Raw genomic sequence first — 57671 nt, forward strand, 5'->3', positions numbered from 1 at the left:
TTTCCCATAGCGTCAAGCTAGTAAGAACCCTGAAAGATGATCAGGTTGATAGGTCAGAGGTGGAAGCGCGGTGACGTGTGGAGCTGACTGATACTAATCGTTCGAGGACTTAACCAAGTCATATGAACATATGAAGGTGAACTCGTTTTTACAAACTTCTTCTGCATTATCTAGTTTTGAGGGAATGAACCCTTAATTAAATAGTTTGGCAATTATGGCGAGAAGGTCACACCCGTTCCCATACCGAACACGGAAGTTAAGCTTCTCAGCGCCGATGGTAGTTGGGGCACGCGCCCCTGTGAGAGTAGGACGTTGCCAGGCACATGAAAAAGGACAATCCAAAAGGATTGTCCTTTTTTGACGCTTTAATGGAGTTTGACTGTAAAGTTCCAAAAGTGGAAAAACGTCAAAACCATAAATCAATTGTCCTGAATAAGATTAATTTAGGTAACTAGTAGATGTCAAAATGAAACTCGACAATTATGTTCTTCTTTTGAAGTCATTGTTTAAACTCTGCATTAAAAGAATTTTCTCCGGAGTGAACAGATAAAAGGGTATCTGCATATCCGACAAGACGGTTCACAATCTCGTCTGAAATCGCATATACAAGTTGGTGTAATTCCCTTTTGTGTAAATTGGGATCATCAAAAATGATAGTGGTGTTAATAAAGATATGTTTCGTATCATAAAGGTTGTAGTGAATAATGGTTTTTCCAGCAGCTCCCCCAGTTACAGGATCCTTAAAACTTGGCAAAAAAATATACCATTCTTCTGCAGTTGGTGAGCGGAAGTTTTTTGTAAAGGTCATGCCTTTTATTTCTTCTTCTACTTTACCTTTAATATTTTCGTTTAACATATCAATAATATTATCTTCCACGAAAAAATCCTTCTTCCTTAACACCTAATTATTCGCGTTAACTTTTATTCTTTAAGCAGGAACCCATTTTGTAATATAGTGTTCCTAATTTTTTCCTGGGAAAGTTCATTCTCATTGTACTCAATTTTTACTTCTCCATCTTCAGTGTCTACTAATGCCCTTTCAATGCCATCCATTCCGGATAGAATCGTTTCGAGCGTCTGAATTGACTGATTTTTACCTGCTTCCTTTAAATTAACAGTCATGTCTGCCAATGGGGATCATCCTTCCAAATATTCTACGTATTGACTGGATTTATTGCTTTTTTTCATTCACCGCCTTGTTTAGTAATCGGTTATTTTCTAATCCATTTTCGCTAAAAGCGTTGTCGTTATCTAAGCTATTGGTTATACTTGCTTGATCTAAATTTGTATCTTTGTTAGCTGGTTGAGTATTTGTTGTTTTCGCCATCTGTCTTCATCCTTCCTATCTTATATTTTTCCACTTTTTAATTTTGCCTTTTTTGAAGCTGAAAATGTACAAGATTGAAAAATTGACTAACTTCCTGTCAGAAAATAGATAAAAGGATTTGACGCTATATACACCAGCTGTCTTATTGATAGCTTTTTTTATTTTGATGACAGTAGAAACAGACAAGTTTCGACTTGGACGGTGTTTTATAATGGTTATTGATGGCAGGAAGGAAAATGAGAATAGCCAAAAAGGCATAAAGGGAGGTTGTGAAATGACTGTATTGTTTGAGAAGAATGGGAAGGTTTGTACAATTACCATAAATCGGCCGGAGGTTAAAAACGCGGTTGATCGAACGACAGCTAAAGTGCTTGCGGGGGCTTTTCAAGAGTTTGAAAAGGATGAAACTTTACGGGTTGCCGTCTTGCATGGAGCAGGAGGGACTTTTTGTGCTGGGGCAGATTTGAAAGCTCTTTCTGTAGGGAATGGGAATGAAATGAATTTGGACATGTCAAAGGATGGTCCGATGGGTCCTAGTCGAATGCATTTATCAAAACCAGTTATTGCGGCAGTTTCAGGTTACGCTGTTGCAGGAGGATTGGAACTAGCCATCTGGTGCGACCTTCGTGTGATGGAACGGGATGCGGTATTTGGTGTTTTTTGCCGTCGCTTTGGTGTTCCGCTTGTGGACGGTGGGACTCAAAGGCTGCCCCGACTGATTGGAATGAGTCGGGCGTTGGATCTGATTTTAACCGGCCGTCCCGTCAAAGCGGAAGAGGCATTGATGATTGGTCTGGCAAACCGCATCGTTGAACCAGGTACTGCCAAAGAAGAAGCAGAAAAACTAGCTGCAGAAATCTCCGAGTTTCCTCAGGCTTGCATGTTAAGTGACCGAGAGGCTGTTTATCGTGGATTTGATCAGGACTTTGATAAAGCGATGCAGTTGGAATTTCTTTTAGGACTGAATGTTGTCAACAGCGGAGAAACCCGTGAAGGAGCAACACGTTTTTCAAACGGACAAGGAAAGCATGGCAGATTTTAATTTTGAACACGTTTGGAGGGAGAAATGAAAAATGAATGCTGTGGAATTAATAAAAAGAGGCACCAGATTTTATCCAAATCATACAAGCGTTATTTTTCAAGGGGAAAAATTAACCTTCGACCAAGTATTTAGAAATAGTAATCGTTTGGCCAATTCCTTGTTAAACCTTGGACTGAAAAAGGGAAATCGAGTGGCTTTTTTATTGGCCAACTCCTTGCAAAGCGTTGAAATTGATTTTGCCCTTTTGCTAACTGGGATTATTAAGGTTCCATTGAATACGAGGCTGTCAGAAAAGGAACATATTCATATGATTAAGGAAACGGAAGCAAAGGCGTTATTATATACAGAAGAATTCAGCGTACGGGCAGAGCAAATCAAACAACACTGTGACAATCTCCACCTTTTTTGCCAAATGAATGGAACATCAAAGGAACCATGGATGCTTAATATGCAAGAATTTATTCAAGGAGTTTCTGATGATGAGCCAGCCGTAAAAGTTCACGAGTCGGATCTGGCCAACATTCAATATACTTCTGGAACGACGGGAACCCTCAAAGCAGCCGTCCATACTCAGGAAATCTGGGCCGCCATTTGCACTAACATTTTGACTTCAATAGAAATTCAAGAAGGGGATACGATGCTTCACGCAGCTCCTTTAACTCATGCATCAGGAGCCTTAGTGCTTCCACATTGGATTTCCGGAGCAGCCAATTTCATCCTGCCAAGTTTCGATCCCGAACAATACCTCCAAACCATACACGATGAAAAACCAACAACCTTAAATCTAGTCCCAACCATGATTGTCATGCTTTTACATCACCCAAAAGTAGAACAATATTCCTTTGAATCTATCAGGAATATTATTTACGGGGCTTCTCCAATGCCACGTGAGGCTCTGAAACGAGGACTTGCCTTATGGGGTCCGAAGTTCCTTCAATACTATGGTCAAACAGAAGCACCGCTATTTCTTTCGATTTTAAATAAGAAGGATCATACAGGTGAGGGAGAAGAAACTGAAAATCGATTGTTATCATGCGGCCGTCCCGTACCAACAGCTTCTATTAAAGTTGTAGATCAAACCGGTGAAGATGTACCCCTAGGAGAAATTGGTGAAATCCTTGTGAAATCGAATCAAGGGATGGCTGGTTACTGGAAATCTCCAGAATTAACACAAGAAACAATTAAAGACGGGTGGATTTACACACGGGACATGGGATACTTCGACGATAAAGGATACTTGTTCCTTGTCGACCGCAAATCCGATATGATCATTTCCGGTGGATTTAACGTTTATCCCCGTGAAGTGGAAGAAGTGCTCTATCAACACTCGGCTGTAATGGAAGCAGCGGTGGTTGGAGTCCCGGATGAAAAGTGGGGAGAAGCCATTAAAGCTTATGTTGTTCTAAAACCTGAACAAACGGTCACTGAAGAGGAATTGATTCAATTTTGCAAAGAAAAGCTGGCTTCATATAAAAAGCCTTCTTCAGTAGAGTTTATTGAAGCATTGCCAAAAAGTCCAGTTGGAAAAGTCGTACGTCGTATGTTAAGAGAACCGCATTGGGTAGGTAATGGCCGGAAAATTTAAAATCGAAGGGGTCAAAAAATGGCAGGGTAAAACCTGCCTTTAGTTTGTCATAGCTTTTTTTCTTTCTTTTACTAACCTCTATGTATTCAGAAAAAACATCCCTATAGGTAATTTATGGTATAATTAAAGAAAAATAGAAAGGCGGGGTAAAATGGTCTTCAAAAGGACCTCCAGCCGAAATGTTTTTTTAATCTTGCTCCTGTTAGTTTTGAGTGCAAATTATACTTTATACCATACAACATCGGGAATACAAGTGTTACCTGATCAACCAAATTTAGTAGTCATTGCTTCAATGATCGACTTAGCGTTGATTTCTCCGATTTTATTTTTAATGTGGAAACGAAAATTAAACTGGAAAAATCTTATATTGGGGATAGCCGGTGGTCTTATATATGTAAGTTTCTTTATTCCAAAGGAGTATTTAGCACCATTCAAGGCCGTAACCTGGATCGGTTTCGCAGTTGAAGGCGGACTGCTATTATTGGAAATATTGGTGCTCGTTTCACTATTTAAATATTTGCCCGCCATAGTTCGTTCTGTTAAGAAAAGTCCACTGCCAGTTCTCTATTCTTTTTCAAATGCAGTTGAAAATCAAGTAAAATCCTATCCCATTATTCGAATCATTTGTTCAGAAATGCTCATGTTTTACTATGCATTTGCAGCCTGGAGAAAGAAACCCCAATATGACACAAACATGTTTACGTTGCATCAAAAATCAAGCTTAATGGCCATTCGAGTTATGTTGATTCATGCGACGGTCATTGAAATGGCTGGCCTACATTGGTTATTTCATGAAAAGTCTATGATATTGTCGATTGTTTTACTCGTAATCAACATTTATACCGCTTTTTTCTTTGTAGGTGATATTCAAGCTGTGCGCCTCAATCCTTTGGTTATGACGGAGGAGAAGTTGTACATTTCATTAGGCCTGTTAAAGCGAATGGAAATAAAGTGGTCGGAGGTTGAAGAAATCATCGATGAACCACAATATTTAATACAAAAACAATCAAAAGATACAATCGAATTCATGGCCCGCGATTTTGAAGAGGCCCATCCCGATGTCATTTTAAAATTAAAGCAGCCTGCCGAAGCCACTTTAATCATGGGGATAAAAAAAGAATATTTACAAGTTGCGATAAAAGTAGATGATCCGAATCAATTTAAAGAGGTTCTAAGAAAAAAATACGAATTAAATTGAGGGTCTGATAAATGTCCGATTATTTATTTCTTATTAGTTTTGTTATTGTTTTGAACATAATCGTCGGTGTTTTATTGGGGATGTCCGGAATTTCCGGATTTCTTCTCCCATTAATTTATGTAGGTTTTTTAAAAATGCCTGTTCACGATTCCCTTGCACTAAGCTTCTTATCCTTTGCGGTCTCCGGCATCATCGGAACTATTTCCTATTGGAAATCTAAAAATATGAATGTTAAACTGGCACTATATTTGAGCGTCGGAAGTCTGCCAGGGGCATTTTTGGGAGTCCAAATAAATGTGTTAATTTCCGACTACTTGTCAAAACTCCTTCTCTATATATTCGTGCTATTAGCCGGATTATCCATCTTACTAAAGAGAAATAAAAATCCAGCAATGGAAAAAAGACAATCAAAAATGTTAGCTCATTCTTTACTAGTCATTCTACTAGGGTTTATTACAGCGGTCATTTGTGCCTTAACAGGAGCAGGCGGCCCTATCTTACTAGTACCGGTTTTGGCTGGTCTTGGGATAAATATTAGAACAGCAGTGGGTGTAAGCCTCTTAAACTCCATTGTTATCGCAATTCCTTCGATATTAGGATATTTTTCCCATGCAAGAATGGGATACAGCCCTATGTTCATTATTGGTAGTTTACTAGGGACGATTGCAGGGATTGTTATAGGGGTCCGTCTTGCCAATAAGGTGCCTATACCTCAATTGAAGATGATGATCGCCATTATTACAATCCTTTCTTCGGTCTATATGCTTGTCATGTTAAATATTAGGGCTTAGCCCCATGGTTATGGAGGTCTGGATGAGTAAATTTTCTGTTAATCTTTCAACCATTTTTACGGAAGATCCTTTTTTGGAGCGATTTAAAAAAGCCCGAATACATGGATTTTCTTATGTTGAATGCCAATTTCCTTATGTACATTCAATTGAAGAAATCCAGAAGAAGCTTAACCAACATCAATTATCGATGGTGCTATTGAATTTACCGCCTGGGAATTGGGAAAAGGGAGATCGGGGTTTAGCAACGGATGCTAACAGAATCAAAGAATTTATTAGTTCAGTAAATGATGGAATAAAATATGCAGCCGCATTGGAGGTTTCTAGGATCCACTGCATGGCTGGGATCGTTTCTGAAAATGAAAAAGCCACAGCAAGGGACGTGTATATCCATAATCTTCATTATGCTGGAAAGGAAATGGACAAGCATGGTTTAACGGTCTTGATTGAACCCATTAACCAAATTGATATGCCCGGCTATTTTTTAAGTGATATCTATCAGGCTGTTGAGATTCTAGAGATAGTAGATTTGCCAAATGTAAAGCTTCAATTTGATTTTTACCATATACAAAGAATTCATGGAAATGCTCTATCAATCTATAAACAATTTGCTTATATAATTGATCATATACAAATAGCTGATGTTCCGGGGCGGCACCAGCCTGGCGCAGGGGAAATGGACTATCGAGAGATTTTGCAATTTTTAGATCATTCATATGACGGTTACATCGGGCTGGAATATAACCCGAGTGGAAAAAGTGATGAGAGCTTCGATTGGAAATCGTTGATTGAAATAGGAGGATAATAGGATGAAGATTGGATTTGTTGGAACTGGCGTGATGGGGTCACGGATGGTGAAAAAGCTGCTTGACCATGGTTACCAAGTAGCCGTATATAACCGTACCAAGGAAAAGGTAAAGGTGCTGGAGGAATATGGTGCATTCATTGCAGAATCCATTTCCTCGCTTGCGCATTCTAGTGATATCATTTGTACTTGTTTATCGATGCCTGAGGATGTAGGAGAGGTTTATCTAGGAACTTCCGGTCTCATAGAAAATGCTCAACCTCGTACCATTTGTATCGATTTTACTACAGTTGGGGCAGAAACTAGTAAAAACATCTTTGGCCAGGCAAGTGAAAAAGGAATCGCCTATCTCGATTCACCTGTAAGCGGTGGACCTGAAGGGGTGGAAAATGGAACATTAACCATTATGGTCGGAGGAGAAAAGCAGGCATTTGAAAAAATTTATCCTATCCTGAGCGTTCTGGGAGAGACGATTGAGTATCTTGGTCCGTCCGGGTCTGGGAGCATTGCTAAGCTTCTCAATCAATACCTTGTTGCGGTCCATTCGCTGGCGGCCTCGGAAGCAATGGTAACAGGGGCAGCATTTGGCCTCGATTCGGAACAGCTGTTTAAAATTTTGAAGGTCAGCTATGGGGACAGCCGGATTTTAAGGAGGCATATGGAACAATATGTGTTCGACCGCCAATTTCAACCTGGCGGGGCCGTGAAATATGTCCATAAAGATATCCGTTTGGCAAACCAGCTTTTACAGGAAGCAGGAATAAACCAATTCACCGGTCAACTGGCAGAGAAGGCATTTGGCCATGCGATCGAGGAAGGTCTTCAGGAACTAGATATGTCGGCTGTAATTCAGCCGTTAGAAGAGAGATGCGGGGTAATCGTAAAGAAAACACGTTTATTATAGTTTGAATTTTAAAAACAAATTATAAATTCAGAAAATTAATTGAATTTTACCTTTTCAAATGTTTTAATATAGGTATGTGGATTTACTTATCAGATATGTGATATCTGAAAGAAAGGGGGGAGTTTTGTGCAGATAAAAAAAATCCCGGTCCTGAAAGTATCTGATTCCGTTGCAGAACAGATTGAGGAAATGATCCATTCTGGAACGTTTCTGGCTGGTGATAAGCTTCCTTCTGTCAGGGAACTTTGCGAGTTATTTGGTGTTGGGCGTTCCGCTGTCCGTGATGCCATAACCACATTAAAAGGCAAAGGGATTGTCGATGTAAAGCGGGGAGAAGGAACCTTTATTCTTGAATTTGATTCAACCAGGCTGTTTAACAACCATTTGCTGCTGACCAGTCCTAAAGATATCAGTGAGCTTTTTCAAGTTCGGAAAATCCTGGAGCCTGGAATTGCGGAGATGGCAGCAATCCATCGTTCTGAGGCAGATTTAAATGTAATGGAAGAGATTTTTTCCAATCAATCCATTAAAGGGTGGGAATCGGATTATCTTTTACATAAGGCAATTGCGGAAGCGGCAGGCAATGAAATTATCAAACAGCTTCTGCAATTTATCTCTACAACGATGAAGAATGCCATGATTGATTTTCACCACTATATTGAGAAAAATCCAGCTACTGCCAAGATGATGGAAAACCAGCATTTGGTAATCTTTGAATCTATTAAGCATGGAAAACCTCAGCAAGCGAAACAAATGATGATGGAGCACTTGGATTTTGTTGAAAAAGAGCTTTTGAAGAGTCACGTCATCCAGCAAACTGTAGGGCGATAAAGGAATATCGTATTTTTTTGCGAAATATTAGAAACGATGTTGCGTATTACAAAACGACGGAGGTGTTGGTATTGATTACCGCGGATCTTTTTGCAGAGTTAAACGCTATTTTACCAGCTGAGCGAATCATCGAAGGGGAGAATAATCATCCGCTTGGAAATAGCGGCCTGATTGAGGTCTTTCCTCAAACAGAGGAAGAGATTGCTGCTATTCTTCAGTACGCCAATGAACATGGTAAAATGGTATATGTAGAAGGGAGCGGAACCAAAAGAGGGTTCGGCGGCTTGATTGAATCTGCCGATATTTTACTCTCGCTGTCAAACTATACAGGCATTGTGGAACATGTGGTTGGCGACATGACGTTAACCGTTAAGGCTGGAACCAAATTTAAAGAATTACAGGAGTATTTGGCGCAGTACAATCAAAAACTTTCACTTGACCCCTATTGTCCCACATCCGCAACCATGGGAGGAATTGTCGCAGCGAATGACAGCGGTCCCAAACGGCTGGGGTATGGCTCTTCAAGAGATGTTGTCATTGGATTAAGAATCGTATACCCAGATGGTAAAGTGATTCGATCCGGCGGAAGGGTCGTAAAAAACGTAGCCGGATATGATATGAACAAATTATTTATCGGCTCAATGGGTACGTTAGGCGTCCTATCTGAAGTAACAGTAAAACTGCGTCCGCTTCCTAAGTATGAGAGTTTGATTTTACTATCATTCCCAGAAGGAAAGATGGATGAAATCCGGACGTTTGCCACAAAGCTCCTTGATTCGACGATAGAGCCGGTAACGCTTGAACTGCTTAGTCCAACTTTGTCAGAAAAATTGATGGGACGAAGCTGTAACACGATAGCTATTGGACTCGAGGATGTCGAAACATCCGTTCGGTATCAAGAAAAATTTATCCAAAGCATTCAGCCAGCCCATACAGAATTGAAAATACTTGCCTATCAGGATGCTCAAACTTTTTGGAACCAATTTTATTCCCTTACTTTAATTTCCCCTAGAGACAGCAGCACTTCAACTCAGACTTCATTGAAAATTGGTGTCATCAACATGGACGTTACCACCGTCATAAAAGAAAGTCATCTCCTTAGTGATACTCACAATTTGAAGGTCGAAGCCCATGGAGGATTAGGCCACGGTTTATGCCAGGTAAACTTAAAAGGTGCAAAGGAAGATATCGTTTCCGCCATTCAGCAAATAAGGGAGTCCGTTACAAAACTAGGCGGTTATACAGTTGTGAAGCATCTGCCCTTTGCATTAAGACAAGAAATTGACACTTGGGGTCAAAAGCCTTCGCATTTCTTCCTATTAGATGGGATTAAATCCAAGGTTGACCCGAATAGAGTTCTTAATCCTAAGCGTTTTGTGGGAGGGATTTAATGATGAGTATGAAAGAAGCCGATTTAATGAAAGATCCGGCTTGTTCCACCGGTTTAAGTAACTATCTTTTGAAGGATCATCCTGATGAAAGTAAATGGGCGGACTGTGTTCATTGCGGGATGTGTTTAGAATCGTGCCCGACGTATGAGATTACCGGTATGGAGCAGCATTCCCCCCGTGGCCGCGTCCATTTAATTAAATCAGTGGCGGAAGGCAAACTTACTGTTAATGAACAGTTCATGAATCCAGTTTTCGCTTGTCTTGATTGCCGTGCCTGCACTACTGCCTGTCCGGCGGATGTGGAAGTCGGCGGCCTGATCGAGGAAGCCCGGGGGCAAATTCGCCAGGCCATGCCGTTAACAGGCCTGAAAGGTGCTGTAAGCAAGGTGTTTCTGCAAGGATTGTTCCCGCATCATAACCGCTTAAATGGACTCGGGAGCCTGCTAAAATTTTATCAAAAAAGCGGCATGCAGAAGGTTGTACGTAAGACAAAACTGATCAATATCATGCCGCAGCACCTGGTCGATATGGAAGCGATCATGCCGGAAGTGAAAGAGCCGGTCCGAAAAAAATATAAAGATGTTAACGTAATTAAGGCAAAGGGAGAAACCAAGCGAGAGGTATCCTTCTTAACCGGCTGTGTGATGGATATCATGTTCAGTGATATTAATGAAGCAACGATTAATGTCTTAACCCGGAACGGAAATGATGTGACGATTCCGAAGAACCAAACCTGCTGCGGGGCTCTGCATGTCCATGCAGGTGACCGTGAAACCGGAAGAAAGCTGGCCAAACAAAATATTGAGGCGTTTAGGGCTTTCGATAAGATTATTGTTAACGCAGCTGGCTGTGGCTGTGCCCTCAAGGAATATCCGGAATTATTCCGTGAAGACCCTGAGTGGCATGAAAAAGCAGAAGAGTTCGCGGCCAAGATAGAAGACATTTCAAAACATCTTTATGATACAGGTTATGACATACCAAAAGCGGAATTAAACACTCGGATTACGTATCATGATGCCTGCCATCTGGCGCATGGACAGGGAATCCGACAAGAGCCGCGCGATTTATTGCTCAATATTCCTGGCGTGGAAATGGTCCATATGCCAAATTCGGACCGCTGCTGCGGCAGTGCAGGAATTTACAATATTACAAATCCGGAAATGGCTTCTGCTGTGCTTGATAGCAAAATACAAAATGTTCCTGAAGATGTCGAAATGATATCGATGGGCAACCCTGGATGTATGCTCCAGATGGCAATGGGTGTACAAAAGAGCGGCAGAAATCAAAAAATCGTGCACACCGTTCAACTGCTCGATTGGGCTTATCAAAAAGAAGACGGAAAGGGGGAGCAGTAATGGCGGTAAAGGGAATCAAATTAAACGATCGGCATATTTTGAATCTTGCAAACATCGTAGGCGATGCCCGTTCGATCATTTACCATAAGGAAGAACTTATCGCCTATGATTGTGATGGCTTCACCTTGCACAAGCACTTGCCAAAAGCTGTTGTTTTTCCGAAAAACACCGAGGAAGTGGCAGCCCTTGTTAAATATTGTGCCGAAAATCAGCTGCCATTTCTTGCCCGTGGAGCAGGAACAGGGCTAAGCGGCGGGGCTATCCCCTTAAATGGTGAAGTGATTATTAGTCTGGTGCGTATGAAAAAGCTTCTTAGTGTCGACTTTGAGAATCGTCGTGCTGTCGTCCAGCCGGGCTTCGTCAATTTGAAGCTGACGAATTCCATTTCTGATAAAGGCTATTATTATGCTCCCGATCCTTCGAGTCAGTATTGCTGTACAATCGGAGGAAACGTCGCGGAAAATGCCGGCGGTGCTCACTGTCTTAAATACGGAGTGACCACTAACCATATCCTTGGGCTTGAGGTGGTTTTGCCAAATGGCGAAATTGTTGAAATTGGAGCAAACGGCATCCCGGATGAACCGGGCTATGATTTGCTAGGCCTGTTGACTGGTTCTGAGGGGACCTTGGGGATAGTAACGAAAATAACCGTCCGCATTCTGAAAAACCCGGAAGAAAAGAAAACGGTGCTGGCCTATTTTGATAAAGTGGAAGACGGCAGTCAGGCAGTTTCCGATATTATTTCGGCCGGGATTGTCCCTGCTGCACTGGAAATGATGGACAAAACGGCGATTGAAGGGGTGGAAGCGGCGGCGTTCCCAGTGGGACACCCTAAGGATATTGAAGCCGTGCTCCTAATTGAAGTAGACGGGATTGCAGCGGGATTGGATGAGCAAATCAATCAAATTCTGGACGTTTGCAAAAAAAGAAACGTGCGTGAGGTCAGAGCGGCAAAGGATGAGGAGGAACGCGGCAGATGGTGGGCAAACCGGAAAACTGGATTCGGTGCGATGGGTGCGATTTCCCCTGATTACTTAGTACAGGACGGCGTCATTCCTCGGAGCAGGCTGCCGGAAGTTTTGAGCCGTATTAATAAAATTAGTGAAGAATCCGGACTCCGCATCGCGAATATTTTCCATGCAGGGGACGGGAACCTTCACCCGTTAGTTCTTTTCGATGCCAGGATTCCTGGTCAAAGTGAAAAGGCATTAGAAGCTGGCAGCGCCTGCCTTCAAGTTTGTGCGGATGTAGGCGGCACCATAACCGGTGAGCATGGCGTCGGCATCGAGAAAAGAGAGGAAATGCGCTTCGTCTTTACGGATGAGGAAATTATCGCGCAAACCGATATTCGTGGTGTTTTCAATCCTAATAATCTGTTAAATGCAGGAAAACTATTCCCGATGCCGGGGCGATGTGTGGAAATTAAGAAGGAAATTAAAGAGAGAAGTTCATGAGGACAGAAATGTTGTGAAACTGGAGGGAAGTGTCATCATGGAAGGCTCATGAAGACAAAAACTTCGTGAAATCAGAGGAAACTGTCCTCATGAAAGGCTCATGAGGACAAAACCGTATAGAAACTAGCAGAACCTGTCCTCATGAAGGGCTCATGAGGACAAAACCATAGAGATATCAGTGGAAACTGTCCTCATGGAAGGCTCATGAGAACAAAATTGCACCGAAATAATCGGAAACTGTCCTCATGAAAGGCTCATGAGAACAAAACCGCTCAGAAACCGGCGAATATTGTCCTCATGAACGGCTCAGTTTCGATCATCATCCCAAACCAAAAATAATATCTATATTTTCTTAAAATTATTGAAATAAAATGGATAATCATGCTATTATTTTTTTAACGAACAGCGTTTCGTAATAACAAACAAGGCCGAAGTCCAATCATATTTTTTTACGAGATTACTGTTTTGAAAGAAATCAAAGGAGGAACTTACGATGACAAACTATGTTAACAAAGGAAAACTTCAGGTAGCTCAGGAACTCTATGAATTTATCAATTCGGAAGCCCTTCCGGGAACTGGTGTGGAAGCTGACCAATTTTGGACCGGTTTTGAAGCGTTGATCAGCGAATTAACTCCGAAAAACAAAGAGCTGCTCGCTACTCGTGATGAAATTCAAAACAAGTTGAATACATGGTACCGCGAAAATAAGGGTAATTTTGACTTCGAAGCCTATCAATCCTTTTTAACGGAAATTGGTTACCTTGAACCGGAAGTAGAAGATTTCGAGATCGGAACTACAAATGTAGATGACGAAATCACCGTTCAAGCTGGCCCGCAGCTGGTTGTACCAGTCAATAATGCCCGCTATGCCATCAATGCAGCCAACGCCCGCTGGGGAAGCCTGTATGATGCCCTGTACGGAACAGATGCCATCAGTGAAGAGGACGGCGCCACACGCGCAGGCGGCTACAATCCTCTCCGCGGTGCAAAAGTAATTGAGTTTGCCAGAAATTTTCTTGATCAATCAGCTTCATTGAAGGATGCGTCTCATAAGGATGCCGTTTCCTACACAGTAGCAAATGGCGCCCTAAAAGTGACCCTTAGTAATGGTGCCACAACGGGCCTATTAGACGAAGCAAAATTTCTCGGGTTTCAAGGGACTCCGGAAGACCCATCCGCGATCTTGTTAAAAAATAACGGACTTCATTTTGAAATTCAAATCGACAGAAACCATCCGATTGGCAGAACCGATGAGGCGGGTGTCAAGGATGTGTTCGTTGAATCCGCGATTACAACCATTATGGACTGCGAAGATTCTGTAGCTGCAGTAGATGCGGAAGACAAAGTGCTGGTTTATCGAAACTGGTTAGGGCTTATGAACGGAACCCTCTCCGCTACATTTGAAAAGGGCAATAAAACGATGACGCGCACGCTCAATCCGGACCGCCGCTACCAATCTCCTGATGGCGGAGAGATTACGCTAAAAGGCCGTTCTTTGTTATTTGTCCGAAATGTAGGGCATTTGATGACCAATAGCGCGATTCTAGATCAAAACGGCGAGGAAATCCAAGAAGGAATTTTGGATGCTGTGCTTACAAGCCTTATCGCTAAACATACTCTTTTAGGGAATGGTCCATTTCAAAACACGGAGAAGGGTTCAGTCTATATCGTAAAACCTAAAATGCATGGTTCAGAAGAGGTTGCTTTTGCAAATCAGCTATTTAACCGCGTGGAAGATCTGCTTGGTCTCGAGCGTAATACCCTTAAAATCGGGGTAATGGATGAAGAGCGCAGAACAAGTTTGAACCTAAAGGCATGCATTAAGCAGGTAAAAGACCGGATTGTCTTTATTAATACCGGATTCCTTGACAGAACAGGCGATGAAATTCACTCTTCGATGGAAGCGGGTCCGATGATTCGCAAAAATGATATGAAATCATCCAAATGGCTTCAGAGCTATGAACAATCCAATGTCAATGCTGGGCTTTCCACTGGTTTTAAAGGCGTGGCGCAAATCGGCAAAGGCATGTGGGCAATGCCGGATTTAATGGCGGAAATGCTGAAGCAAAAAATTGGTCACGTAAAAACAGGAGCCAATACAGCATGGGTGCCATCTCCAACGGCCGCTACCCTGCACTCGTTGCACTACCATGAAGTCGATGTCAGAGAAGTACAAAATCAAATGCTTAATCAGACGGCTGACTACAGGGAAGATATCCTGCAATTCCCAGTTCAGAAAAACCCTTCTTGGACACCTGAGGATATCCAGTCAGAACTTAACAACAACTGCCAAACACTTTTAGGCTATGTGGTCCGCTGGGTTGACCAAGGGGTTGGCTGCTCGAAGGTATTAGATATCAATAACGTGGGATTAATGGAAGACCGCGCAACCTTACGGATTTCCAGCCAGCATTTGGCAAACTGGCTTCACCACGGCATTTGTTCAAAAGAGCAGGTTCTTGAAACGGTAAAGCGTATGGCCAAAGTGGTAGATGAGCAGAATGCCGGAGATTCCTTGTATCGAAATATGGCTCCGAACTATGAGAATTCCGTTGCTTTCCAAGCTGCCTGCGATTTGATTTTTGAAGGCTATGACCAGCCAAATGGTTACACTGAGCCAATTCTTCACCGCAGACGGATTGAAGCGAAAGCGAAGTTCGCGGTCAAACAATAATAAAAAATCCAAGGCATTCTAAACACTAGAATGCCTTGGGATGTTCACTAGGAGTTACATAAAAAACGATACTTAAGAGGGGAGAATGACAATGAAGTTTACTAGATTTACTCAAGGTTCAACCGTGTATTCAGGAGTGTTGACAGAAAACACAATCCAGGAAATTAAAGGAGATATTTTTGGAGATTGGGAATATACAGGAAACATATTTTCATTGGCTGATGTGAATCTTCTATCACCTCTACAGCCTAACCAAATCATTGGAATTGGCGCAAACTATGTATCAAAACGGGAGGACCTGCCCGCGGAACTTCCTGAAATTCCTGTTTTCTTCTTTAAACCAACCTCTTCCATTATTGGACCTGAGGAAGAAATCGTCATTCCAGTAGGAATCGAACAAGTAAAGTTCGAATCCGAACTGGCGATCGTGATTGGGAAAGAAGCGAAAAATGTTCCTGAATCAGAAGTATTAGATTATGTATTCGGATACACCATTGGGAATGATGTAACCGCGCCACAATTTTTCCATCAGGATGGTCATTGGACAATTGGAAAGTCGTTTGATACCTTCACACCACTGGGGCCAGTGATTGAAACAGAATTGGATCCATTTGTGGTGAAGGTCGAGGCACAATTGAATGGTGTGGAGAAGCAAAATAGCGCAACCGAGCTCATGATTATTCCAATACGAAGAATGGTATCGTATTTGACAAAAGTGATGACACTTAAGCCGGGAGATGTCATCCTGACGGGCAGTCCTGTTGGTGCGGAGTTTGTCGGTGCCGGGGATATTATCGAATGTGAGATTAAAGAAATCGGTACTTTACGCAATAGCTTTGTATTGGCAAAAGAGCACGCTAAATCTTAATCCTGCCAGCCAATGACCGGTAAAAAATTTATGCTATAATGTATGCTAGTATGGACAGCATTTTGAGGTGAGCAATTGTGGAGAGAGAGAATATGGTCAAATCTGTAAGCCGGGCATTGGATATCATTACTTTGGTCAGTTTAAAAAAGGGCGGCCTTGGTGTTACAGAGATTGCCAATCAAATAGATATCAATAAAAGCTCTGTTTACCGGATCCTGTCAACACTTGTCCAGTATGGTTATGTTGAGCAAGATGAAGATACCGGCCGCTATAAGCTTGGATATAAATTCTTAGAAGTAAGTTCAAAGTTGCTAGAATCCATTGATTTAAGGACAGAGGCAAAGCCTTTCCTGCAGGAATTGGAAAGCGAGACCAATGAAGTCATCCATCTTGTCGTTTATGATCAAGGAGAAGTAGTTTATATTGAAAAATTAGAAGGCAATGAGACACTAAGGATGCATTCCAAGGTAGGAAAAAGGGCTCCTATGCATTGTACTTCAGTTGGCAAAGCGATCCTTGCCTATCTTCCTTCACACGTTGTACTGGATATCCTTGAGCGTAAGGGCATGCCGATGCATACAGATAAAACCATTACGAATAAAGAGGATTTCATTCGAGAATTGGCCGATGTGAAGCGGAAGGGCTATGCACTGGATTTGGAAGAAAATGAGTATGGCATCACGTGCATTGCCGCACCTATCTTTGACCACTTAGGGAAAGTCATTGCAGCAGTCAGCATCTCGGGGCCGACAATAAGAATGACTGAGGAACGGCTGAACCAGCTTCAAGCCCGAATGATTCACATTGGCAAACAAATTTCAGCGCGGCTTGGTTTTGAAAGCAGAATGATTTAAGGAAAGCACACATTTGGCTGATATAACGGTATATTGGTCAAATGTTTTTTTATTTCTTAATAAATAGAATTTTCTAAAAAATTATTGAAATTAAGGAAAAAAATAGTATAATGAAGAAGGATTTAATGTTGTTAATTCAAACTTTATTATAGCTATATAACAATGTTTCTTCCTATGCAACAATTTAAAAACGGTGTTTCGCAATAAGAAACAAGGAGGGGTGTGAAGTTTCAAATTGAAAAAGATTCTTTTGTATTGATAGAGTTGCATCTTCTCAATCACTTACATATTTATCAGTCATCATAGATCCTATTCATCTTTTCCATCAGAACAAAGATTCTGATGATGGGACACAAGATGTTCCGTGGAAACTTATTATTTAAATGATGGGGGATAAACTATGACCTTTACACAAAATTTCACAGCGGTAGGAGATAGTCTCGCACTGTCCGCTTTGGTAGCACTTATACCAATTTTATATTTTTTCTGGGCTTTAGCCGTTAAGCGTATGAAGGGCTATGTGGCCGGATTAACAACACTCCTAATTGCCTTAATTTTAGCAGTCGTTGCATTTAAGATGCCTGCCGGGATGGCGTTCATGTCAGCCACACAGGGGGCAGTATATGGAATTTTGCCAATCGGCTGGATCATCATTACTTCGGTTTTCCTCTATAAATTAACTGTTAAGACCGGCCAATTTGATATAATCCGTAATTCGGTCGTCTCACTTACGGAAGATAGACGTCTTCAAGCTCTTTTGGTAGCGTTTTCATTCGGGGCTTTCCTTGAAGGGGCCGCTGGTTTTGGCGCTCCGGTTGCCATTTCGGCCGCACTTCTTGTCGGTCTTGGGTTTAATCCTCTTTACGCTGCCGGCCTTTGTTTAATTGCCAATACTGCACCAGTTGCCTTCGGTGCAATCGGTACTCCAATCATTGCGGTGGAAGGGCCTACTGGAATTTCTGCAATCGAAATTTCCAAAATGGTCGGCCGGCAATTGCCATTCTTATCCTTATTCGTTCCGTTTTATTTAGTTGTCATCATGGCTGGCTTTAGAAAAGCCATGGAAATTTTACCCGCCATATTAATCACGGGGATCACTTTTGCAGTGACTCAATACTTGAGCTCGAACTTCCTTGGTCCAGAACTTCCCGATATTTTATCTGCATTAGTTTCCTTATTTGCCTTAGCCATCTTCTTAAAATTCTGGAAACCGAAAACGATATTCCGCTTTAAAGCCGAACAGGAAATGGCTTCTGCTGTTACCGCCCACTCACTACAAAATAAGCAACTTAAATTTTCTGGAGGCCAAATTTTTAAAGCATGGTCACCTTTCCTTGTACTAACTGCCTTTATTACAATTTGGGGGATTCCAACAGTCAAATTGGCTTTGATTGGTCATTATGAAGGAACGAACGCGATTTTGAAAGCGATTAACACTCTAGGTCATGCCTTAACTCTTATGCCTGAAGTTCCTTTTTTAAATAATAAAGTCATTAATTCTGCTGGAGCTCCCGTCGCGGCCATTTATAAACTTGAAATCCTTGGTGCTGCCGGTACATCGGTGCTCATTGCTGCCTTTGTCACAAAGTTTATTGTAAAAATCTCCTGGAAGGAATGGGTGGCAACTTTTGGGGAAACGTTGAATGAACTAAAGTATCCAATCATTACAATTGCATCGGTAGTAGGGTTTGCCTACGTGACAAACGCCTCAGGGATGAGTACGACACTGGGAATGACGCTCGCGAAAACAGGTTCCCTATTTGCCTTTTTCTCACCAATCCTTGGTTGGTTAGGTGTATTTATCACAGGTTCTGATACATCATCAAATTTATTGTTCGGTGCAATGCAAAAGGTTACAGCACTGAACCTTGGCATGGATCCGGTATTAGCAGTCGCAGCGAACTCTTCAGGCGGCGTAACCGGAAAAATGATTTCCCCACAATCCATTGCAGTAGCTTGTGCAGCCGTAGGTCTAGCAGGAAAAGAAGCCGACTTGTTCCGATTCACTGTTAAGCATAGTATTGTGCTGGTTGTAATTGTCTGTATCATGACATTCTTGCAAAATAGTAGTTTATTAGGTTGGATGGTTCCTTAATAGATATACTAAAAAAGCAAAAGAGCCCATTTGCTCTTTTGCTTATTACGATATATCTTTTCTTTTTCTCTTTACTAGAATTCTATAAGATAGTACTGCTCCACTTCCGGCACAAACAATCACAATACCCATCGGTATCGCTGTCTGGCCGCCACCGATTCCAACTAAAGGAGCCGCTATACCGCCAAAGGCAAATGAGGTTACTCCAAGTAATGCAGAAGCACTTCCAGCATTTTTCCCCTGTGATTGCATGGCAAGGGAAAATCCTGCTGTATTCACCATACCTACACTGGAAACAACGAAAAATAATGGAATCAAAACGAAGATTAACTTTGCCTGTAAAAATAAAAGAAGCAGCAAAATAATACCAGCTATTGAGGCCATTCCCAAGCCAAATTTGAACAGGTTCGATTCAGGGATTCTCCCGGCCAATCTCCCAGCCGTTTGGCTATTGATCATGATTCCGATTGCATTGATGGCAAAGATCAGACTAAACATTTGCGGGGAGGCTCCATAAATATCCTGAATGACAAAAGGAGAACCGGAAATATAAGCAAACATACCGGCAAAGACTAATCCTTGTGCTAAAGCATATCCCATAAAGCTTCGATCCGATAACAGTTTTAAAAAAGGATAAAATGTATTCTTAATGCCGCCAGCCGAACGCTTTTCTTCAGGCAGCGTTTCTCGCATACCAAAAAGAATGATAAAAAACATCACGAGTCCAATGATACTTAAAACAATAAAGACACCTTGCCAGGGAAATGCTTTCAGCAGCTGGGCACCTATAACCGGAGCGAGGATAGGGGCAAGCCCGTTTACCAATGCGAGAAGCGAAAAAAACTTGGTTAATTCGCTTCCAGAATATAAATCACGGACAATCGCCCTTGAGATTACAATTCCTGCTGATCCGGCAAAGCCCTGGATAAGACGTAATATAATTAATCCCCAGATGGAAGGGCTAAATACGCATAAAAGGGAAACGATGAAGTAAATTATTAAGCCAATCAAAAGTGGTTTACGGCGTCCGGTTACATCACTGATTGGTCCTGTCAACAGCTGACCCGATGCTAGGCCGATCACGAAAAACGATAGGCTGAGTTGAACGGACGAAGCGTTAGTATGGAAATCTTTGGCGATATTTGGAAGGGCCGGTAAATACATATCAATGGATAATGGGCCAAATGCGGCAAGTGAACCGAGGACAATCGCCATCCATAACCTTTGAGAACGAGAAAGTACTTCCTGCTTATTCACTGGCTTTTGTAATAAATTCCCCATAAAATAAGTCATTCCTTCCATTTAGGCAAATTCAATTAGTTACTTAAGATTAACAGATTTTTCTAGATTAAGGAATTCAAATGATTATTTTAAACGTAGACCTATGAAACTATTAAAAAAATTGACTTAACAGGAATAGAATTGCTACAATTTTTATCAGATAATTCCTAATATTACAAAATCAAAAAAACTCAATCAATGAAGAGGGGATTTTTAAATGACACTGATCAATTCTGTTACAGGACAAGTTGATCCTTCCGATTTAGGGTTGACGTTAGTGCATGAACATATGCGTGTTCGTTCTGAATCTGTCTATGTCCAGTTTCCACATTTGTATGATGAAGAGAAAGAGTTTGCTAAAGCAGTGGAGCAAGTGAACAAAGTTAAAGCGCTTGGTGTTAAAACCATTTGTGATCCCACTGTGATGGAACTTGGCCGTGATATCCGTTTTATTGAAAGGGTCGCACGTGAAACTGGTGTTCAAATCATTGCTGCAACCGGAATCTACTCTTATTACTATATCCCGCCGCACTTTCAGAATCGTAATATTGATTATATGGCGGATTTATTTATCCGGGATATTGAAGTCGGTATTCAAAATACATCCATTAAGGCTGGCTTTTTAAAATGTGCCACCGATGCACAAGGGATTACTCCAGATGTTGAAAAGGTTATTCGTGCAGCGGCACGAGCTCATAAACGGACAGGTGTTCCGATTATGACCCATTCACACCCAAAAAGCGGAACAGGCTTAATGCAGCTTGAAATTCTTCGAGAAGAGGGAGTGGATCCAAAACGGGTACTTATTGGACATACTGGAGATACCGATAACATGGAATATATACTGAAGGTTCTCGAATATGGTGCTTTTATTGGAATGGACAGATATGGGTTAAATAGGGAATGTACCACCGAAAATCGAAACACGACCGTTATCGAATTAGCCAAACAAGGCTATGCAGACCGCATGTTCTTATCACAAGACTATTGTTGTACCCTTGATTGGTATCCAGAAGGTACAGCTGAGAAAATGAACCCTAAATGGACGATGAGCTTTGTTCTCGAAGAGATTATCCCGGAATTAAGAAGAAATGGTGTAACCGAGGAACAAATTAATGTCATGATGGTTGATAATGCCCGCCGTTGGTTTGAGGGGTATTAGCTTAGGACTTTAGGACTACCAAAATTTACAGCTATCTTCCAATTTGGATACATGATATATTTATTTCGTAAGTTCTTAACGGAACTTCTTAGTCCAACAAGGTAGCTAAGAACTTGGTCAGGGCGGGAACGCAGCAGCCATAACTAGTGAAATTGTGTGGGCTATTACATAACGTCAAATCAAAAACGCTAAACTCTTGTCATTTTAAGCCGTTCGGTTGAGAGGGAGAAAAGTATAATTCACACTTAAAAAAATAAATAGTTTAACAAAGTAATTAGCAGGCCAAATCACAAGGCCTGCTTTTTTCTTTTTGAGTACCCACAAAGAATAGTCATATATAAAAACAAGTAAAAAGCAGTGGATTTCACACCAGAAATCGCACTGCTTTTAGCATTATTAAGAGGGTTTGTTTGTAGTAGTACAAGGAGTTGCAGAAGCAGCAGTTCCTATTTTCATTTGTGATTTTTCAAAAAAATGGTGAAATTCCCCCAAATTACAAAGTTCGATTATTCAGTTATAATTAATTGATGATTTTAAAAATTTTGATAAATTTAGGTTTATATTGGAATAGCAATTTTAACCCTTTCTATTTGTTTGAGATATTACTTCCACGTTATTAATGATAACGAATTTCGCAGTTCTATTACGATATTAACACTCGTATTTGCATACATATTCAATTAATGGTGCTTATGTTCAATAAGAAATTTTAATGGCGATAGGTGAACTGTCGTTTTTTAATTAACTACGGAGAGGATGGATGGAATGGAACAGGATTATAACTATTACAAGAAAATATTTGCAAGTACACCTAAACCATTTGCGTTTGTCGACTTCGATTTATTGGATGAAAACATTGAAAGGATTGTTACAGCAGCAGCACAAAAGAACATTCGAATTGCGACGAAATCCATTAGAAGTGTTTTTATCTTAAATTACATATTGAAGAAACATGCGCAATTTCAAGGTGTGATGTGTTTTACGGCCAATGAATCCATGTATCTGGTGAACGAAGGAATTGAAGATATTTTAATCGGCTATCCAATTTGGGATTCAGAAGCTGTGGCGCAAATTTGTCAGCTCAACCAACAAGGAAAAAGGATTACCTTAATGGTTGACTCTGTCGAACATGTCCATCATCTTAACAAAATGGCCGAAGCGTTCAATGTAACCCTCCCGCTCTGTCTAGACATTGACATGTCAATGGATGTTACGGGGCTTCATTTCGGCGTATGGCGCTCACCTATTCGTAGTGTAGCGGATTTGAAAGAAGTGGTTGAAAAAATAATTGAATCTTCGTCTGTTTGTTTGGTAGGTGTAATGGGATATGAAGCCCAAATTGCTGGTGTTGGTGACCACTATCCGAAGCAAATGGCCAAAAATACAATGGTTACATTTCTAAAAAAACAATCGATTAAGCAACTTGCTGAAAAACGAGCTGCGACGATTCAAATGATTGAAAACTACGGGATTTCCCTTCAGTTTGTGAATGGCGGGGGGACGGGCAGTTTACATACAACTACAAGTGAAGACGTTGTAACAGAAGTAACAGTCGGGTCGGGTTTTTTCTCCCCAGGGTTATTTGACAATTATCGCGATTTTCATTACAAGCCAGCGGCAGGCTTTGCGATTGAAATTGTTCGCAAGCCTGATACCCACATATTTACATGTACTGGAGGGGGTTACATTGCATCAGGAGCAGTTGGAAACGATAAACTGCCGAAGCCGTATTTACCAGAAGACGCACAGTTATTGTCCCTTGAAGGAGCGGGAGAAGTACAGACACCGATTGTTTACAGGGGGACTGAAAAATTAATGCTCGGGGATCCTATTTTTTTGCGCCATGCGAAAGCTGGTGAGCTTTGCGAACGATTTAATCATCTTTATTGTGTTTCAAAAGGTGAAATTGTTAATAAAGTAACCACTTATCGGGGGGATGGTCAATGTTTTCTTTAAAAGAAAATCAAGAAACTTGGAAAAACTGGTCTGGAATTGTTCAAAGTAAACCATCACATCTCGCTTTTCCTGCAAGTGTTGAAGATGTCGTTTCGTTAGTAAAACGGTGTAAAGAAGAAGGACAAGGGATTCGTGTGGTTGGTTCGGGACACTCATTTACGCCCGTTGTGCATACAAATGAAGTTCTTGTTTCACTTGACCATCTTGCGGGTGTCGAAAAAGTGGATGCAGAATCACAAACAGTTGGTGTTTGGGCAGGAACGAAATTAAGCGATTTAAGCGCAGCTCTTCATGCACAAGGCTGGGCGCAAGAAAATCTAGGTGATATCGATAAACAATCGATTGCCGGGGCAATCAGTACGGGAACGCATGGAACCGGAATGAAGCTTGGAAGTATTGCGACACAAGCGGTTGAAATCCAAGTCGTGACAGCTGCTGGGGAAGTATTGACTTGTAATCGTGAGAGTCATCCTGAACTTTTTAGAGCTTTGCAAGTTTCACTCGGGATGTTAGGGATTATGGTGAAAGTAACGTTGCGCGTCATACCGGCGACTGTTCTCACATACGAAAGTAAACGGTTATCCTTAGATGAATGTTTTGAAAATTTAAAGGAGTTTAGAGATCATTATCGCAACTTCGAGTTTTTCTGGTTTCCGCACACGGATACCGTCCAAGTTAAGTTGATGAAAGAAGCAACCAATCAATTACCCAGCAATCGATTTTGGCGTGATTTGAACCAAATGGTCATGGAAAATGCTTTATTTGGCGCGCTTTCGCGTGTATGTCGAACCGTTCCAAGCATGAGTAAAACCATCAGCCGTTTGTCAGCTAAATTTGTTGATACAGGAAAAGATGTCGGTTATACACATCAATTATTTACAACCACTCGTCTTGTTCGTTTTAATGAAATGGAATATAGTGTTCCAACTGTATGGATGGAAACGGTTGTTCGTGAAATTCATCAACTTGTCCAGGAAAACGGCTATCACGTTCATTTCCCTGTTGAATGTCGCTATGTGAAAGGTGACGATATTTGGCTTAGTCCAGCGTACGGCCGAGATTCTGCGTATATTGCTGTTCATATGTATAAAGGAATGGCTCATGAAAAATATTTTGCTGATGTCGAGGCGATTTTTCGCCGTTACAATGGACGACCTCATTGGGGGAAACTTCATACACTTCAGGCAGATGATTTAACAACACTTTATCCAAAAATAGAAGACTTCAAAAAGATTCGTGAACAGCTTGATCCTAATGGTATGTTCTTAAACGATCACTTAAAAAAGTTATTCGCAAACGAGTAACAAGCAAATAGGAAGGGTGGGGTGTTATGGACCGGGATATTCCAATGAGTATTAAAATGGGGCCGAAATCTTTTAAAGAAATTAAAGATTTAGATGAAGGGAAGCAAATTGACGAAGGAGGACTACTAGAGTTACTGAAATTTATTGATTACCGCCTTGACTGTGCAGATTTTAGGATGGTCACCGTTTTAAGAACCTTGTATTCTTATTCGCCTCTTTTGACGGACAGCACGATTCAAAAGATGAAAAATACCATTTTGTCATTCAAGTACTGGATGGATGAACCGGGTGACGACTCCATGTGTTATTGGTCTGAAAATCACCAGATCCTATTTTTTTCGTGTGCATATGTTGCAGGCCGTTACTACCCAAATGAGCGATTTATTAATTCAGGTTTAACGGGGGCGCAACTGAGTGGGAAGTTTAGGGAAAAAATTTTGATTTGGTTGAAACATCGTTTTGAACACGGTTTTATTGAATGGCACTCCAACACGTATTATGAAGAAGATATTGCACCTCTAGCTTTACTCATTGATTTTGGTGATGAAGAAATTCGTAATAAAGCGGCAATTATTATGGATTTAATTTTGGCAGATATGGCGATGCATTTATTTAAAGGTTTGTTTTCGGTTACCAGTGGGCGCTGTTACGAATTGCAAAAACGTGAACCGTTAACACAAGATGTGCTTCAAATTAATGAGTTTTTATTCGGAAACCGGTATACGCAAGAATTAGATTATACACGAATTAGTGCCAATCTTTTTTTATGCAAAAATTATGAGCTGCCAAAAGTCATTTTTGAAATGGCGAACGATCAAGAGCCTAGCGTAATTAAAACAAGTATGGGACATGATTTGGACGAACTTGAGCAGCTTCGTGCTGAAAAAGGCGAAGAGACGGCTGGCTATATTCAATGGGCAATGGAAAGTTTTACAAACCCGCAGTCTATTCGCGAAACGATGCGAATGTTTCGAGACTACAACATGAAGGCAAATGATTTTTTGAAGAATTTAAGAATGCTAGATATAAAGTCTCTTAGTTTTTTATTGCCCTTCGTGACAAAGATATTAAATCCAGTGTCAAACGGTGTCGCCATTCAAAAGGTGAACTCTTATACCTACCGGACAGCCAAATATATTTTATCAACTGCACAAAATTATTATCCGGGAACATTTGGAGACCAACATCACATCTGGCAAGCAACCTTAAATAAGGACATTTGTATTTTTTCAACACATCCAGCTGCGCCGATTTTTGATGACAATGCACGAAACTTTTCGCCTTCCTATTGGGTTGGAAACGGCATTCACCCTCATAGTGTACAGTTTGAAAATGTCCATTTGTCAATATATAAAGTGGATCAACGAAAGGGCTTTATGGAAAAGCAGCGAATTGAATTCACCCATGCGCACTTTCCCATCGATCGATTTGAACAGGCGCATATTGAAGGAAGGTACGCGTTCGGTACAAACGAAGGCGTTCACGTTGCATTAATTGGTGGAGGTGACTTTACCGTTAATCCAAATGACCGTTATGACCTCATTCAACATGGTAAAGTGACCTATTGGATATTTGAAATTTCAGATTCAGGTGAAAGTTATGAGCAATTTCAAAAACGAATCAAAGAGACTAATATTCACTTTGAAAAGCTGACACTAAAATATAGGAATTATACGCTGAAATATAAAGATAGCCTTTATGTAGATGGAAAGCGGATAGAGGATCAATATAGGCAGTTAGAATCACCTTATGGCAATTTTGACAGGGGAGCGAACGAGCTGGAATTTACTTGCAAGGGGCATCGGTTAAAGCTGAATTTTGATTTGGGGGTTAGAGAGCAAAAGTAAATAGCTGAAACGGAGAGGATGCTATGAAAAAGATCACGAAAAAAGAGATGATTGCGTTTGCATCAGGTGATCTGTTTGGCGGCGGTGCCCAGCTGATCATTGGCTTTTTCTATTTAAGATTTTTGACAGATGTTGTCCGCATTAATCCTGTTCTTGCTGGAACCGTTATTTTAGTATCCAAAATATGGGATGCTATTGCTGATCCTGTAATGGGAGTTGTGACAGATAATACGCGAACAAGGTTTGGCCGAAGAAAACCTTATATATTAGCGGGTTTTTTTCTCATCGTCATTGCCTTTACGCTCCTCTGGTTTGCGCCGAATTTTGATAGTATACTAGGGAAATTTTTATTTGTGTTGTTTAGTTACATCTTTTACTCAACCGTTTCTACGATTGTAACGATTCCTTATACTGCCTTTTCAAGTGAAATTAGTCAAGACATAAAAGAGCGCGATCAGGTGAACGGAACTCGCTTATTTTTCTCGCAGGTTTCCTCCTTGATTGGTGCAGTCTTACCGATGGTTATTGTAGGGATGTTTCCTGAGAAAACAGGGTATTTATTCATGGGGCTTATTTTCAGTATTTTCTATGCTATTCCCTATCTTGGGATATTTCTTTTGTGCGAAGAGCGTGTACCTATTCCTAAAGAAAAGCGCCGGTTTAGCTTAACCGAAATCATTTCTCCTTTTCGAGTAAAAACGTATCGCTCCTTAATGGGGATGTATTTATCCGCCTTTTTCGTCATGGATGTAGTAAGCGCCGTTTTTACGTACTATATGACCTATTTGATTCATCGAGAAGATTTACTCGAATTTGTACTCGGGACCATGCTCATTACGCAAATCATCATGTTGTTTTTTGTCGTCATGCTTGCTGGAAAGATAGGTAAGCCGAAAACATACATGATTGGCGCAGCGATTTTTATTGTTGGCACAGTTGCTCTTGGGTTTTACCGTAACAGTTGGCCGATTGAAACGATATTTATGATATCGGCAGTTGTTGGGTTAGGGTTGACGGCTTGTATTGTGATTCCGTGGGTGATGTTTCCTGACGTTACCGATGTGTCGCTATTAGCATTTGGTGAGCGTCGAAGTGGCTCATTTGCCGGATTTATGGCATTTTTACGAAAGGTATCTTCCGCTTTTGGTATCTGGACGATTGGTTTAATGCTTCAACTTTCTGGCTATATGCAGCCGGGTGAGATGATTATCCCTAAAAATGCAACCGCTTTCATCAATAAAGAAGCGATGTTAATAGTTGATTTGCAAAATGATGGAAACGATGATATTCGAATCGATATGAAAATGCAACAAGTTGAATTGCTGACAAATGAAAAAATGGACTATGTTTTTGACAAAGATGTCTTGAAAATACGCCTAAATAATGAACAGAAAGACAGTATGATTGTCGAGAAGGGACTGAAAGTAACCGATGTTTACGATTTCAGTAAGAATTCAACTTTAAAATCGGTAAATTTCTATAATCAGCCGGAGTCATTTATGACAGGATTGCGAATCATTATCTTTGTCTTGCCGTCGCTTTTACTATTGTTAGCTATTTTTATCGCTCGAAATTATCCGCTAAGCCGTACTATTCACGAAAGGCTTTTAAAATTTTACGAACAAAAGAATAAAAACAAGGAAGAGGAAGAAGAACTGAAAAAATGGTTAGTTTAGTTTGGAGGATGCCAATGGATCAGTTGTTTCCAAAAATATTAGAGTTAGCTGATGCGACCACGAAACGTCTTGTACCGGAGAAATTACCGTGGATGTGGGGGGAAGGGTTACTGATGCACGCTCTTGGTCAGCTGAACGACCTTTTAGGTGATGCGCGTTATACAGATTACATCAAACGATACGTTGACTTTCATCTAAAAAAAGGGCTTCGCGTTGATCAGTCGGATACGTTAGCGCCGATTTTGGCGACGTATTATTTAAGTAAACATTTTGAAAATGAAGACTATCGTTCGGTAACTGATCGAGGCCTTACCTATATTAAACACTCAAAAAAAATTATCCACAATATGCCAAACCATCTGGGTCACTCACTTGAAGGAAAATTTTATCCGAAAAGTATTTGGGTCGACTCGATAATGATGTACGGAGTGTTTACTAGTCTTTATGCGAGAGAACAAGAAGAAGAGTGGCTTATGGAGTTTGCTAAAATTCAGCCAGAGCTATTCGAAAAATATTTGAAAGCTCCGGACGACAAATTGTTTGTTCATAGCTATTGGGTTCGGTTAAAAAAGCAGTATCCACAAAAGCTTTATTGGGGGAGAGGGAACGGCTGGGTTGTCGGTGCGCTGCCAATGTTAATAGATAACTTGGAAAACGGTCAAGAGCGCAACAAAGCAATCCGTATTTTACAAGAATTAAGCGAGGCATTAATTTCTTATCAACGACCAGATGGCTATTTTGAAACATTGCTTAACAAACCAGGAACAACCAAAAAAGAAAGTAGCGCAACAGCTTTAATTGCCTCGGGGTGGATGCACGGTGTTCGTTCTGGTTACCTCGATCGCAACTATTTGGAACCTGGTTTGAAGGCGTTTAAGGCAGTCGCCGCTGATTTAGATTTCCGAGATGGACTCATCAGTTTAGGACATATTAGCGGTCCGACGATTCCAATTCCTATTTTTCCAAAGTTAGGCTACAAGCTGCAATATACGTTTCAAAGATCAAGAGACTGGAGCTACGGACTTGCTGCATTATTTTTTGCAGGAATTGAATATAAAAAATTGATCATTGAAGGAGTAATCAAATGAAACTTGACCTTACTTGTCATTGAGTTTAGCGTTTTTTTATTGTCCCATAATTCCGGAATAACAAACGTCAAATCATAGTAAATTTTATAGATTCTCCAATTTTAATAAAGGGGTTTTATAAAATGAATCGATCAAATCTACGAATTATTGATCTAAGTGTGCCATTGGACAATAAAGCAAAAGAGCCATTTCCACCGGAGATTATCTATGAATCGCATGAACAGGGAGCAAAGCAGGCCGCTCAAGTTTTAGGTTTGAAACCTAGTGATTTCCCTGACAATGCGGCCTGGGCTGTCGAAACAGTTACGTTAACCACACATACCGGTACACATGTGGATGCTCCTTGGCATTACGCTGCCACTACTGCAGGTAATCCGTCTCGAACGATTGATGAACTTCCCCTGGAATGGTTCTACGGCAATGGTGTTCTTTTTGATTTTAGTCAGAAACCACCAGGGTACGAGATTGTGATTAGTGATTTTGTAAAACAACTGGGAGAAATGGACTACCAATTGCAGCCGTACGATATAGTCCTGGTCCGAACAGATGCAGATAAAAAATATTATCAAGAAAATTATGCGGCTGTCCATGCAGGTGTTTCCGCGGATGCAACCAGATGGCTGATTGATAAAGGGATTAAGGTAATGGGAACGGATGGATGGGGATGGGATATTCCGCTCTATAAACAAGCCGAAGATTATAAAAATAATCCGCGCGATGGAGTCCTTTGGGCGGCCCATTATGTTGGAAAAGAGGCTGAGTACTGTCAAATAGAAAAATTAGCAAACCTGGAATTACTCCCACAAAGATATGGCTTTAAAGTAGCCGTATTTCCGATAAAAATAAAAGGAGCCAGCGCAGGGTGGGCTCGGCCAGTTGCTATATTTGAGTAGGTTTTGTCAAGGTCTAGTCCACTGCAACCACAAGTAATTTTCCTCATTAAAAAATTGTTTATTCTTTTTTTGAAAACTTTGTCTTGATTATTATCAAAAACCATTATAGAATAAGAAAAATCGAAAAATTCAAAATTAAACACAATGATTGGGATTATTAAGGAATATTTATTGCTAAGAGAGCTGTCGGCTGGTGAAAGACAGTCAATAAATTCCCCAACTCGCCCAGGAGTGGTAAGGCTGATAGGTAGGCCTTAACGGTTGACCACCGTCATCAAGTCGTAAAGTGGATTCGTATAGTTCTTATTCGAATCAAAAAGAGTGGTACCACGTAGGCAAAGCCTGTCGTCTCTTATGAGATGATAGGCTTTTTTATTTTTAAAAAAATGAAAAGGTGGCCGTGACGATGAAAAATGTTGAAAAGTATACAAGAGGATATTTTATGCCCCCGGTGAAAAGTATGAAATGGACACAAAAAGAATACATAACAGAAGCTCCGACTTGGTGCAGTGTGGATCTAAGAGATGGAAATCAGGCACTGATCATTCCAATGAGCCTTGAAGAGAAGCTGGAATATTTTCAAATGCTTGTTGAAGTGGGCTTCAAGGAAATCGAAGTTGGCTTTCCTGCTGCATCTGAAACGGAATTTGCTTTTTTACGCACGTTGATTGAGCAGGATTTGATTCCGGAGGATGTTACGGTCCAAGTTTTAACACAATCAAGAGACCATATTATTGAAAAAACCTTTGAAGCCCTCCGCGGAGTGAACAAGGCAGTAGTCCACCTTTACAATTCAACATCTGTAGCACAGCGGGAGCAGGTATTTAGAAAACCGCAAGAAGAAATCATCGACATTGCGGTAACCGGTGCGAAATTGCTGCAAAAATATGCGGCGGAAACGGAAGGGAACTTCCAGTTTCAATATTCTCCTGAAAGCTTCACAGGTACAGAGATGGAGTTCGCGCTTGAAATATGCAACCGGGTGTTAGATATTTGGCAGCCTACAGCTGATAACAAGGTGATTATCAACCTTCCAGCGACGGTGTCCATGTCTATGCCACACGTTTACGCAAGCCAGATTGAATTTATGAGTGACCATTTACACTACCGGGAAAACGTAATCCTGTCACTTCATCCACACAATGACAGAGGAACAGGTGTGGCCGATGCAGAGTTAGGAATGCTGGCAGGGGCACAGAGAGTCGAAGGAACACTGTTTGGAAATGGGGAAAGAACAGGCAACGTCGACATCGTCACACTTGCCATCAACATGTTTTCGCATGGGGTGGACCCGAAGCTTCATTTTGAAAATATCCGTGAAATTATGGAAAAATATGAGAAATTGACGAGAATGAGGGTGCATGAAAGACACCCATATGCTGGTGAACTTGTCTTTACGGCCTTCTCAGGCTCCCATCAGGATGCCATTGCCAAAGGAATGAAATGGCGTGAAGATGAAGAGCGGCAGTATTGGACCGTACCGTATCTATTAATTGATCCTATGGATATTGGCAGAGAGTATGAAGGGGATATCATCCGCATTAACAGCCAATCCGGAAAGGGCGGCATTGGGTATATACTGGAGCAGCATTATGGGTTTGATCTTCCTGCTAAAATGCGTGAAAGCTTTGGATATAGCGTGAAAAATGTATCGGACCGCCTTCACAAGGAGCTCATGCCGAATGAAATCCTTGAAATATTCCAGGAACAGTATGTGAATATCCATACCCCTGCAGAGTTTATCAAATACAGATCGACACAAAAGGAACACTACGAAACAATCGTTTCCGTCCGGATCGACAACGAAGTTCATGAATTTATCGGTACGGGGAATGGAAAACTGGATGCCATCAGCAACGTTATTCAAACCAAACTGGGCATCCATTATAAAGACTTAGTCTATAAGGAACATGCGCTCGAAATAGGCTCACAATCTAACGCTGTATCGTATGTTGGTGTTACTGCCGAGAATGGTGCGGTTTATTGGGGCTGCGGAATTGACGCTGATATTATGACGTCCTCAGTAAAAGCATTGTTTAGTGCCATTAATAACATGATTACAAGCGAAAATCTTGCAATTGAAGGAAGATTTTCAATTTCAAAAAAATAAAAAACGACTAAAAGGCCTGTTACGTAAAGCAGGCCTTTTTGTTATTTACTTTTTTTGGTATCTACAAAAATGAAGCATTTTGTAATAAACTTAACATTATATTGATATAACAAAAATATATAATATAGTCTTTCACTAAGTCTAAATTTCAAGGGAGACATCATGATTCCAAAAGTGCCTTGGAAACTAAATATTTCATTGGAAAATGCCAGTCCATTTCGCTATGGATTTTTTATCATATTATTTCTCTTACCATTTATTAATTATCACTTTACCCTCTCAAAGGAAGTTGAATTGTTTCCCCTTTATCTGATTGCCCCCATATTTTTAGGGATCGGATTTTGGGACAAATCAAAGTTGTTTTTAGTTTTCTTTTCAACTGTTATCGTTATTTTTCGACTGTACCTTTCTCAAGAGCCAACAAGTAACATTATAAATTTTATCATTCTAACATTTGTGTACATTTTGATCACATTTATTTCGGTTCATTTAACAAAAATTTACCGAAAATCCAACCGAAATAAATTAGAATTCATATTATCGCTTGCAAAATCGCTGGATTCAAGAGATCCTTACACGGCAAGTCATTCTGAAAAGGTAGCCAAGTATGCATTGATGATTGCAAAAGAACTGAAATTATCAAATCGTCAGTGTGAAGCAGTCTATATTGGCGGTTTACTGCATGATATAGGAAAAATTGGTGTTCCCGAACATATTTTATTGAAACCAAGCCAATTAACCAATGAGGAATTCGACGTTATTAAAAAGCATCCTGTTATTGGGTATAAAACGATGGAACATGTTTCTTCATTTAAAGAAAATGGCGTATTGGATATGGTTCTCTATCATCATGAAAGGTACGATGGGAAAGGTTATCCATACGGAAAAAAGGGAGAAGAGATTCCATTAGCCGCCCGTATTATTGCAGTTGCCGACACGTTTGATGCCATGACCACTAGAAGAGTTTACCGAAATCATATGGATTTGGAATATGTGTATAATGAGATTAACTCTAATAAGGGGCTGCAATTTGACCCTTTAATTGCAGATGTCTTTTTAAAGATATTGAAAAGGCAAGGAACAAAGATATTGACGGATACTTCGGACGAATTGGATAAAGAAGGGATGAACTTAATCCTGAATGAACAGTTTGGGTGAATCAAATTAGAGCGTTTCTACATTTGTAGAAACGCTTTTTTGCTATCTTTTTTAAATTATGAACAATGTGTACCCGTTTGCATACACTTTTCATGTAATGGATTAGATTTTTGTTATAGAGGAGATGGAGAAATGAACTTCGAGAGGCAAAAAGCAAATATGCTGGCAGAAAATATTAAGGACTTTATCCAATTCGTCGATAAAAGTTATCAAAATAAAAACAGCTTTCGCTTTAATAACGATAAATTGTATCAGGTTAAATTGATAATAGAGGACTTTAAATTCCAAATCATAGCGGATGAACTACTTCGAATAAATGAATTCGACTGGAATGAAAAGTACACTCATTATTTAGTCAGTCAATTTCAAAAAGGGATCAATATAATTGATGAATTTGTTCATAATAATAACAATGACCTATTCCTCCTAATGGCCAGACTGCACACTTTAAAGAGCCTAAGTGGTGCTTTTAACCTTCAGGATAATCTAACAGTTGTTTAAAAATAAAAAAGCCTGTAAACAGGAGTTTACAAGCTGAAACCAATTTATTATTTTGCAAATACATGATGCCCAATGGTTTTCACAACGGTACGTGTTCGAATCCACTTATCGGATGTAATTTTTGGATTATAAAAATATAGGGAATCACTTAAACGATCTGTTCTTGTTAGAGCTTCTTCAACCGCTCGCTTCGAGTCATCTGATGCCGGTTTATTTATTTCCCCGTTTTGGACTGGTGAAAAGGCATAGACATCGCCTACGACTTGTTTAATAACACCCGTAACGGTGTTTGGAAATTGAGGAGAATCAACGCGGTTTAATACGACTGTTGCAACAGCTAGTTTTCCTTCATAGGATTCACCTTTTGCTTCCGCTTCGACTAACCGTGCAAATAAATCTTTCTCTTCATTAGAAATGGAAACAGCCGGCTTTTCAGGTTCTTGTTTAACCGTTTCAGTTTTCTTTTCTGCCGTTTTTACGTCTGACTCTTTTTTAATGATCTCTATTTTAGGTTTATTATCTTGTTGTGAATCCACAGTGGTTTTGACTTCCTGTTGTCCAGGCTGATAAAGATTCTCTTCATTTATTACTCGATTTTCGGTAATCGCCTCAACCGGATTATTTTGCTGTATTAAAAAGGTAAATGTAGCTACACAAGCTACAATGATTGTCTTAATAGAAGTTTTTTTCATGTGTGCTACCTCCCGGAATTTTTGTCTGATATAACACTAACATGAAAATATACCTGTATTACAGAACGGTACGGTTACAAATCTTTATAGTTTGATGTACAACATTACAGGAAAGATGGAAATATGACATTGAGCCTATATTCCTGTCATATTCTAGGAAATTGTACGAAATAGAGGAAGAACCTGCCATAAAAAAATACTGCAGCTAAAGATAGCATGCAGCATTTTCTAGTATCTAACTTAAATACTTGTAATAATCCTGTGAATGGTAGCTTCTAAATCCGCAAGTTTCATAGAGTCTAAGGGCATGGGCATTTTTGGCTTCCACCTCTAAGAAACTGGAGAATCCTTTTTTATCTTCCTGTAATACAACTTTTGATAGGGCTTTTCTGCCAATCCCTTTACCTTGAAGTTCGGGAAATACCGCGAAACCATAAATCCATGCTTCGCCATCCGATTCAGAAACGCGCATTTTCCCAGCCGTTTTTCCATCTGCTTCAATGATGAGATTTTCTTCTCCGCTGTTCTCGCGGATTGTCTGGTTAAACTCCCGAGCTTCTTTTTCACTGAATCCAAAGCAAGAGACCTCCAGTTGTATTTCCGCTTCCCAATCCGCTTCTGATACCGACGGCCTTAAGGTAACAGCTGGATCTTCGGATAATTCGGTTTTCTGCCATTTCATTTGATATTCTGAAAAAGAATAAGTACAAGTAATGGTATTTAAAAATTCTTTTGCAGATTCCGATCCGGATGAAGCATTTAACAAAATCGTCGTGGCATTATGTTTTTTAGCCTCCGCAAGTCCCATTTTCAGTAAGCTTGAAAAAATCCCTCTTCTACGATAATCCGGATGAACCATCCCGCAAAGCTCTACTTTATTTCCAAATCCATAGCTCCCTAGGAAACCGACAAGCATGCCGTTTTCATAATGGAAGAAATCTTCCTTACGATTTTCGGTGCGGTTCTCTAACATATCAAAATTCAGCTTCAGCTGAAATCCTCCATCTTTTTCACAAATCTCCTCTAGTGCTTTGATTTCTACAAGTTGTTCTTTCGTCAGCATTTCATTCACCCCTGTTCCTTGTCCAACTATACCTATTCTTTTCTAATCTTGATTATTCCTGCTTTTTTAGGAGAGCCGTTCAAGGAAAATTAATAGTCTTTTCTTCCTAATTTTTTCAAAAAACAGGAAAAGAAAAGGAAATTAGAAATTATTAGAGAATTATTAATAAAACCCGATTCCAATTCGAATCAACCTTAAATTTCGATTCTAAATGTAATCAACTATTACGAATTAACTTAACTATTCCACCAGGGGGACCATGAAATGAAAACGGGGCATCCAAATGCTGATTTTTTCTTATCAGAGATCACGAAACTTGATAGTGTTACAAAGAACGATATTGAAAACATATTAGTATCGATTTTTCAGTCCAGTTACGATGGCATTTACGTGGCAGATAAACATGGTGTTGGCATAATGGTGAATGCGGCGTATTCACGAACTACGGGTGTAAAAAGTGAAGAATTGCTGGGGAAGAACATGACGACCGTAGTAAAAGAGGGAATCGTGTCGGAATCAGTCACCGTAAAAGTGTTAGAAAAGAAAACACCCCAAACGATTATACAATCGGTGAGAGGGAAGGAACTATTGGTTACTGGAAGTCCTGTATTTGATCGGAATGGTGAAATCATATACGTTGTAACAAACGTAAGAGATATTTCGGAATTAAATGCGATAAAAACCGAACTTTATCAATCCAAAAAAATGACCGAATCCTATATGAATGAAATAGAAGAATTACGAAAAAGAGAATTAATACATATGCATCTTGATGGAATTGTCGCGCAAAGCCAGGAAATCATGAGGGTTTTTCATCTTGCCAGAAAGGTGGCAAAGGTGGATTCCGGAGTTCTTATATTAGGGGAATCCGGTGTCGGGAAAGAAGTGATTGTCAATTACTTGCACCAGGAAAGCGACCGCGCGGCCAAACCATTGATAAAAGTAAATTGTGGCGCGATTCCAAGTCATTTGCTGGAATCTGAATTGTTTGGCTACGAAAAAGGAGCCTTTACAGGGGCAAACAGTCAGGGAAAAAAAGGTTTATTTGAGCTGGCAAATGGGGGAACCATTTTTTTGGACGAGATTGGTGACATGCCCATCGATCTTCAAGTAAAGCTTTTAAGAGTCCTGCAGGAATTTGAAATCATGCGGGTCGGCGGCACAAAAAGCATCAAAATTGATGTCCGGGTCATTTCAGCCACTCATATGAATTTGGAGGAAATGGTCGATAAAAATGACTTTAGAAGGGACCTTTATTACCGGCTCAACATTGTTCCGATCAAGGTTCCTCCATTACGGGAAAGGAAAGTTGATATCGTTCCTCTTGCCTACTACTTTTTAAACAAAACCAATAAAAAGACGCTTTTAAGTAAACGGTTTCATCCTGAAATCCTTCAATACCTTGAAGAGTATCGCTGGCCTGGGAATATAAGAGAGCTTGAAAATTTTATCGAAAGGCTGGCTGTGACGACGGATCAAGATGAAATAACCATAAAGGATTTACCTCCCTATATGCTCCCAAGCAGGGATTCTAAAAAATCCGAAGGCGGAAAGCTGAAAGAAACCCTGGCAAATGTGGAACGGAAAATCATCAAAGAGCAAATGGAGGTATCGAAGACAACCCGCCGTGCTGCGGAGGCTTTAGGTATCAGTCAATCAGCTCTTGTAAAAAAAATGCAAAAGCTGGGTTTAACCATGTGATGAAAAAAGGAATCAAGTTTTTAACAAGCCGGCAGTCAATCGCTGGCTTTTTTCTTTTGTACGATTAGAAATTTTTAACTTATAAGTAGTAGGAATTATAAAAATTTTCACTAGTTTTGTATAAAAATGTCGAAAAATTACATATTTTCTATTTTTATTGAAAATTGGCACGCTTTTTGCAAATAGAATATATGAAATCATTTTTCTGTATTTCAAAAATTGCATAAGCAAAGATCGGAAGGTGTAAAAGGGTATGAACATACCAACGTTTGATCTCAATGGAAAAGTGGCCCTCGTCACAGGAGGCAGTAAAGGAATCGGTTATGGAATGGCAGAGGCGTTGGGGCATTATGGTGCAACACTGGTCATTTCCAGCCGCGGAGCAGCGGACGGGGAAATCGCTGTTTCACAACTAAAGGAAAAGAATATTGCTGCTACTTATATTCCTTGTGATGTGACCAAAAAAGACCAGGTAGAACAATTGGTCCATCAAATTGTGGAGCAATTCGGCTCGCTTGATATTTTAGTCAACAATGCCGGAATGAATATCCGCAAACCGCTGGTAGAAGTAGAAGAAAATGATTGGGATACTGTTTTTAATGTCAATCTCAAAGGACTTTTTCTAGTAGGGCAAGCGTGCGCGAAGCAGATGATTAAACAAAACTATGGAAAAATCATTAACATCTCCTCGATTCTTGGAACTATCGGCATGCAGTTTCAAACATCCTATGCGGCTAGTAAAGGTGGCATTAACCAATTAACAAAGGTTTGGGCAGAGGAATTAGCTCCCCATAACATTACGGTTAACTCCATTGGACCCGGTTATATCATCACTCCGATGACGAAGGAGTGGCTATCAGATCCTGAAAGATCGGAAAAAATCATTAGTTCTACCATGATTAAACGAATCGGTGAAACTTCCGATCTTGTAGGACCAGTCGTTTTCTTGGCTTCTGATACTTCAAAATATGTAACTGGCCAGGTATTGCATGTTGATGGAGGCTACACAGCGCGATAATGCTTTTGATTTAGGAGGTTTAAATATGAATATCGTCAAAGAAATCCACTTTAACCGTGAAGTAAAGGTGTTCCAAAATCGTCCCAAAAATCTCTTCTCGATGCTTGAAGAGTCTGTGCAAAATTATCCAGACCAAGAAGCTCTTGTCAAGGATGGAATACGGCTGACCTATAAAGTGATGAAGGACCGTGTGGAAAAGATTGCCGGACATTTGCAAAAATCCATGGGTGTGAAAAAAGGAGACCGAATCGCTCTTTTATTAGGAAACAGCATCGAATTTAGCCTGCTGGTCTTCGCTTGTGCCAAATTAGGGGTCATTGTGGTGCCGCTAAACACAAGATTAAAAGAAAAAGAACTTACTTTTATGCTGGAACAATCGGGCAGCAAAATTTTATTTGTTGATGATGAATTCTTACATAAGGTTGAAGCCATGAGAGATGAGGATTCTATTACAGGTGTTCAATATTTCTTCTTGGTTGGCAACCAAATCCCGAAACGAAAAGACTATTTGCCATATGAAATTTTAGAACAGACCACGACTGTCGAGGACGTTGAGGTGTTAGAGGATGATCCGTTATTTATTATGTATACCTCTGGAACAACCGGACTTCCCAAAGGCGCAGTGGGCAGTCATTTGGGGGCCATCCACAGCTCGATGAATTATGAAATGGTTTTACACACCAATCATAAAGCAAAAACGTTAATCGCTGTTCCGCTTTTCCATGTGACAGGCTTAATCGGCCAGCTTTTTCACATGGTAAGAGTGGGCGGGACATCCGTTATTATGAGGAGATACCAAACAGAAGAATTCATTCAGTTAACTGCCGAGGAACAGGTTTCCTTTTTATTTAACGTTCCAACCATTTACATCATGATGATGTCCCATCCGAATTTTTCATTATACAGTTATCCAAACGTAAATTGTATCGCATACGGTGGCGCTCCAATGTCTTCGGAAACTATTTATAAGTTGAAAAAGTATTTTCCGAATGCGTATTTGCAAAATGCGTATGGTGCGACGGAAACTTCTTCACCGGCTACCATCATGCCTAGACTTTATAACGAAGAAAAAACAAGTTCGGTCGGGTTGCCCGTACCGGTTGGTGAAATGATGGTTGTCAATGAGGAGGATGAGCCTTGTGCACCTGGTGAAGTGGGCGAATTATTAATTAAGGGCCCGATGATTATTGAAGGATATTGGAACAATGAAACAGCCAACCAAGCTACCTTTTTAAATGGCTATTGGCGCTCAGGAGATATGGCCAAAATCGACAAGGAAAGTTTTGTGTATATCGTCGACCGCAAAAAAGATTTAATTAACCGAGGCGGTGAAAAAATATTCTCCATCGAAGTAGAGAATGTCCTTTATAATCATCCAAAGGTATTGGAAGCGGCCGTTGTAGGCGTTCCAGATGAACTTTTTGGAGAAGTTGTCAAAGCGGTAATTGTTCCAAAGGAAGGCGAAATCCTGGATGAACAAGAAATAAGAGATTTTGTGGCGGAGAGATTAGCAAATTATAAGGTTCCTAAACTAATCGAATTTGTTTCAGAGCTGCCCCGAAATCCAGGTGGAAAGGTCTTAAAGAACGTATTAAGGAACCTCCAGACCAAATAAATAATTTTTTCGAACGAAAGGAAGAGGAACATGTCAGCGATTATGAAAAAAGCTTGGGGATATCGTTATTGGGTTCTTGTCATACTTTGGTTAGTCTATATTATTAACTATTTTGACCGGATGGCCGTCCTAACGTTTTTACCATTCATCCAAAAGGATTTACATTTATCACCTGTTGAGGTAGGCCAGCTGGCTTCTGTTTTCTTCTTTGCCTATGCCGCAGCTCAAATCAGCGCAGGTTTCCTTGCCGATAAAATTGGCTCGAAACGGGTAATGTATATTGCCATTACCGTGTTCACTTTTGTTACAGCCGTAACAGGTATGGTCAAAAACTTTGGTCAGTTTATTGCCCTTCGAATTGGTTTAGGGCTTGGAGAAGGCCATCATTTTGCTCCTGCCATTCGTGCGATCAATAACTGGTTTCCCTTTAAAGAAAGAGGAAGAGCGGTTTCCTTTTTCGCCACCTCCTGGGCAGTAGCTCCTGCCATCGTTCCTGTTATTGTCACAAGTATTTCCATTTATTTCTTTGGCGGTGCTTGGAGACCAGTATTCTATGTACTCGCGATCCCTGGGGCACTTGGAATCTTTTTATTATGGAGGTTTGTAGCAGATTCTCCAAAAGAAATGATTGAAAAAGGAAAACTAAGTAAGGATCAAGATATCGAGGAAGCAAACGTTGCTCCTAAAAAGCTGTTAAAGGAAGAGAAAAGAAAAGCCTATGGCGTTTTCCTAAAGGATGTTAATTTTTATGTTTTTACATTATGTCTATTTTGTCAGTTAGCCGTTTATTGGGGAACTTCCACGTGGTTAACTTCATTCCTTGTTACACAGCACGGGTTGAATATTAAGGAAATGGGCTTTTTCGCCTCTGCTCCCTATATCGTTGCGTTCTTTGCCATGATGCTTGGCGGCTGGCTGATGGATAATGTGGTTCATCGGATGAAGCCGGTTGCGTTAATCGGATATATCGGAAGTATTCCTGTTCTATGGATGCTAGGTTCAGTAGAAAAAGGAAATACCGGTCTTTTACTTACACTTTTATTGCTAGTTGGATTCTTTGTAAACTTAAACTTTGGCTCTATTTATGCTTATTTACCAAAACGTTATCCAAAGGAAATTGTCGGAAGTGCGACAGGATTAGCAAATGGAATTGGTCAATTAGGTTCCTTTATTTCTCCGCTAATTGCTGGGTATTTAGTTACTGTAGGGGCAAATGGAACACAGAATTTCAGCCGAGTATTCATCTTTTTTGCCATTGTTTCGGCAGTAGCGGCACTTTGTTCGATCATTCTAAAGGAAAAGAAAGTAACAAAGGATTCCTCCAACACAATCGACAATGCGAAATCCGTTAGTTAAACTCTTTTCAAATAAAATTCAACTTAAAAAGGCTCGCAGGGGGAAAGACAATGGCAGACCAACATACATTTGATCCATATAAAACGTGGCAAACCTATATGCTCCAATGGGAAAAACAAACAAATGAGATGATTCAATCCTGGACAAACAATCGTGAAGCAATCAAGATCGCTTCCATTAGCTCAGATATCCAGGCAAGTTTTCTAGAGATGCTTCAAAAAAATCAACAGGAAGCAGCCAATCTGTTAAATTTACCGACAAAAAGAGATATAACCAATGCAGCAAAACTAACGATCCAAACGGAAGAAAAGCTTGATGCCCTGGAGGAACTGATTTGGAATTTACAGGATTCCATCGAAGCTTCCAAAAATGAAAACAGTAGTATTGCAAAAATCACTAGTGAGATGCTGAAGCAAATGAAACAGCTGAAAACGGAACAGAAAAAAGAATCGGAAACAGTTAGAGAAATCTATAGCGAACTTCAAGAGATAAAAAGGGATCTAGCTGTAATGAATAGTTTAAAAGAAGAGATTGTCAGTCTTAAATTACTGATGGCAGAAAGCACCCAAAAACACGAACGGGAATTAGTTTTAACTAAGTAAATGCTAGGAGGAGAGTCAGGTTGGCATCAACTATTATTGATATCGAAAAAGAAGTAGAGCGCTGGCGGGAATTCGTTAATTCCGTTAATGGTTCAGAGCCTAGCACCAATCATACCCCAAGAAAAGCGATTTGGAAAAAAAATAAAGCAACCTTGTGGCATTATGCTGCTGCTGAGAAAAAATATGATATACCTGTTTTTATGATTTATTCCTTGTTTAACCGGCCTACTATTCTTGATTTTGCCCCTGGGGCCAGTGTCATTGAAGGACTGGTCAACATGGGCTATGATGTCTATTTACTAGACTGGGGCATTGCCGGTGACGAAGATAAGGATATTAATATTGAAGATTATATTGCTGAATATATTAAAAAAGCGGTTCAACGTGCTCTAAGGCACTCTGGTACGGAGGAAGTTTCCGTTATTGGATATTGCCTTGGTGGAACCTTCGCAGCCATGTATGCAGCGATTGCCGAAGAACCAATTCGGAATCTGATTGTTGCTACCGTTCCCATTGATTTTAGTGTTGCTGCACTGCCGGATCAATGGGAGGAAGGACTAAAGGAAGGTGAGTTCAATCTAGACCGTATAATCGATGTATTTGGGGTTATTCCACCTTCTTACGTAGAGGCGATGTTCAGGTCCGTAACCTCTCCCATCTACAATAGTCCCTATGTTACACTTTTAACCCGCGCTAATGACAAGCGGTTTGTGGAAAAGTGGCGTCGTATGAATTCATGGACAAAAGGGCATGTTCCCTTAACAGGCGGAGCATTTCGGCAATTAACAATCGATCTTTTTAAAGATAACAAACTAGTAAAAGGTGAGTTTACGATTCATGGCCAAAAAGTGGATTTAGCGAATATCAAGGCCAATCTGCTGGTTGTCAGCTCGAAAAACGATAACCTCATCCCTGAAGGCCAAAGCAAGCCATTAATGGATTTAGTGTCAAGTAAAGATAAAACTTACTTAAGTGTCGATGCAGGTCATGTTTCCTTAGCCATGACCGGAAAGTTAAATGGAATCCTTGAAAAATGGCTTGGCAGCCATTCAAAGTAATGCTGGATTAATTTGAATACTGCGTGTTAAGACTGGCAGTATCTTTGATTAAAGGGAGGTAGTAATGTTATGTCTATTTTGCAAACAGCTATTTTTGATGTTATTAACGAGAAGGAATCTATTCAATTTTTACAGTCACTGATTCAAGTGGATAGTGTGAATCCACAAGGAAATGAAAAAAGGGTCGCTGAGGTAATACAAGCTTATTTAAAGTCTAGCAATCTACAAGTTGATTTAGATGATCTCGGGAACAACCGAGCAAATCTATTTGTTACCTACCCAAATGGGACCACGGAGGAAAAATATTTAGTTTACAGCGGACATTTCGATACAGTGCCTCCTGGTAAGATCGAGTGGGAGCATGACCCGTTTTCTGGCGAAGTAGTGGACAACAAAGTATATGGACGAGGTACAACTGACATGAAGGGCGGAGTAGCCGCCATGGTGCTTGCTTTGAAGTATTTAGAGCAGGCAGGCGTGAAACTTAGAGGGAAACTTCAGTTTGTTGGAACAGCGGGAGAAGAGGTGGATGGCTTCGGTGCAAAAAAAGTAGTCGAGAAGGGGCAAATCGACAAAGCTACAGCATTGGTTGTATCGGAACCTAGTGAAAACCAAATTTTTCATGCACATAAAGGCTGTTTATGGCTAGAGATAACCACCTACGGAAAAACCGCACATGGTTCCATGCCCGACCAGGGTATCAATGCGATTTTAACGATGAATGAATTTATCAATCGTTTGAAAACTTATCAATTTGAATACACACCACATCCAGTATTGGGCCACCCGACGATGAATATCGGAACGATTGAAGGCGGCGTAAAAACCAATGTGGTGCCTGATCAATGTAAGATGACGCTAGATATTCGAACCGTTCCCGGACAAAATAATGAACGTATATTAATAGACATTGAGAATTTGATCAAAACGGTTGCAGCCAAATCAGAAGCAACATATGAACTAACGGTTATTAATAGTATGGAATCGGTTGGTACGCTTGAGTCGGATGATTTTGTTCAACTGGCGATTGCAACGGGGAAAAATCATCTAGACCTGGATTTAAAGCCTTTAGGTGTCAACTATTATACCGACGCATCGGTATATTGTCCGCATTTGCAGGTCCCTGCCATCATCTTTGGTCCTGGAAAACCAACACTCGCTCATCAGCCAAATGAATATGTGGAGATTGATAAGTTTATTGAATCTATTCGTTATTTTATGGCACTTGCTATTGATTATTTAGGGGAAAACTAAATTTGAAAAAACAATTCCTATTATTTTCTTTAATAAAGGGAATTGTTTTTTCTAATCTACCTAATATTCAGAATATAAATGCGATTTAATTCACATAATTTTCCTTTCATGTATAATAAAAATTAAGGTGGAGTCCATATTTTAAATCCAAATTGTTTAAGAGGGTGAAAATCTTGTCAGTAATCGATCTCACAGCAACCGAATTAGGAACATTAATCAAAGAAAAGAAACTATCCCCGGTAGAAGTTGTAAGCGCTTTTTTAGACCAAATCGACAAACATAACTCAAAATGGAATGCTTTTGTAACAGTCAATGAACAAGCCATTGAAGAAGCAAAAAAAGCGGAAGAGTCCCTTATGAAGGGGAAGGTGCTTGGTAAACTTCACGGTATCCCCATTGCGATTAAAGACTTAACACCGACAAAAGGGATGTTAACCACATACGGCTCACCGCTTTTTAAAGACTATGTGCCAGACTATGATCCTATTTTTTTACAAAGAGTAAAAGCAGCCGGAGCCATTGTCTTAGGGAAAACGAATACGCCTGAATTTGGCCATAAAGGCACTACAGACAATCCTCTGTTTGGTGTGACGAAAAATCCATGGAATGACCAGTTAACTCCTGGGGGGTCAAGCGGTGGTTCTGCCGCAGCGGTTGCCGCTAAAATGGCTCCATTTGCGGAAGGAAGCGACGGGGGCGGTTCCATTCGGATACCGGCTGCGTTTACGGGAATTTTTGGCTTCAAGCCAACATATGGTGTTGTTCCAAATGATGGGGATCGCAGTAATTTCTATGGGTCTGAACATCCATACCTACATAATGGGCCAATGGCAAGGACGGTTGAAGATGCGGCCCTGTTATTCTCTGTCATGCAAGGATTTGATCCTACTCAGCCTAGCTCGTTTCCAGTAGTAAAAGAAGATTTCACAGATCTTAAGGTAGACATGAAAGGGTTAAAAATTGCCTATACCCGGAATTTTGGACTATATGAAGTTTCTGAAGATGTGGCCCAAGTCATTGATAAAGCAGTTCAGAATTGTACAGAACTTGGTGCTCATGTGGAAGAGGTGGAAATCGATTTCGGTATAAGTTTAAAAGAGCTTGTCCGAACGTTTTCCGGAATGTGGTGTGTCAAATTCGCCGCTGGTTATGGCGAGCTATTTGATCGTAACCCTGAGAGCTTTTCTGAAGGAATGGCAAAGATGATTGAAATAGGCAGGAAATTTAGCGCCATAGACTATAAAACTCTTGAACTAAAACGCACCATTGTCTGGAGAAAAATCCAAGCAATCTTGAACAATTACGATCTATTACTTTCCCCAACGAACGCTGTAACCGCCTTTGAACATCACATCCAAGGACCATCCATGATTAATGGGAAAAGTGTGAACCCAGCTACAGGCTGGATGCTGACCCAAATCTATAACCTTACAGGACATCCTGCGGCCTCATTGCCAGTCGGACTGACAAAGTCTGGACTTCCGGTAGGATTGCAAGCAGCTGGAAACCGTTTTGCTGACAAGCTTGTGTTACAAGCTTGCAGAGCCTATGAGAAATCATTCCAAACCTATATCGAACCAACCCCAACCTTAATAAAGAAATAAGGAGGTTTTTATGAGTAAAATTATTCATGAAAAAAATGTCCCTGCTGTTATGAGAGATGGCACCACCTTGTATGCAGATGTGTTTCGTCCTGAAGGAGAAGGAAAATATCCTGTCCTCCTGCAACGAACGCCCTACAATCGAACATTTCTCCCTCTAACCACAATGGTCCTGGATCCCATTGCGGCAGCCCATCAAGGCTATGTCGTCATTATTCAGGATGTCCGTGGACGCTTTGATTCAGAAGGGGACCCTTTTTATATTTATAAAAATGAATATAACGATGGCTACGATTCAGTTGAATGGGCAGCCTCCTTACCTTACTCAGATGGCAATGTAGGGATGTACGGCTTGTCATACAAGGGAATGACACAATTTCAGGCGGCCGTCCTGCAGCCGCCGCATTTGAAAGCAATCTTTCCAATCACCTGGGGAACCGATGTGTTTATGTACCGGGGAGGAGCGCTGGAACTAGGTCTAATCATTTCATGGACATTAGCAACAATTGGACCCAATGCCGTCATCAAGGCAAAGCAAGGGAAAGAGGACTTTATCAAAGAATTTATGACACTTGTTCATTCCATCGACCATATTGATGAGGCTGGATTTAATCAATTGCCGATTCAAGACAGCGAATGGCTCAAACTTGGAGACGGTTTTGCCTCCTTCTTTCACGATATTTTGGAGCATGATACGAAAGATGAATACCACCTAGATATTAGTGTTCAAGAAAAATCAGAAAAGCTGAATGTCCCTGTATTCGGTATTGCAGGCTGGTATGATCTATTATTAGGTCAAGACCTCGAACACTTCGAAAAATTGAAACACAAAAAGAATACAAAATTAATGATTGGACCATGGGCCCATGCAGGTTTTTCCCCTACAGTCGGAGATCTGAATTTTGGCTTAAGTGCTTCCAGTCTGATGCTGGATTATAAAATAGATTTAACTAGCCTCCAGCTAAAATGGTTTGATCGTTGGTTAAAAGGAATCGAAAACGAGATTGAGGAAGAGGCTCCTGTGAAAATTTTTGTGATGGGTGAAAATAAATGGCGGAATGAGCAGGAGTGGCCTCTACAACGAACCGTTTATACACCTTTTTATTTCAACAGTCATGGGAAAGCCAATACAAAAGCAGGGGATGGGACATTAACGATCAACCTGCCGCAAGTGGAGTTTTACGATCGTTATATCTATGACCCGGAAAATCCTGTGCCGACACTTGGTGGCAACCATTTAATGCCTATGAATTACCCGCGCGGACCAATCGATCAGCAATTCCTTGAAACGAGGGAAGATGTATTGGTCTACACGAGTGAGGTATTAGCGGAGGATATAGAAGTAACTGGACCTGTGAAGGTGATTTTATATGCTGCTAGTTCTGCAGTTGATACTGACTTTACAGCAAAGCTAGTAGATGTTCACCCTAATGGCAAGGCCTATAACATTGTAGATGGCATTATCCGTGCCAAAAACAGGGACAAAAATCAGCAGCCATCACTTCTAACGCCAAATGAGGTATATTGCTATGAAATCGACTTATTGGCAACCAGTAATCTATTTAAAAAAGGACATCGGATAAGAGTAGAGATTTCAAGCAGCAATTTCCCTCGATTTGATCGCAATACCAATACGGGTGAATCAGGTAAAAACAGTAAAGAGTTAATATCCGCAGAACAACGAGTCTTTCATAGTGAAAGATATCCATCTCATATTTTATTGCCGGTCATTCCAAGAAAGTAACGAGGGTTTTTAGCCGGCCAATTCAAATTATATTTTTAATAGCTTACCAGACATTTTACTTATTTTTTACTAGAATGCTAACTAAAAAAAGGAGTGAATGAAAATGACAGAAGTATATTTGATTGATGGAGCAAGAACAGCCTTTACCAAGTTTGGCGGTTCTTTCGCACAAACAGGTGCAACGGAGCTTGGAAAAGCAAGTGCTGTAGAAGCGCTGCGCCGCTCGAAGGTCGATCCAACACAAATCGACCATGTCATTTACGGGAACGTTATTCACACAGAAAAAAATGCGGCCTACATCTCGAGGCACATAGGCCTAAAAAGCGGTATCCCACAGGAAGTGCCGGCCCTAACGTTGAACCGGTTATGCGGCTCAGGACTTCAAGCTGTTGTTTCGGCTGCCCAGCATATTTTAGTTGGGGATGCTAACGTCGTCCTTGCAGGCGGTACGGAAAATATGTCGCAATCTCCTTATGCCAATTTCACTCAACGCTTCGGTGGTGCTAAAATGGGGAATTTAGCATTTGATGATATGCTGTTAGAAACATTAACGGACCAATACACAGGCTGTGGAATGGGTCTAACCGCTGAAAAGCTTGCAGAAATGTATGAAATCTCAAGGGAAGAACAAGATGCTTTCACTGTAGAATCAAACCAAAGAGCTGCCAGAGCCGTTCATGCCTTTGAAGAAGAAATTGTCGGAGTCGAAGTCAAAACAAGAAAAGGCAGCCTGCTTATCCGGGAAGACGAACATATCAAGCCAGATGCGAACTTAGAAGCCTTATCCAAGCTCAAGCCTTCGTTTAAAAAAGATGGCACCGTAACAGCCGGGAATGCCTCAGGAATCAATGACGGAGCGGCATCACTGGTCGTTGCAGGGAAAGAATCTGTACAAAAAAACAATCTAAAACCGATTGCCCGCATTGTATCTTGGGCCGTCTCCGGAGTAGATCCGACCATCATGGGCATCGGACCGGTTCCAGCAATTAAACAGGCGCTTAACAAAGCAAAACTAACGATTGATGACATCGACCTTTTTGAAGTAAATGAGGCATTCGCCGCCCAATATTTAGCAGTTGAAAAAGCGCTCGGACTCGATCGGAACAAAACCAATGTGAACGGCGGAGCGATTGCCTTAGGACACCCTGTTGGTGCAAGCGGGGCAAGAGTTTTATTGTCTGCGGCTTATGAATTGAGAAGAAGGAATGCACGCTTTGCTGTCGTAAGTTTATGCATCGGCGGGGGCCAAGGGATCGCGATGGTGATTGAGCACGTTTAAACGGTTGTAATCCAGGAATTAGAAGGAAGTGAGAATTTTTGTACGATTCCATTAAAACCGAACTTAACAATGGCATTTTAACTATTTTTTTAAACCGGCCGGAGCGAATGAATGCGTTCACGTCTCTCATGGTCGAGGAGCTGGTGAACGTATACAAAAAGGCAGATCAGGATGATAAAGTTCGTGTGATTGTTGTAACAGGCGAAGGTAAAGCATTTTGTGCGGGAATGGATTTAGGTAATGGAGGGGAGACTTTCTCATCTACAGAATCAATCGATGACTATCGAGACGGCGGCGGGCAGGTCAGCCTGGTTGTGCACAGCTTGAAAAAACCAATCATTGCCGCCATTAATGGTCCTGCCGTTGGAATTGGTTTAACGATGACACTTGCCATGGATATACGGATTGTCAAAAAAGATGCGAAAATCGGCTTTGTTTTCGCCAAACGCGGCATCGGTCCTGAAGCCTGTTCGGGTTGGTTTCTGCCTCGGCTCGTCGGTATTGGAAAGGCGCTTGAATGGATGTATACGGGCCGCTACATACCAACGTCTGAAGCCTTAGCGTCTGGCCTAGTCCAGTATGAAGTGGACGATGTGCTGGAAAAAGCCTATGAAATTGCTCAGATGATTGCAGGTGAAACAGCAGCGACATCGAACCGATTTGTCCGTCAGCTTTTGTGGAACATGCTAAGTGAAAATTCTCCAGGTGCCTCTCATCTTGCTGAATCAAAGTTTCTCTGGTGGGCGGGAAACAACGCTGATGCGAGGGAAGGTGTCCAATCGTTTCTTGAAAAGCGGTCCCCAGACTTTCCACTGAACAGCTGTGATGTACCTGATTTCTTTCATGATGGAAGTAGAGAAAAATAACATAATATTTACATTCCCCCTTAATCTTGTTGGTTAAGGGGGTTTATTTAGACCATCACAATCTGGGTACATTTCCATAGGTAAAGATAGTAGTTTTACGCTGCATATTAATAATTTTTTATAAATTAGAAAAAAATAGTGTTATGGAAAGGAGGGATTGCGAATGTCTGTGAAAAAGTGGTTAAAAGGATTAGTCGCTTTGATTGCAATGATTATGGTTGTGACAACTATAGGCACACTCGGCGTATTTGCCGAATCCAGTGCTAAAACTCAGCCAACGGAGACGATGAAAGCGATTCAGGTCAAGATGAACGATGATTACTTTAATCCAAAAGTCATCACACTTTTCAATGGAAAATCAACAACGTTGATATTGAAAAATGAAGGTAAGAAAGAACACACCTTCACAGTGGAAAAACTCGGAATTGACGCCGAAATCCAGCCAGGAAAAGAAAAAACCATTATCGTTAAACCAACAACCCCCGGTACATATGACTTGATATGTCGGTACCATGTCCAAAAAGGAATGGTTGGAAAAGTAATAGTTCAATAACAAAACAAGCAAGGCCAGGGGCCTTGCTTGTTTAATATACAATGGATTTTTCCTATTTTATGTAATTCAAGAGGGAGGGATACGCATTGTCGAACAACATTTCAAGTAATAATACGGGAAAGATACACTTCATGTTAAAGTCTACTCCGCCAAGAGCAACTTTTCATCAGGACATGACCGAAGAGGAAAGGAACATCATGTTACAACACATCGCCTATTGGACAGAAAAACAGAATCAAGGGATTGCTTTGGTTTTCGGACCAGTTCTAAATCCTAAAGAACCCCATGGACTCGCAATCATCGAAGTTGAGAATGAAGATCAAGTTCCAAAACTCATCGCAGAAGATCCCGCCGTTATGGCAGGAGTAATGACAGTGGAATTTTATCCGATGAAGGCAACATTACCCAAATAACATCCTTATTAAAAGGAGCTTTAGCGGAGTTCAAGGCTGTCATGTTGGCAGCTTTTCTTATTCTAAAGGGTTAATTTAACGAGAAATCGCTCTTTTAAAAAGCTCCCTAAATTTCTCCCTATCTTCTGCTGTAAATGGTTTTGGACCCTTTGTACGTTTACCACTTTTTCGAGCCATTGCACTCAAATAACGGGTTTGTAACAATTGGTCGATGTTTTCATGTGTATAGCTATACCCTTTATGGTGAAGAACCGTACACCCTTTTGCTAAACCTAGCGAGGCAAGGCCATAATCTTGCGTAACGATGATATCAGCTTTATCTGCTAACTTCATAATCCGATAATCCGCCGCATCTGCTCCAGAATCCACATAAATAGTTTCCACTCCAGATGGTTGCTCCGCATTTGAAAAATGAGAAAAACTAGTTACAAGGATAACAGGGATTTCAGCCTTTGTACCTTCATAGATAATGATATCTTTTACCGGACAAGCATCTGCATCAACATAAATTTTCATCTTTATCTCTCCCATGAGTATCCCCCATAACTAAAGTTAGGGGTTTCGATAGAATAGGCTTTTTAGAAGCATTGTCTTTTCGTGGGCTACCACAGGTCCAGCAAATACATCAGACAGATGCCTTCAGCTTTGCTTTTATATGTAATGAGCACTTAATTTATTATAGTATTGATTGATGGATTTTACCATGTGCCCTTGATAAGCAGAGGCTTCTGCCCCGTGTTATCGACGATAGTTGCCAGGTTATCGACTCCCAAATCAATACCCACGACTCGTTTCGGCTCAAAAACCATTTCATTCCATTGTTTTTCAGTTCTTTGGATTTCGCTTTCCTGAATTCCTTTGAATAAGACTTCCACAACATAGAGAGGAGGGAGAAAAAAGCTTTTAAATCGTGAAGATTTTTACAAACATTAAACAATGTGTGAAATAATTTGTACTAACTTTCTTGTCGTTGCAAAAGAAAAGTATGCAAAATGAATGTTAGGAAACTTTCTTGTTGCGGAGGGGGTAACTTTCTTGTCGTTGTACACACGGGGACGCCGATTGGTGTAAAGACCAATCGGCGTTTTTATGGATAATACATAATTACGTAAAATATAAATTTGACGTAATTATGTATCAGAGTTAAAATATAGAAGTGAGGTGTTATTATGGTAAATCAGGAAAAACAAACAAATTTCAAAAAGCTGCAAGCCCTCCTTCATGAATTGCCCTGGTATGTTGAAGAATATATCAATCACAAATTACGTAAACTTTCTACGGTCTCGTTATTTAATTACTGTCATGATTATAAGATCTTCTTCAATTGGATGATTAGCGAACAATTATGGAACGGATCTGTTAAGGAAATTCCACTAGAACGTTTGGAGCAAATGACTGTTTTAGAGGTTGAAGGATTTTTAAACTTTCTTCATTATCAATTAAATAATAAGGAATTAACCGTTAATCGTAAGCTGTCAGCATTAAAATCACTGTTTAATTACCTGCAGAACATTGCTGAAACCTCGGATTTAAAGCCTTATATTAACCGCAATGTAATGGCGAAAATTGAATTTAATGAAGTGAAAGACAGCATGGAAACGAAGGCCAATAAAATGGAAGGCAAAATTCTGCTTGGGGATGAGTACGAAAAATTCCGCTTATTTGTGGCCAATGATTACGGTGAATTGAATAAAGAAAACAAAAAAATTCTTAACTTTTATCAATTAAATAAAGAACGTGATACAGCCATTGTCTCGTTAATCTTAGGGTCTGGGCTTCGTCTTTCCGAGTTAGTTGGGATTGATTTAGATGATATTGATTTTAGCAAGTATTGCGTAAGAGTGATTCGTAAAGGTAATAAAGAACAGTTCGTTTATTTCAGTCAAGTGGCGATGGCCGATTTGCAGGAATATCTAACAATTAGAACTGCTAAATACCAGGTGGATAAAAATAATAAAGCGCTATTCATATCAGCTCCAATTGGCCCTAAAGGTAAATCACGGAGACTTACGGCACGTTCAGTTGAAAAACTAATTGAGAAATATGCTGCTGCATTTGGTAAACCGTCATTATCCGTACATAAGCTGCGTCATTCATTTGCAACTAGATATCATGCTGAAATAAATGATGTACCAAAGTTAAGACGCCAGTTAGGCCATTCATCGATTCAAACGACGATGATCTATACGCACATTAAGAATGATGATTTAAAGATTGCGGTTGATAAAATGGATATGCCGAAGGAACAAATAGAATAATAGCTGCCATTGTTGTGGCAGTTTTTTTTATTAATTCAGTTTACATAATATAATTATAATAAACAAAATTTAATTTATCTCAAAATACAAGTATACTTAAGAAAGTGAGACAGAATAAAAAATTTTACTCTTTACCTATCTCATTTCTACAAATTTTAAGTAGATTTCTACAAAAAACATGACCTTTTCTACAAAAAACTAATCGTTTTCTACAATTAAAAAGATAAATTGAAATTACCCAACCCTATTCCCCGTCTAAAAAGTCATAAAAAAGCGTTCAAGAAGTCTATAGAATCCCTGAACGCCCTTCTCTACCCTACATTCTTTTTCGAATTCCTGCTAGTAAACTGACTATTATACAAATCTGCATAGAACCCGCCTTTTTCCAGCAGTTCCACATGAGTTCCTTTTTCTATCACACTTCCATTATTCATCACCAAGATTAAATCAGCATCACGAATCGTTGAAAGCCTGTGAGCAATAATAAAACTTGTGCGTCCCTGCATTAAGCGATTCATTGCTCGTTGAATTTGGATCTCAGTCCTAGTGTCAACGCTGCTGGTTGCTTCATCAAGGATTAAGATGGCTGGATTTGCGAGTATTGCCCTAGCAATCGTTAATAATTGCTTTTGACCTTGAGAAATGTTGGAGGCCTCTTCATTCAAAATAGTGTCATACCCTTCTGGAAGTGTTCGGATGAAATGATCGGCATTAGATGCTTTTGCTGCCGCTACAATCTCCTCCTCCGTCGCCCCCTCTCTTCCATAGGCAATATTGTCGCGAATCGTGCTGTTAAACAGCCATGTATCTTGCAGAACCATCCCAAATAAACTTCTAAGATGCTCCCGCTTTAAATCCCGAGTATCGATACCGTCTATTAAAATTTTACCGGAATTAATTTCATAAAAACGCATCAACAAGTTAATCAGCGTCGTTTTTCCTGCACCGGTTGGACCAACAATCGCCACCCTCTGCCCTGGCTTCACATCGATATTCATGTCACCGATTAATGGTTCATTTTCTTTATAGCCGAAAGAAACATGGTCGAATTTCACTTCACCTTTTGGCTCCAAAATCTCTTTCACCGCAATGGCTTCAGGTACTTCTTCGGCTTCATCCAATATTTCAAAAACACGCTCAGCACTGGCAATTGTCGATTGGATGACATTCGCAATCATCGCCGTTTGAGTGATTGGTTGAGCGAATTGGCGGGCATATTGGATAAACGCTTGAATATCACCAATTTCAATTGCCCTTTTTGTAACTAAAATACCACCTGCTACGGATACTAATACGTAGCCAATATTATTAATAAACGACATTAATGGCATGATCATACCGGATACAAATTGTGCCTTCCAGCCCGATTGGTAAAGCTGCTCGTTGATTTCCTCAAATTTTTCAATCGACTTTTTCTCATGGCCAAATACTTTGACCACTTTATGTCCGGTGTACATTTCTTCAACGTGCCCGTTAAGCTGGCCAAGTGATTTTTGCTGTCCTTTAAAAAAGGTTTGTGATTTTTTCGCAATACTGGCGGTGGCCACAAAGCTGAGCGGCAGCGTAACCACCACAATTAGTGTCATTAAAGGACTGATGGTAAGCATCATCACAATAACCCCAATTATTGTGACAACCGAGGTGATAAGCTGAGTCAAGCTTTGCTGCAGGGTCGTACTGATGTTATCAACATCATTGACCGCACGGCTAAGAATTTCACCGTGTGTCCGCGAATCAAAATACTTTAATGGCAAACGGTTAAGCTTATCTAACACTTCTTTACGAAGGTTATAAACGGTCTTTTGCGCTACTCCTGCCATTATATATTGCTGTATATATGAAAATATCGCACTTAAAATATACAATCCAATTAACAGTAGGATGATTTGACCGATGTAATCAAAGTTTATTTTTGCTCCAGGGACACCGCTTAGCTTTTTCATTAAACCTTCAAATAGTTTGGTGGTGGCTTTCCCCATAATCTTCGGACTGACAATTGCAAAGATAGTGCTTATGATTGCTGTAACCAATACAGCAAGAAGCTGAAATGTATGGGGTTTTAGGTAGCCAATTAATCGTTTTAGCGTTCCTTTAAAATCCTTTGCTTTTTGGACAGGCATTCCCATGCCGCCAGGTCCAAATCCGCGTCCTCCAGGCCCGAAACCCGGTCCCTGCCTTTGATTATTCGTCTCTTTACTCATGCGATTTCTTCCTCCGAAAGCTGTGACATCACAATCTCACGATATACAGAACTTGTTTCTAAAAGGTCTTTATGCTTCCCGATTCCGACAATTTCACCATTATCGAGGACAATTATTTGATCTGCATCCATAATCGTACTCACACGTTGAGCCACGATTAAAACGGTGGAATCGATGGTTTCTTCTTTTAATGCGGCACGCAGTTTTGCATCGGTTTTAAAATCCAATGCGGAGAAGCTATCATCAAAGATATAAATTTCCGGTTTACGAACCAGCGCCCTGGCAATGGATAAACGCTGTTTTTGACCACCGGAAACATTTGTTCCCCCTTGGGCGATAACGGCATCGTATGCACCCTCCATTGAGGAGATAAAATCCGAAGCTTGGGCGATTTCTGCCGCATATTGGACTTCTTCTTTCGAAGCAAGTTCCTTTCCATATCGAATGTTTTCCGCGATGGTACCTGTAAAAAGAACAGCTTGCTGCGGGACAAAACCAATTTTTGATCTAAGATTTTCTTGCGTCATTTCACGTACATCAATCCCGTCTACCAGGATTTTTCCACTATCCACATCATAAAAACGAGGAATCAAATTAATAAGAGTCGATTTACCAGAACCGGTTCCGCCAATAATGGCTGTCACTTCTCCTGGGTTCATCGAAAAAGAGATATTCGAGATGGCAGGCATCTCTGCACCTGGGTAGCTAAAGGTAACATTTTGAAACTCTACCTGACCTTTTTTGCTTTCAATTGATAACGGCTTAGATGGATCCGTAATATCAGCGGTTGTCTTAAGTACCTCGTTTATTCTAACAGCAGATACTGACGCTCTTGGGATCATGACGAACATCATTGATAACATGATGAACGAGAACATGATTTGCATCGCATACTGGATAAATGCCATCATATCCCCGACCTGCATATGACCATTGCTGATCCGTATGCCGCCAAACCAAATGATCGCGACGGAAGTAAGATTTAAGACAACCATCATAATTGGCATCATCGACGCCATAATTTTATTGACCTTAATAGCTGTTTGCGTTAAATCCCAATTGGCCTCATTAAAACGGTTTTTCTCATGCTGGATTCGGTTAAACGAACGAATGACACGAATCCCCGTTAGATTTTCTCTTAATACCCGATTTAGGTTATCAAGCTTTATCTGCATCGCTTTAAAAAGAGGAATACCCGTTTTTGCGATAATCACGATTGCCAATACGAGGACTGGCAGCGATACTGCAAGAACTAATGTTAATTTGGCATCTTTTGAATAAGCCATAATGATGCCGCCGATACACATCATTGGTGCCATTGCCATCATCCTGAGCATCATCACTAAAACCTGCTGCACTTGTGTTATATCATTGGTTGTTCTTGTGATCAAAGAGGCAGTTCCAAGTTTATCAAACTCATGCAAGGAAAAACCGCCGACATGAGAAAAGACTTTTGTACGAAGTAATTTTCCAAAGCCTGATGCAGCTTTTGCAGAAAAGAAGCTTGCGGTAATGGAACAAACCATTCCCCCTAAAGCAACTAAAAGCATATAACCGCCAATTTTCCAGATGTAGTCTGTATCTCCTTTGACAACACCTTTATCAACGATATCAGACATTAAGGTGGGTAAATAAAGCTCTGATATCGACTGTAGAAGGACTAGGCTTAAAACTAAAATAATCGATAATTGAAATGGCTTTAGGAATTTGCTCAATTTCAACAAGGTTCTTCCACTCCCTCTATTTAACGTCTTAGTTCATAAAAATATTTATGGACTTTGTTTAATAATTCCGCCAGCTTTTCACTGTCCTCTTCACCCAGGTAATCAACTAGACCCAGATATTTTTCAAAAAATGCCTTTCTAGCGTTCTCGGTTAGTTCTTTTCCCTTTGGAGTAAGTTTAATTCTTACGGCACGCCGATCTTCAGGATCGATCGTTCGTTCGACTAACCCTCCTTTGTCGAGGTTATTAATAATTTGGGTTACTGTCGGAGGGGTTACCTCTAATATTTGGCTAATTTCAGAAACCTTCATTTCTGATTCTTTCTTATTCGCCCCCTCATAAATAACAGCCAGTACCTTGTACTCGCTTGGATTATATCCGTTTATTTTTTTATCATGCCATCCCGTCTTTCTGAATTGAATAAACGATCTAAGTAGTTTTTGCACAGTGGGATTTTCACGTTCTGCCATAATCACACCTCTAATTTAATTTATATACCTAATAATTAGGTAGCCTAATTATATTC

At 40.5% G+C, this 57671-nt stretch carries 48 protein-coding genes, 2 rRNA genes, 1 other RNA gene, 1 pseudogene and 1 other annotated feature; of the genes and pseudogenes, 41 read left to right on the forward strand and 11 right to left on the reverse strand.

Annotated features, from left to right (window positions below; genetic code table 11):
• Both LC455_RS08470 and rrf read left to right on the forward strand, forming a co-directional pair.
• A 23S ribosomal RNA gene (locus tag LC455_RS08470) occupies window positions 1-117 on the forward strand; the annotation flags it as partial.
• A gap of 87 nt (window positions 118-204) precedes the next feature.
• Window positions 205-321, forward strand: a 5S ribosomal RNA gene (rrf, locus tag LC455_RS08475).
• Between the two features lie 178 nt (window positions 322-499).
• On the opposite strand, the gene LC455_RS08480 is transcribed toward rrf, so the two are convergent.
• The 3 genes from LC455_RS08480 to LC455_RS08490 form a co-directional block, all read right to left on the reverse strand.
• Complete coding sequence (locus tag LC455_RS08480) at window positions 500-856, reverse strand: hypothetical protein (protein ID WP_223590881.1); 357 nt, start codon at window positions 854-856, stop codon at window positions 500-502.
• Window positions 857-921: 65 nt separating this feature from the next.
• Window positions 922-1122, reverse strand: coding sequence for a heavy-metal-associated domain-containing protein (locus LC455_RS08485; RefSeq protein ID WP_223590884.1), 201 nt, complete (start codon window positions 1120-1122; stop codon window positions 922-924).
• A gap of 49 nt (window positions 1123-1171) precedes the next feature.
• A complete protein-coding gene (locus LC455_RS08490; RefSeq protein ID WP_223589884.1) occupies window positions 1172-1327 on the reverse strand; it encodes a hypothetical protein in 156 nt (51 codons plus the stop codon).
• Window positions 1328-1601: 274 nt separating this feature from the next.
• Here LC455_RS08490 and LC455_RS08495 point away from each other — a divergent pair, with 274 nt between their 5' ends.
• The 14 genes from LC455_RS08495 to LC455_RS08560 all read left to right on the forward strand — a co-directional run bounded on the left by LC455_RS08495 (window position 1602) and on the right by LC455_RS08560 (window position 19171).
• The gene (locus LC455_RS08495) at window positions 1602-2369 is read left to right on the forward strand and encodes a crotonase/enoyl-CoA hydratase family protein (protein WP_223589885.1); all 768 of its coding nucleotides are present in this window, start codon (window positions 1602-1604) and stop codon (window positions 2367-2369) included.
• Between the two features lie 31 nt (window positions 2370-2400).
• Entirely contained in the window at window positions 2401-3954 is a 1554-nt protein-coding gene (locus tag LC455_RS08500) for a class I adenylate-forming enzyme family protein (RefSeq protein ID WP_223589887.1), read from the forward strand.
• A 151-nt stretch (window positions 3955-4105) separates the two neighbouring features.
• Window positions 4106-5152, forward strand: coding sequence for a beta-carotene 15,15'-monooxygenase (locus LC455_RS08505; protein WP_223589888.1), 1047 nt, complete (start codon window positions 4106-4108; stop codon window positions 5150-5152).
• An 11-nt stretch (window positions 5153-5163) separates the two neighbouring features.
• A complete protein-coding gene (locus tag LC455_RS08510) occupies window positions 5164-5943 on the forward strand; it encodes a sulfite exporter TauE/SafE family protein (RefSeq protein WP_223589890.1) in 780 nt (259 codons plus the stop codon).
• Window positions 5944-5965: 22 nt separating this feature from the next.
• Window positions 5966-6745, forward strand: coding sequence for a hydroxypyruvate isomerase family protein (locus LC455_RS08515; RefSeq protein ID WP_223589892.1), 780 nt, complete (start codon window positions 5966-5968; stop codon window positions 6743-6745).
• Window positions 6746-6749: 4 nt separating this feature from the next.
• A complete protein-coding gene (locus LC455_RS08520; RefSeq protein ID WP_223589893.1) occupies window positions 6750-7649 on the forward strand; it encodes an NAD(P)-dependent oxidoreductase in 900 nt (299 codons plus the stop codon).
• Between the two features lie 126 nt (window positions 7650-7775).
• The gene (locus tag LC455_RS08525; RefSeq protein ID WP_223589895.1) at window positions 7776-8480 is read left to right on the forward strand and encodes a FadR/GntR family transcriptional regulator; all 705 of its coding nucleotides are present in this window, start codon (window positions 7776-7778) and stop codon (window positions 8478-8480) included.
• 71 nt (window positions 8481-8551) lie between these two features.
• Complete coding sequence (locus tag LC455_RS08530) at window positions 8552-9871, forward strand: FAD-binding oxidoreductase (protein WP_223589896.1); 1320 nt, start codon at window positions 8552-8554, stop codon at window positions 9869-9871.
• A 2-nt stretch (window positions 9872-9873) separates the two neighbouring features.
• Window positions 9874-11226, forward strand: a complete 1353-nt coding sequence (locus LC455_RS08535) for a (Fe-S)-binding protein (RefSeq protein WP_223590885.1) — start codon at window positions 9874-9876, stop codon at window positions 11224-11226.
• Window positions 11226-12680 carry an FAD-linked oxidase C-terminal domain-containing protein gene (locus tag LC455_RS08540; protein ID WP_223589898.1) on the forward strand — a complete coding sequence of 485 codons (1455 nt, stop codon included), beginning with the start codon at window positions 11226-11228 and terminating at the stop codon, window positions 12678-12680. The genes LC455_RS08535 and LC455_RS08540 overlap by 1 nt, the downstream gene beginning before the upstream one ends.
• 493 nt (window positions 12681-13173) lie before the next feature.
• Window positions 13174-15354: a malate synthase G gene (locus tag LC455_RS08545; RefSeq protein ID WP_223589899.1), complete on the forward strand. Its 2181-nt coding sequence runs from the start codon at window positions 13174-13176 to the stop codon at window positions 15352-15354.
• A 91-nt stretch (window positions 15355-15445) separates the two neighbouring features.
• The gene (locus LC455_RS08550; protein WP_223589901.1) at window positions 15446-16222 is read left to right on the forward strand and encodes a fumarylacetoacetate hydrolase family protein; all 777 of its coding nucleotides are present in this window, start codon (window positions 15446-15448) and stop codon (window positions 16220-16222) included.
• Between the two features lie 77 nt (window positions 16223-16299).
• Entirely contained in the window at window positions 16300-17076 is a 777-nt protein-coding gene (locus tag LC455_RS08555; protein ID WP_223589903.1) for an IclR family transcriptional regulator, read from the forward strand.
• Window positions 17077-17476: 400 nt separating this feature from the next.
• Complete coding sequence (locus LC455_RS08560; RefSeq protein WP_223589905.1) at window positions 17477-19171, forward strand: L-lactate permease; 1695 nt, start codon at window positions 17477-17479, stop codon at window positions 19169-19171.
• A gap of 45 nt (window positions 19172-19216) precedes the next feature.
• Here LC455_RS08560 and LC455_RS08565 read toward each other — a convergent pair whose 3' ends face one another.
• On the reverse strand, window positions 19217-20452 hold the full coding sequence (locus LC455_RS08565; protein WP_223589907.1) for a multidrug effflux MFS transporter: 1236 nt from the start codon (window positions 20450-20452) through the stop codon (window positions 19217-19219).
• Between the two features lie 217 nt (window positions 20453-20669).
• Between LC455_RS08565 and LC455_RS08570 the strand changes: the two genes are divergently transcribed.
• The 11 genes from LC455_RS08570 to LC455_RS08620 all read left to right on the forward strand — a co-directional run bounded on the left by LC455_RS08570 (window position 20670) and on the right by LC455_RS08620 (window position 34147).
• Entirely contained in the window at window positions 20670-21614 is a 945-nt protein-coding gene (locus LC455_RS08570; RefSeq protein ID WP_223589909.1) for a phosphotriesterase family protein, read from the forward strand.
• Window positions 21615-21700: 86 nt separating this feature from the next.
• Window positions 21701-21784: signal recognition particle sRNA small type (ffs, locus tag LC455_RS08575), an RNA gene on the forward strand.
• Window positions 21785-22379: 595 nt separating this feature from the next.
• Window positions 22380-23570 (forward strand): amino acid deaminase/aldolase, encoded by a 1191-nt coding sequence (locus LC455_RS08580; RefSeq protein ID WP_223589910.1) that lies wholly within the window; start codon window positions 22380-22382, stop codon window positions 23568-23570.
• Window positions 23558-24874, forward strand: a complete 1317-nt coding sequence (locus LC455_RS08585) for a D-arabinono-1,4-lactone oxidase (protein WP_223589912.1) — start codon at window positions 23558-23560, stop codon at window positions 24872-24874. Before LC455_RS08580 ends, LC455_RS08585 begins: the two co-directional genes overlap by 13 nt.
• A 26-nt stretch (window positions 24875-24900) precedes the next feature.
• The gene (locus LC455_RS08590) at window positions 24901-26721 is read left to right on the forward strand and encodes a hypothetical protein (RefSeq protein ID WP_223589914.1); all 1821 of its coding nucleotides are present in this window, start codon (window positions 24901-24903) and stop codon (window positions 26719-26721) included.
• A 23-nt stretch (window positions 26722-26744) separates the two neighbouring features.
• Entirely contained in the window at window positions 26745-28397 is a 1653-nt protein-coding gene (locus LC455_RS08595; RefSeq protein WP_223589915.1) for an MFS transporter, read from the forward strand.
• A gap of 14 nt (window positions 28398-28411) precedes the next feature.
• Window positions 28412-29485: a glycoside hydrolase family 88 protein gene (locus tag LC455_RS08600; protein ID WP_223589917.1), complete on the forward strand. Its 1074-nt coding sequence runs from the start codon at window positions 28412-28414 to the stop codon at window positions 29483-29485.
• A 122-nt stretch (window positions 29486-29607) separates the two neighbouring features.
• Window positions 29608-30378 (forward strand): cyclase family protein, encoded by a 771-nt coding sequence (locus LC455_RS08605; protein WP_223589919.1) that lies wholly within the window; start codon window positions 29608-29610, stop codon window positions 30376-30378.
• Window positions 30379-30513: 135 nt separating this feature from the next.
• Window positions 30514-30734: a binding site (T-box leader), on the forward strand.
• Between the two features lie 50 nt (window positions 30735-30784).
• On the forward strand, window positions 30785-32488 hold the full coding sequence (locus LC455_RS08610) for a 2-isopropylmalate synthase (protein WP_223589921.1): 1704 nt from the start codon (window positions 30785-30787) through the stop codon (window positions 32486-32488).
• 162 nt (window positions 32489-32650) lie between these two features.
• The gene (locus LC455_RS08615; RefSeq protein WP_223589923.1) at window positions 32651-33646 is read left to right on the forward strand and encodes an HD-GYP domain-containing protein; all 996 of its coding nucleotides are present in this window, start codon (window positions 32651-32653) and stop codon (window positions 33644-33646) included.
• A 132-nt stretch (window positions 33647-33778) separates the two neighbouring features.
• On the forward strand, window positions 33779-34147 hold the full coding sequence (locus LC455_RS08620; protein WP_223589925.1) for a hypothetical protein: 369 nt from the start codon (window positions 33779-33781) through the stop codon (window positions 34145-34147).
• Window positions 34148-34194: 47 nt separating this feature from the next.
• Here LC455_RS08620 and LC455_RS08625 read toward each other — a convergent pair whose 3' ends face one another.
• Both LC455_RS08625 and LC455_RS08630 read right to left on the reverse strand, forming a co-directional pair.
• On the reverse strand, window positions 34195-34839 hold the full coding sequence (locus tag LC455_RS08625) for a cell wall hydrolase (RefSeq protein WP_223589927.1): 645 nt from the start codon (window positions 34837-34839) through the stop codon (window positions 34195-34197).
• 235 nt (window positions 34840-35074) lie between these two features.
• The gene (locus tag LC455_RS08630; protein WP_223589928.1) at window positions 35075-35902 is read right to left on the reverse strand and encodes a GNAT family N-acetyltransferase; all 828 of its coding nucleotides are present in this window, start codon (window positions 35900-35902) and stop codon (window positions 35075-35077) included.
• A gap of 264 nt (window positions 35903-36166) precedes the next feature.
• Here LC455_RS08630 and LC455_RS08635 point away from each other — a divergent pair, with 264 nt between their 5' ends.
• The 13 genes from LC455_RS08635 (at window position 36167) to LC455_RS08695 (ending at window position 50962) form a co-directional block, all read left to right on the forward strand.
• Window positions 36167-37603, forward strand: a complete 1437-nt coding sequence (locus LC455_RS08635; protein ID WP_223589930.1) for a sigma-54 interaction domain-containing protein — start codon at window positions 36167-36169, stop codon at window positions 37601-37603.
• 253 nt (window positions 37604-37856) lie between these two features.
• Window positions 37857-38621: an SDR family NAD(P)-dependent oxidoreductase gene (locus tag LC455_RS08640; protein ID WP_223589932.1), complete on the forward strand. Its 765-nt coding sequence runs from the start codon at window positions 37857-37859 to the stop codon at window positions 38619-38621.
• Window positions 38622-38646: 25 nt separating this feature from the next.
• Complete coding sequence (locus LC455_RS08645) at window positions 38647-40236, forward strand: class I adenylate-forming enzyme family protein (protein WP_223589934.1); 1590 nt, start codon at window positions 38647-38649, stop codon at window positions 40234-40236.
• A gap of 30 nt (window positions 40237-40266) precedes the next feature.
• Window positions 40267-41592, forward strand: coding sequence for an MFS transporter (locus LC455_RS08650; RefSeq protein WP_223589936.1), 1326 nt, complete (start codon window positions 40267-40269; stop codon window positions 41590-41592).
• A gap of 50 nt (window positions 41593-41642) precedes the next feature.
• Window positions 41643-42194 (forward strand): polyhydroxyalkanoate biosynthesis repressor PhaR, encoded by a 552-nt coding sequence (locus LC455_RS08655; RefSeq protein ID WP_223589937.1) that lies wholly within the window; start codon window positions 41643-41645, stop codon window positions 42192-42194.
• 20 nt (window positions 42195-42214) lie between these two features.
• Window positions 42215-43252, forward strand: coding sequence for an alpha/beta fold hydrolase (locus tag LC455_RS08660; RefSeq protein ID WP_223589939.1), 1038 nt, complete (start codon window positions 42215-42217; stop codon window positions 43250-43252).
• Window positions 43253-43321: 69 nt separating this feature from the next.
• Window positions 43322-44506, forward strand: coding sequence for a M20 family metallopeptidase (locus LC455_RS08665; protein ID WP_223589941.1), 1185 nt, complete (start codon window positions 43322-43324; stop codon window positions 44504-44506).
• Window positions 44507-44679: 173 nt separating this feature from the next.
• Complete coding sequence (locus tag LC455_RS08670) at window positions 44680-46110, forward strand: amidase (RefSeq protein ID WP_223589943.1); 1431 nt, start codon at window positions 44680-44682, stop codon at window positions 46108-46110.
• Window positions 46111-46120: 10 nt separating this feature from the next.
• Window positions 46121-47851, forward strand: coding sequence for a CocE/NonD family hydrolase (locus LC455_RS08675; RefSeq protein ID WP_223589944.1), 1731 nt, complete (start codon window positions 46121-46123; stop codon window positions 47849-47851).
• A gap of 103 nt (window positions 47852-47954) precedes the next feature.
• On the forward strand, window positions 47955-49130 hold the full coding sequence (locus tag LC455_RS08680; RefSeq protein ID WP_223589946.1) for an acetyl-CoA C-acetyltransferase: 1176 nt from the start codon (window positions 47955-47957) through the stop codon (window positions 49128-49130).
• Between the two features lie 38 nt (window positions 49131-49168).
• Window positions 49169-49996 carry an enoyl-CoA hydratase-related protein gene (locus LC455_RS08685; protein WP_223589947.1) on the forward strand — a complete coding sequence of 276 codons (828 nt, stop codon included), beginning with the start codon at window positions 49169-49171 and terminating at the stop codon, window positions 49994-49996.
• 163 nt (window positions 49997-50159) lie between these two features.
• Entirely contained in the window at window positions 50160-50549 is a 390-nt protein-coding gene (locus LC455_RS08690; RefSeq protein WP_223589949.1) for a cupredoxin domain-containing protein, read from the forward strand.
• Between the two features lie 86 nt (window positions 50550-50635).
• Complete coding sequence (locus LC455_RS08695; protein ID WP_223589951.1) at window positions 50636-50962, forward strand: YciI family protein; 327 nt, start codon at window positions 50636-50638, stop codon at window positions 50960-50962.
• Window positions 50963-51037: 75 nt separating this feature from the next.
• Here LC455_RS08695 and LC455_RS08700 read toward each other — a convergent pair whose 3' ends face one another.
• Entirely contained in the window at window positions 51038-51478 is a 441-nt protein-coding gene (locus LC455_RS08700; protein WP_223590890.1) for a YaiI/YqxD family protein, read from the reverse strand.
• Window positions 51479-51619: 141 nt separating this feature from the next.
• Window positions 51620-51747 (reverse strand): annotated as a pseudogene (locus tag LC455_RS32065) (transposase); the annotation flags it as partial.
• Window positions 51748-52131: 384 nt separating this feature from the next.
• Here LC455_RS32065 and xerS point away from each other — a divergent pair.
• Window positions 52132-53220, forward strand: a complete 1089-nt coding sequence (xerS, locus tag LC455_RS08705) for a tyrosine recombinase XerS (RefSeq protein ID WP_223589952.1) — start codon at window positions 52132-52134, stop codon at window positions 53218-53220.
• 311 nt (window positions 53221-53531) lie between these two features.
• Here xerS and LC455_RS08710 read toward each other — a convergent pair whose 3' ends face one another.
• The 3 genes from LC455_RS08710 to LC455_RS08720 are packed head-to-tail and all read right to left on the reverse strand — an operon-like array spanning window position 53532 to window position 57615.
• Complete coding sequence (locus LC455_RS08710; protein WP_223589954.1) at window positions 53532-55421, reverse strand: ABC transporter ATP-binding protein; 1890 nt, start codon at window positions 55419-55421, stop codon at window positions 53532-53534.
• A complete protein-coding gene (locus LC455_RS08715; protein WP_223589956.1) occupies window positions 55418-57145 on the reverse strand; it encodes an ABC transporter ATP-binding protein in 1728 nt (575 codons plus the stop codon). Before LC455_RS08715 ends, LC455_RS08710 begins: the two co-directional genes overlap by 4 nt.
• 20 nt (window positions 57146-57165) lie before the next feature.
• Window positions 57166-57615, reverse strand: coding sequence for a MarR family winged helix-turn-helix transcriptional regulator (locus LC455_RS08720; RefSeq protein WP_223589957.1), 450 nt, complete (start codon window positions 57613-57615; stop codon window positions 57166-57168).
• Window positions 57616-57671: the final 56 nt, after the last annotated feature.

This window comes from Neobacillus bataviensis (assembly GCF_019969725.1).

What these genes read in the sequence shown, in the direction of transcription:
- LC455_RS08480 (WP_223590881.1), bottom strand. Translation starts at nt 856, where the DNA reads ATGTTAAACGAAAATATTAAAGGTAAAGTAGAAGAAGAAATAAAAGGC.
- LC455_RS08485 (WP_223590884.1), bottom strand. Translation starts at nt 1,122, where the DNA reads ATGACTGTTAATTTAAAGGAAGCAGGTAAAAATCAGTCAATTCAGACG.
- LC455_RS08490 (WP_223589884.1), bottom strand. Translation starts at nt 1,327, where the DNA reads ATGGCGAAAACAACAAATACTCAACCAGCTAACAAAGATACAAATTTA.
- LC455_RS08495 (WP_223589885.1), top strand. Translation starts at nt 1,602, where the DNA reads ATGACTGTATTGTTTGAGAAGAATGGGAAGGTTTGTACAATTACCATA.
- LC455_RS08500 (WP_223589887.1), top strand. Translation starts at nt 2,401, where the DNA reads ATGAATGCTGTGGAATTAATAAAAAGAGGCACCAGATTTTATCCAAAT.
- LC455_RS08505 (WP_223589888.1), top strand. Translation starts at nt 4,106, where the DNA reads ATGGTCTTCAAAAGGACCTCCAGCCGAAATGTTTTTTTAATCTTGCTC.
- LC455_RS08510 (WP_223589890.1), top strand. Translation starts at nt 5,164, where the DNA reads ATGTCCGATTATTTATTTCTTATTAGTTTTGTTATTGTTTTGAACATA.
- LC455_RS08515 (WP_223589892.1), top strand. Translation starts at nt 5,966, where the DNA reads ATGAGTAAATTTTCTGTTAATCTTTCAACCATTTTTACGGAAGATCCT.
- LC455_RS08520 (WP_223589893.1), top strand. Translation starts at nt 6,750, where the DNA reads ATGAAGATTGGATTTGTTGGAACTGGCGTGATGGGGTCACGGATGGTG.
- LC455_RS08535 (WP_223590885.1), top strand. Translation starts at nt 9,874, where the DNA reads ATGAGTATGAAAGAAGCCGATTTAATGAAAGATCCGGCTTGTTCCACC.
- LC455_RS08540 (WP_223589898.1), top strand. Translation starts at nt 11,226, where the DNA reads ATGGCGGTAAAGGGAATCAAATTAAACGATCGGCATATTTTGAATCTT.
- LC455_RS08545 (WP_223589899.1), top strand. Translation starts at nt 13,174, where the DNA reads ATGACAAACTATGTTAACAAAGGAAAACTTCAGGTAGCTCAGGAACTC.
- LC455_RS08550 (WP_223589901.1), top strand. Translation starts at nt 15,446, where the DNA reads ATGAAGTTTACTAGATTTACTCAAGGTTCAACCGTGTATTCAGGAGTG.
- LC455_RS08560 (WP_223589905.1), top strand. Translation starts at nt 17,477, where the DNA reads ATGACCTTTACACAAAATTTCACAGCGGTAGGAGATAGTCTCGCACTG.
- LC455_RS08565 (WP_223589907.1), bottom strand. Translation starts at nt 20,452, where the DNA reads ATGGGGAATTTATTACAAAAGCCAGTGAATAAGCAGGAAGTACTTTCT.
- LC455_RS08570 (WP_223589909.1), top strand. Translation starts at nt 20,670, where the DNA reads ATGACACTGATCAATTCTGTTACAGGACAAGTTGATCCTTCCGATTTA.
- LC455_RS08580 (WP_223589910.1), top strand. Translation starts at nt 22,380, where the DNA reads ATGGAACAGGATTATAACTATTACAAGAAAATATTTGCAAGTACACCT.
- LC455_RS08585 (WP_223589912.1), top strand. Translation starts at nt 23,558, where the DNA reads ATGTTTTCTTTAAAAGAAAATCAAGAAACTTGGAAAAACTGGTCTGGA.
- LC455_RS08590 (WP_223589914.1), top strand. Translation starts at nt 24,901, where the DNA reads ATGGACCGGGATATTCCAATGAGTATTAAAATGGGGCCGAAATCTTTT.
- LC455_RS08595 (WP_223589915.1), top strand. Translation starts at nt 26,745, where the DNA reads ATGAAAAAGATCACGAAAAAAGAGATGATTGCGTTTGCATCAGGTGAT.
- LC455_RS08600 (WP_223589917.1), top strand. Translation starts at nt 28,412, where the DNA reads ATGGATCAGTTGTTTCCAAAAATATTAGAGTTAGCTGATGCGACCACG.
- LC455_RS08605 (WP_223589919.1), top strand. Translation starts at nt 29,608, where the DNA reads ATGAATCGATCAAATCTACGAATTATTGATCTAAGTGTGCCATTGGAC.
- LC455_RS08610 (WP_223589921.1), top strand. Translation starts at nt 30,785, where the DNA reads ATGAAAAATGTTGAAAAGTATACAAGAGGATATTTTATGCCCCCGGTG.
- LC455_RS08615 (WP_223589923.1), top strand. Translation starts at nt 32,651, where the DNA reads ATGATTCCAAAAGTGCCTTGGAAACTAAATATTTCATTGGAAAATGCC.
- LC455_RS08620 (WP_223589925.1), top strand. Translation starts at nt 33,779, where the DNA reads ATGAACTTCGAGAGGCAAAAAGCAAATATGCTGGCAGAAAATATTAAG.
- LC455_RS08625 (WP_223589927.1), bottom strand. Translation starts at nt 34,839, where the DNA reads ATGAAAAAAACTTCTATTAAGACAATCATTGTAGCTTGTGTAGCTACA.
- LC455_RS08630 (WP_223589928.1), bottom strand. Translation starts at nt 35,902, where the DNA reads ATGCTGACGAAAGAACAACTTGTAGAAATCAAAGCACTAGAGGAGATT.
- LC455_RS08635 (WP_223589930.1), top strand. Translation starts at nt 36,167, where the DNA reads ATGAAAACGGGGCATCCAAATGCTGATTTTTTCTTATCAGAGATCACG.
- LC455_RS08640 (WP_223589932.1), top strand. Translation starts at nt 37,857, where the DNA reads ATGAACATACCAACGTTTGATCTCAATGGAAAAGTGGCCCTCGTCACA.
- LC455_RS08645 (WP_223589934.1), top strand. Translation starts at nt 38,647, where the DNA reads ATGAATATCGTCAAAGAAATCCACTTTAACCGTGAAGTAAAGGTGTTC.
- LC455_RS08650 (WP_223589936.1), top strand. Translation starts at nt 40,267, where the DNA reads ATGTCAGCGATTATGAAAAAAGCTTGGGGATATCGTTATTGGGTTCTT.
- LC455_RS08655 (WP_223589937.1), top strand. Translation starts at nt 41,643, where the DNA reads ATGGCAGACCAACATACATTTGATCCATATAAAACGTGGCAAACCTAT.
- LC455_RS08665 (WP_223589941.1), top strand. Translation starts at nt 43,322, where the DNA reads ATGTCTATTTTGCAAACAGCTATTTTTGATGTTATTAACGAGAAGGAA.
- LC455_RS08675 (WP_223589944.1), top strand. Translation starts at nt 46,121, where the DNA reads ATGAGTAAAATTATTCATGAAAAAAATGTCCCTGCTGTTATGAGAGAT.
- LC455_RS08680 (WP_223589946.1), top strand. Translation starts at nt 47,955, where the DNA reads ATGACAGAAGTATATTTGATTGATGGAGCAAGAACAGCCTTTACCAAG.
- LC455_RS08690 (WP_223589949.1), top strand. Translation starts at nt 50,160, where the DNA reads ATGTCTGTGAAAAAGTGGTTAAAAGGATTAGTCGCTTTGATTGCAATG.
- LC455_RS08700 (WP_223590890.1), bottom strand. Translation starts at nt 51,478, where the DNA reads ATGAAAATTTATGTTGATGCAGATGCTTGTCCGGTAAAAGATATCATT.
- xerS (WP_223589952.1), top strand. Translation starts at nt 52,132, where the DNA reads ATGGTAAATCAGGAAAAACAAACAAATTTCAAAAAGCTGCAAGCCCTC.
- LC455_RS08710 (WP_223589954.1), bottom strand. Translation starts at nt 55,421, where the DNA reads ATGAGTAAAGAGACGAATAATCAAAGGCAGGGACCGGGTTTCGGGCCT.
- LC455_RS08720 (WP_223589957.1), bottom strand. Translation starts at nt 57,615, where the DNA reads ATGGCAGAACGTGAAAATCCCACTGTGCAAAAACTACTTAGATCGTTT.